Source organism: Pelistega europaea (assembly GCF_013133775.1).
In the GTDB taxonomy this organism is placed as follows: domain Bacteria; phylum Pseudomonadota; class Gammaproteobacteria; order Burkholderiales; family Burkholderiaceae_B; genus Taylorella; species Taylorella europaea.
The window spans coordinates 1-57,671 of the sequence record NZ_JABGBO010000006.1 but is presented as its reverse complement, the minus strand read 5'-3'; the positions used below and the strand labels follow the sequence as shown (position 1 = coordinate 57,671).

Below are 57,671 nucleotides of genomic sequence, written 5' to 3'. Positions count from 1 at the left end.
GCTCCACTTCACCTCCGAAGTCCGCATGTCCTGGGGTATCTACAATATTAATGTGTGTACCCTCGTACTCTACCGCACAGTTTTTAGAAAGAATGGTGATACCACGTTCTTTTTCAATATCATTAGAGTCCATTACGCGTTCAGCGACTTGTTGGTTCTCGCGGAACGTGCCTGATTGACGTAATAACTGGTCAACCAACGTTGTTTTACCGTGGTCAACGTGAGCAATAATAGCAATGTTACGGAGCGCGCGGCTCATAGTGTTTCCTTTTGACGTAATTTTTCCGGCAGTAAATCCGGAGGTAAATCATTAAGACTTAGCAATACACTTTGGGGACTCTCTAAAGCCTGAAAATCCGCTAAAGAAATTGCTTCCGTTAATTTAAATGGACCAACAGACGTACGACGTAATGCTCGTAAATGTGCAAAACACCCTAACGCACGTCCTATATCCTGAGCAAGGGTACGAATATACGTCCCCTTGCTACAAAAAACATCTAATACTACTTCAGTAGGTGTAAATGACACCACTAAAATATCATAAATTGTGACTCGGCGAGCTTCTCGCTCTAACTCAATCCCTTGACGAGCATACTCATACAAAGGCTTGCCATCGCGTTTCAATGCTGAATACATCGGAGGGATTTGTTCAATCTCCCCCACAAAACGAGGTAATACAGTAGCTAACTGCTCTTCAGTAATACCCTTAAACTCTAATGCTTGCTGTACTACTTCACCAGTCAAATCACCGGAATCTGTCTCTCTACCAAGAGTTAATGTGGCACGATAAGATTTATCCACATTCAGCATAGCACCGCAGATTTTGGTCGTTTTTCCAAAACAACAAACTAGCAATCCCGTAGCAAAAGGGTCCAGAGTCCCTGTATGCCCAGCTTTCCTAGCATCCAGCTTACGACGTGCTTTTTGGAGTGCATGGTTACTTGACATACCATCAGGTTTATCTAGCAACAACACTCCATCAATATCCAGACCTTTTCTGCGTCCCATTTATGTATTCCTTGTGACGTTTGGCAAACATTCAGCAAGAGATATTAACTCTCTTGACCTCGAATTCTAGGAGGCACAAACTCTGTGGAAGTTGCCTCGTCAGGGAAATCCTCAGGACGATTAGCACGGTCAATTAAACGCGACATCTCTATACCGTGAGCTAATTGATCATCATGGTGAAAATGCAAAGTTGGCACAGTATGGATATGTAATAACTTAAACAACAAGGAATGCAAATAGCCTGCTTTCTCATTGAGTGCTGCTTGTGCCTCAGCAGGCTCAGCCCCAAGTACAGTAAAAAATACTTTTGCATGTGCGTAATCTGGACTTAACTCAACACCTGTCAGGGTAATCAAGCCAGCACGCGTACCCAACTCTCGCTGAATAAGCTGAGCTAAATCTTTTTGAATTTGTTCAGCAAGACGCACATTACGACTTGCCGGTGCTTTACTCTTATGACGACTCATATATTTGCTATTGGTGTTTCTACTTGCCATACACTTGATGCAGTAATCATTCAGACTTTCACTCCACTGTAAGTCTAGCATTCACATGTATTTCGAGAAACACCTTGTTCTATTTTGTTTATAAAGTACGGGCAATCTCACGAATTTCAAAGACTTCAAATTGGTCACCGATTTCAATTTCGTTATTACCACGAAGAGAAATACCACAATCAAAGCCAGCTTTCACCTCTTTGACATCATCTTTGAAGCGTTTTAATGAATCTAATGCTCCCGTCCAAATCACCACATTGTTACGTAGTTGACGAACTTGTGAGTCACGGCGAACCATACCTTCAGTGACCATACAACCTGCAACAGTACCCACACGAGAAATACGATAAACCTCGCGTACTTCCACCATACCGATGATTTCCTCACGTTTTTCTGGAGCAAGCATACCAGACATCGCTGCTTTTACATCATCCACTGCATCATAAATAATGTTGTAGTAACGAATATCCACACCACTATTCTCGGCAAGTTTCTTGGCGTTTTGGTCAGCACGAACATTAAAGCCAATAATTACTGCTTGTGAGGCAATTGCCAAGTTCACATCACTTTCAGAGATACCACCTACGGCAGCATAAACCACTTGCACGCGTACTTCATCACCTGATAATTTAAGCAACGATTGTGCCAAGGCCTCTTGAGAACCTTGTACATCCGTTTTGATAATAAGCGATAGGGTCTTTTGACCTTCGGTATTTTGGAACATATTTTCGAGGGTCTGTGCATGACGACGTGCCAACTCGGCATCACGTGCTTTTGCTTGACGGAACATCGCAATTTCACGTGCTTTACGCTCATCTAATAATACCTGTACTTCATCACCTGCTGCTGGTACATCTGTAAGACCCTGAATCTCTACAGGATAAGAAGGACCCGCTGTTTCTACACTCTTACCATGTTCGTCCAACATTGCACGGACACGACCAAATGTAGAGCCTGCTAGTACTGCATCCCCACGTTTTAATGTACCTGATTGCACAAGCACTGTCGCCACTGAACCACGACCTTTATCCAATCGGGCTTCAATGACTAGCCCCTTGGCAGGAGCATCAACAGGTGCTTTAAGCTCAAGAATTTCAGCTTGGAGAAGTACGTTTTCAAGTAACTCATCAATACCCTGACCAGTCTTAGCTGACACAGGAATAAATGGAGAATCACCGCCATATTCCTCAGGAACAACCTCCTCAGCAACAAGCTCTTGTTTCACACGCTCTGGGTTAGCTTCAGGTTTATCAATTTTGTTGATGGCTACAACGATAGGAACACCTGCCGCCTTAGCATGGCGAATCGCTTCTTTGGTTTGTGGCATCACGCCATCATCCGCAGCAACTACAAGAATCACAATATCAGTCGCTTGTGCCCCACGTGCACGCATCGCTGTAAACGCCTCATGCCCTGGAGTATCAAGGAAAGTCACAATACCGCCATCAGTCTTCACACGATATGCACCAATGTGCTGCGTAATACCACCAGCCTCACCAGAAGCTACTTTTGTACGACGAATATAGTCAAGTAAAGAAGTCTTACCATGGTCTACGTGACCCATCACAGTTACTACTGGAGGACGCGGCAAGAGTTCTACCTCGCGAACCTCGGCTCCTTCTTCCAAGAATGCCTCTGGGTCGTCTAATTTAGCTTGAACTGCAGTATGCCCAAACTCTTCTACGACAATCATCGCAGTGTCTTGATCAAGTGGCTGGTTAATTGTCACCATTTGACCCAGCATCATAAGTTTTTTAATAACTTCAGCAGCTTTTACTGACATCTTATGTGCCAACTCGGCCACAGTAATAGTCTCTGGCACGTGAATTTCACGTGCAATAAATTCAACAACTTGTGGTTGATGGTGACGTTGATCTTGTTGCTTGTTCTTGTGTTTATTACGAGAACCTCCAGCACGCCATCCGTCCTCATCATCTTTTAGACTGTTACGCTTATCATTGTTAGAAGATTTCTTGGCATTACGCAAACCACCATCATTCCAGTTTTTTTCTGATTCACCACCTTTCTTACCAGAAGATTTCGCCTCTTTCTTACCTGACTTCTTAGGTACCACCTCATCGCCATCATCCATGACAATATTTTTATTACCTTTAGGAGCCTTAACGGTTTTAGCTGGCTTACGTAATAAATCACGAATCTCTGCTGCTTCACTTTCTGCTTTTTTGCGTGCATCTTCACGCTCAGCTTTATCTGCTTTTTTAGCAGATTCAGTTTTTGGAGCAGGCTTAACCGCAGGTTTCACTGTTTCAGCAGGGGTAGTCTTAACCGCTTCTGTTGACTCAGCTTTGGCAACATTTTCCACTTTAGCGGCTACTTTTTCCGCTACCTTGACCTCTTCTTTATTGGAAACTGGTTTAGAGACCTCTTCAACCTTAGTCGCCTCCTCAATTTTAGGAGTAGGTGCCGGGGTCGAAACCTCTGGAGCTACTGTTGGTGCTGTTTGGACAGCTTGAGAATCCTCAACCTTGGGCTGAGGCTCTTGTACAACAGGCTCTACCTTGGCTTGTGGTTGCACAACAGCCTGAGGTTTGGCTGCCACTTGTGGTTCAGCCTTAGGAGCCGACTCTGTCTCAGACGCACTCACCTCAGATTTCGCTTGAGTTGATGCCTCTGTCTTAGCCACTGCTGCCGCAGCTTGTGCTTTTTTCATCTCTGCTTTCACCAATTCAGGTGACACAACTACACGCTTTTTACGCTCTTCTACTCGTACTTTAGAACCATCGGCTTGACGAATTTCAGAGACTTTTTTACGTGTCAGGGTAATCTTACGTTTTTCCTTGGCACCATGTTCTTGTTTAAGCAGTTTAAGCAATTTTGCTTTATCCTCTTCCGTCACAACATCATCTGCTGATTTAATCGCAGAGCCAGCTAGACGTAATTGAGTCAGCAAGTCTTCAACGGGTTGTTTAATTTCTTCAGCAAACTGTGAAACAGTGGTATTTGACATTCGGTTCTCTTCTAACAACTAAAATAATTTATCAATAAATGGACGCTCTCATTACTCAAACCAATGAGCACGTGCCTTAAGAATAATTTGACCAGCATCGTCTTCTGAAATACCCAAGATTTCAGCTAACTCATCACTCGCTAATTCTGCCAAATCATCTCTTGTCTTAACGTCAGCCTGAACAAGTTTAGTAATCTTATCGGCATCAAGCCCTTCTAAGCCTACAAGGTCTTGCGCTTGACCAACAGCCTCTTCACGAGCAATCGCCTCGGTTAATAGAGCCGCACGTGCTCGACTACGTAGTTCAGCTACTAACTCCTCATCGAAGCCATCAATATCAAGAAGCTCTTGTTCAGGCACATATGCCACCTCTTCAAGACCACTAAAGCCCTCTTCGATAAGTACTGCTGCCACTTCTGAATCCACATCCAATTTTTCTTCAAAAAGTTGAAGTAATTGAGCGTTTTCTTCATCTTTGCGATGTTGGCTCTCTTCTGCAGTCATAATATTGATAGTCCAGCCAGTCAATTCAGTCGCAAGGCGTACATTTTGACCTCGACTACCAATAGCTTTCGCAAGGTTTTCTTCATCAACAACAACATCCATTGTTTTCTTGTCTTCCTCGACCACAATAGACTCTACTTGTGCTGGTGCTAATGCTGCAATCACAAATTCTGCTGGCACATCAGACCAAAGTACGATATCCACTTGCTCTCCAGCTAGTTCATTGCGAACTGCACTGACACGTGAACCACGCATACCCACGCAGGTTCCGATAGGGTCAATACGCTTGTCATAAGCAACTACCGCAATCTTGGCACGGATACCAGGATCTCGAGCCGCTGCTTTAATCTCTAGCAAGCCTTGTTCAATCTCTGGAACTTCGTATTCAAATAATGCTTTGATGAATTCTGGTGCAGTACGAGAAAGAATCACTTGTTGACCACGAAGATTATGGTTCACATCCGCCACCCATGCACGTACACGGTCTCCAGTACGAAGATTTTCTTTGGGAATCATCGCTGAGCGTGGTAGACGAGCTTCCACCTTGCCAATTTCAACAATAGCATCACCTTTATCCATGCGCTTAATGGTACCTGACACGATAGAATCCCCTCGCTCAAGAAACTCATTAAGCAGTTGCTCTCTTTCTGCATCACGGATACGTTGCAAGATGGCTTGCTTGGCGACCTGAGCACCAATACGTCCAAAATCCTCAATCTCAAGATCTTGTTCGATATATTCACCCACCTGCACATCAGGATTCACATCACGTGCATCTGAAAGCAACTCTTGACGTTCTGGCTCTTGTAAACCTGCCTCATCAGGCACCACTAACCAACGACGCTTACCACTATGCTCACCTGTTTGGCGATTAATCTTTACGATAATATCAGCATCTTCTTTAAAACGCTTTTTCATCGCCGATGCTAAAGCACCCTCTAAGGCACTAAACACCACTTCTGCTGGTACATTTTTTTCGTGTGCAAGTGCATCAACAAAATGGAGAATTTCACGACTCATTTCTTTTTACCTTTGAAATCCAAAACGGGATCAAGTTTAGCTTTGTCTACATCCTCATAGGCAAATTCAATCACTTGAGACTCGTTCTTTTTAACATCGAACGTTAGGCAGAAAACCTTATCCTGCCCTTCTTTAAGGGATAAAACACCGCTGAATACCTTGCGGTTATCAATAGGTGTACGCAATTTAACTTCAACGCGCTCTCCAGCAAAACGCAAAAAATCTGCTAGAGTACGCAAGGGGCGATCCACACCAGGAGAACCCACCTCTAATCGTTTGTAGTCGATATTCTCGACCTCGTACACACGCGATAGCAAGCGTGACACCTGCTCACAATCTTCGATATTGACACCACCGACTTTATCAATTGTCACGCGCAATAAACCCAATGCAGCTCGCTCTACATCGACAAGCTCTACATCAAGCCCCGCTATCGCCTGTTGAGTTAATATATATAAATCAGACATAAAAACATTAAAAAAAAATGGGCTAAAGAAGCCCACTATTTTAAAAACTGGGGTTAATCTTATCCATGCACTGGTAAAACCACAAAACGCATGATTAACCACAATTCCATCATTAAAAGTGCCATACCATGTATGGGATAACTCGCTAAGTATAGCAGAAAATTGCTTAAGTATCAAGAAATTGGCGAAACTACTCTCGTCTTTTACACCTAAAACAACAATTATCCCTACATTTTGTTTATCCACTGTGAAGCAGAAGATTAGCCTCAAAAAAACATCTCACACCATCAGTACATGCATGAGCAATTAATCTTTGCCACATCTAGTAATTAGCGAGATTTACGTGAACGCCCCGTTAACACACCCAGTTGCGATTCATGCGCCTTCATGCCACGAGGCTGCCTATCATCACGCCCCTTCACTGATTTACGAGCAGTACGAGCTGCCACAGAGCGAGGAGTACGTGTAGTAGACTTTACTTCACGAGTCGCTCTTCCTGAAGACTTACCTCTAGTTTTAGTAGGTTTATCTGCACGCCCTGCTGCCAAGGAATGGATACTAAAGTCCGCTATTACATCTACCGCATTCTCAAACCCTGGAGGCATCGCATTGTCATGTGAAATGTTTGCAGGTTGACGAGAAGAAGAACGACGACGCCCTCTTGTCTTTGGCTCCTCTGATGGCGCTGCCTTGATTAAACCCAAACGCTCCATAAGTGCCAATACCAAGTCAGAATCCAATTCTTCCCAACGTCCACGACGTAAGTTACGGGGTAAAGAAATATCCCCAAAGCGAGAGCGAATCAAACGACTAACTAGCAATCCTACTGCTTCAAACATACGACGCACTTCACGATTACGCCCTTCCTGGATAGTTACACGATACCAGCGGTTACTTCCTTCGCCACCAATATAATCCAGACAGCCAAATGCTGCCATGCCATCATCAAGCATTACCCCTTGAAGGAGTTGCTGGCGTTGTTCTTCAGTCATTTCACCCAACACCCGCACTGCATATTCGCGCTCGCTACCATAACGTGGATGCATTAAACGGTTTGCCAAATCACCTGATGTAGTAAAGATGAGCAGACCCTCGGTATTTAAATCTAGACGACCAACAGACACCCATTTACCAGTACGCATCTTGGGTAAACGAGCAAAAACCGTAGCTCGATTTTCTGGATCATCCATAGTCACAATTTCACCCGCAGGTTTATGGTATAGAATAACCCGCGGAGGACGGTCTGCCTTAGGACGAGCCACGAGACGCCCATTCACTCGCACCACATCGCTGATGCCAACTCGCTGCCCAATATGCGCAGGCTCGCCATTAACAGAAACACGCCCTTGCAGAATCAATTCTTCCATATCTCTGCGAGAACCAACACCTGCATCAGCCAAGACTTTGTGCAGCTTGGGACGGATAGTATCTGAACTCAAATACTTACCCAAACGTTTTTCAAGTTTGTCATTTTGCTTATCAAGATAAGAAAATACTTGTTTCTGCTCTTGCTCGGACAACTCAGCATCGTCTACCAAAGAAACATCATCAAGCAAGCCCTCATCCATCGCTTGAGTTACTGTTGACCTACCCTCCGTCTTTCGACGCACACGTTTTTTAACAGGAGTGGCATCAGCTAGCACCGCCTCTTCTACTGGAGAGGATACATCATTCTCTGTCACTTTTTTGCGTGTACGACGCTTAGCTGGCACCGCCGCATCAACACCCTCGTTATTTTCAATACTAGGGGGCAATACCTCTTGCACTTTTTTACGCGTACGCCGTTGAGGTAGCACAGAACCCCCTTCAGTCGCAGTCTCATTCTTGTCAACTGTCGTTGTTCTATCTACAGCATCAGCACGACGTCGACGAAACGGAGTGCGCAACTTTCTACCTCGCTTGGGAGCCTCTTGAACTGGTGTTTGTCCTAAATAATCTGAATTTTCTGAATTCTCGTTCATCATGGTCTGTATAGCCTTTGTGCCAAGAACGATGGCTAATTAATATTCACACACTACTCATCAAGTGATGTAGTAGTATCTACGATTAACTTACTCTGCAATCCCCTACTTGCGCACTTCTTGGTCCTCTAAATTGGCATTTGTATCTGCCACCTCATCAGAAACTGCTTCCTCTGCTATACCAGAAGCAGACTCCCCATTTGAAGCGACATCAACCACTTCAGCAGATATAGTCTCAACTGCCGTAGTAGATACAACATCTTGTTCCTTTTCTGAGGATTCATCGGACTTCACAAGGACATTTTCTGTTTGTTCATGAGGCAACTTTAGCTGTGCTGATTGCTCTTGAAACAACTGTGCCAATTCTGCATCATTGGAGGCTAGTAATTCTGCATCCGTCTCAATGGCAGGCAACTCTGCTAAAGACTTAAGCCCCATATCATTAAGAAAATGCTTAGTAGTGCCAAACAATGCTGGACGACCTGGCCCCTCTCTATGGCCGATTACCTCAATCCAATCTCTGTCTTCTAGCGTTTTGATAATTTGAGAAGACACAGACACCCCACGAATATCCTCAATATCACCACGTGTTACTGGTTGCCGCCACGCAATAATCGCAAGCGTCTCCATCACTGCACGAGAGTACTTAGGAGGCTTTTCAGGATTTAAGCGCTCAAGATATTTTTGCATCTCTGGGCGACTTTGAAAACGCCACCCACCCGCAAGTTCCGTTAATTCTAACCCTTTCTCGCTCCATTCGCTCTGTAAATTTGCTAATTGTTGTTTTATTGCATCAGAAGTCACATCATCTGTCTCGCTAAAAAGCTTTGACAATTCACCGACCTTCATAGGTTCATGTGCACATAATAGCGTCGTTTCTAAGATTTTTTTTAAGAGTAATTCGTCCATCATTTGTGATTCCAACCATAAAAAGGTTTTGTAGGTACTTGCATTATTATAACATTAGTATTATAATTATTTTTTCTGACGCGAGGTGGAGCAGTCTGGTAGCTCGTCGGGCTCATAACCCGAAGGTCGTAGGTTCAAATCCTGCCCTCGCAACCAATTTAAAGCATCCGTATTGTTGAGCCCTATCCATTGTGATTGGGCTTTTTTATTTTCTACCTTTTTGTACTGGTACGGAAAATTTGGACAGCAAGGAGTCCAAAGTATGACAATATCAGTACCTATAAAAAACAAGCTTGCAAAAGCCTTTAAAAATTTTACAGAAGTATCAAGTCCGAGTAAATAATTGGGATTTTCATATCTAAAAGTAATAAGTATGTTACTATAAGTAATAGAAAACCATTCCCAAAGAGAGGTTATTTATGAAGACGTTCACAAAAACCGCTATAGCCGTGGTAGTCCTTTTTGGGCTGGCTTACGGAGGAGCAAAGGTCGTTACGAACAGCCGAGTAGACTCAAGTAATAGCACCATCACCCTAGATAGCACAAATCAAGCTGACTTGATTAAACAAGGCGAGTATGTCGCCCGCACTGCTGACTGCTACGCCTGTCATACCGCTCCCGGCGGTAAAGCAATGGCCGGGGGCTTATCTATGCAGACTCCATTAGGAGCAATCTACAGCACCAATATTACACCTGATAAAGAAACAGGTATTGGTAATTATAGCTTTGCTGATTTTAAAAATGCCGTACAACATGGCGTTCGTGCAGATGGCACACCGCTTTATCCTGCCATGCCGTATCCCTCATACACTATCATGCCTGAAGAGGATATGAAAGCGTTGTACGCTTATTTTATGCATGGTGTTGAACCTGTCAAACAAGCCAATGCTGACTCGACACTCCCCCCTGTAGCAAACTGGCGTTGGCCTTTAGCCTACTGGCAAATGTTATTTGCTCCCTCTCGCTCATTTGAGGCAGACAAGAGTGGCGATCAATTACTCAATCGCGGTAAATACCTCGTTGAGGGTCCAGGACACTGTGGCGCCTGTCATACACCACGTGGCATTGCCTATCAAGAAAAAGCACTTTCTGATGACGGTAAACTCTATCTCAGCGGTGCCGTCATTGATGGCTGGCGTGCCAAGAGTCTTCGTGGTGAAGATCGCGGTTTAGGTAAGTGGACTGTGGAAGAGCTTAACGAGTTCTTCAGTAGTGGGCGTACTGATATTACCGCAGCATTTGGTGCAATGGCAGATGTGGTAGAGCATAGCACCCAATACATGACACCTGAAGATATCAATGCCATGTCTTCTTATCTTAAGTCACTCTCTCCTTCTCCAGATAAAAACGAGAAGCTAGCAGCCAAGGAAGATACCACGACTGCCGATTTACTTGCAGGTAAATACACTAGCCGTGGTGCCATACTGTACAGCGAATACTGTATGGTCTGCCACCGCTCTGACGGCAACGGTATGCCTCGTATTTTCCCTGCACTCAACAAAAATAGTGCAGTTACTGCTAATAACCCATCATCCACTATTCAAATCACCCTAGAAGGTGGCAAGATGGCACACACCTCACATGATAGCCATGCATTTGTGATGCCAGGCTTCAAACAACTTAGCGATATGGATATCGCAGAGGTACTCACCTTTATACGTAATAGTTGGAATAACCAAGCACCTGCCGTGACCCCACAAGAAGTTGCTCATATCCGCCATTTTGTTAATGGCAAAGCACCTAATCTAGGCACTGACGGCAAACCATTGACAGGAGATGACCATGAATAAACGCATTCGCACTTCATTATTGATTCTCAGCTGTTTTGGTGTTGGTGCAGGTCTTACTGCTTGTAATGATGACACGAAACTTACCGAAGCCAAACCCGTCCAACACCCTATTATTGAGATGAAAGACGGCAAAAAGGTCAAGGTTGGTGTTTATACAGTACCGCAAGATACGGAAATTGATAAAGAACCCAATGCAGAAGAAATTCGCTATGGGGCTCGCCTATTGACTGAAACCAAACGTCTTTTGCCTGACAATGTAGGGGATGATATTAACTGTAATAGTTGCCATATCTCTGGCGGTAAGGTGGCTGAAGCAGCTCCTTATATTAACACTTACAATTCCTACCCTATGATGAACCCTCGTGCAGGTCGTGAGGTCAACTTGGTACAACGTATTAATGGCTGCTTCCAACGTTCTATGAACGGCAAACCTATTGATCCAGAAGGCAAAGAAATGAAAGCAATGATTGCCTATATGAAATGGTTGGGTCAAGGTGTGCCTAAAGGCCAAAAAGTTGCCATTAAAAATGCCTATCCTATTGATACTAAATTAGTGGCAGACCCTGTACGTGGACAAGCACTCTATGAGAAAAACTGTGCTGTATGTCATGGCATCAATGGCGAGGGCAAACGTGATAGCACCGGCACTATCGCTTTCCCTCCTCTTTGGGGTGATCACTCGTTTAACATTGGTGCTGGTATGGCACGTACCTACAAGGCAGCTGCTTTCCTTAAAACAGGGATGCCTATGGGGGTAAAACACGATGGTCTATGGGGACAAGGTGGTTTATCTGACCAAGATGCGGTAGATATTGCTGAATACTTTACTCACCAACCACGTCCAGACTTTCCAGGCAAAGTCAATGACTGGCCAAATGGCAAGAAACCTAAAGACGCTCGTTATTAATCTCTCTCACACCCAAGAGGCTCTACTCTTGGGTGTTTTTTTATGCCATCGGTTTGGTGGCAAAATGCCAATTTATCATTTATCAGCTAGGGATTACTCCCCTACAAAAGCAGCCCCAGCACCTGTATAATTTGCAAACTTAGTAAACTCGCCCATAAAGGTTAAGCGTACTGTGCCAATCGGACCTGCACGTTGTTTACCAATAATAATCTCTGCCGTCCCTTTATCTGGAGAATCAGGATTATAAACCTCATCACGATAGATAAATAAAATCACGTCCGCATCCTGCTCAATCGCACCAGATTCGCGTAAATCTGACATAATAGGACGCTTATTTGTGCGTTGCTCTAAACCACGATTCAGTTGTGATAAAGCAATGATTGGGCATTTCAAATCACGCGCTAATTGCTTAAGGGAACGACTAATCTCGGAAATTTCCGCCGTACGATTATCATTACGACCATTACCTGACATCAACTGCAGGTAATCCACTACGATAAGTCCCAACTCCCCCTCTCGGCTCTTTAGGCGACGAGCTCTAGCACGTAAGTCAATAGGCGTTAATGCTGGTGTCTCATCAATAAAAATTTTGGCGTTTTGCAATAATGAGGTTGCATGGGTAATCCGTGGCCAATCTTCGTCTAATAACTTGCCTGTACGCATACGTTGTTGGTTTACCTTGCCTACAGAACCTAGCAAGCGATGCCCTAATTGCACCGCATCCATCTCCATACTAAACACAGCGACAGGTAATTTCTCATGAATAGCCACATGCTCAACAATATTCATCGCAAAAGAGGTTTTACCCATGGCTGGACGCCCTGCCACAATAATGAGCTGACCGCTGTGCATACCTGCCGTACGTGAATCCAATTCCATAAACCCTGTGCTAATACCTGTGACATCGGAATCATCCTCTCGCGAAGCAAGTTGTTCTAACTCCTCAATCACCTGAATCATCACATCAGGCATAGCATGAAAGTCTTGTGTCACCCCCCCATTCTCTTGGGAGATTTTAAAAATTTTAGATTCTGCCTCGTCTAATAACTGACGTGCCTGGCGACCATTGGGCTGATATGCCATATTGGTCAACTCATCCGCCACTGACACTAACTGACGCAGCATAGAACGCTCACGGACAATCTCAGCATACCGCACGATATTAGCTGCAGATGCCGTATTGGTTGCTAGAGCATTAAGATAAGCTAAACCACCAACCTCTTCTTCCTTGTTCACTAGACGCAAAGATTCAGCCACCGTAATCACATCAGCTTCACGATCTAGACTAATTAGCTGGTGGATATGATGCCAAATAAGGCGATGGTCATGACGATAGAAATCTTCTTCGGAAAGAATAGTTGAAATCTGATCAAAAGCACGATTCTCAATTAACAAAGCACCTAGTACTGATTGCTCTGCCTCTATTGATTGAGGAGGTAACCGCAAGTCCCCTAATGCACCCACAGAATCTACAGGAGTCTCATAAGTAGCAGTATCTTGAGCATGCCCACTGGTATACCCCGCTTCTACCACAGGATCCACTCCAACCTGTACATCGGCGGCAGGCATTGCACTTGCACCAAAAACATCCTCATCGGACTCGGCACCAGGCACATCAGCCGAAAAATCAGACTTTGTATTCATCTTCGTCATTACTCTTTGGAAATACTACGATTACTTAACTACACCCACTCCCCTATTCCTCCTACGGATATGACTCAATCTATAAAGTCTACAGGCAAACCTAAAGGGAGTTACATATAGAAAATGACATAAAAAGTAAAAAGCAGCCTCAACTTTGATGTAAAGGCTGCTTTGTATATTTACATCTAACGCCTTAAAGGCATTAGTATATCAGTAAATGAGGTAGCTGATTAAGCCATTTCACCTTGAACAACTACAGTGATATCGGCATCTACGTCAGCATGTAAGTGCAAAGACACTGGGAATTCACCCACAGCTTTTAATGCACCGTCAGTAAGACGAACTTGTTGTTTAGTTACTGTTTCAAAACCTGCAGCAACTAAAGCAGCAGCGATGTCCATAGAAGTTACTGAACCAAATAAACGACCATCAACGCCTGCTTTTTGAGACATAACAAGACGGAAACCATTTAATTTAGCACCAACTGCTTGAGCAGCAGCTAAACGTTCAGCTTGAGCTTTTTCAAGTTCAGCACGACGAGTTTCAAACTCAGCGATAGCTTGTTCGGTTGCACGACGAGCTTTCTTTTGAGGAATCAAGTAGTTACGAGCAAAACCGTCTTTTACTTTAACGATTTCACCCAAGTCACCTAATTTACCGATCTTTTCTAATAGAATAACTTGCATGACAGTAATCCTTATTTGTGGTTATCGGTGTATGGAAGTAAAGCTAAGAAGCGAGCACGTTTGATCGCTGTGTCTAATTGACGTTGGTAGTTAGCTTTAGTGCCTGTTAAACGAGCTGGAATGATTTTACCAGTCTCAGTGATAAAGTCACGTAATGTGTCAATATCTTTGTAATCGATTTCTTCAACGCCTGCTGCTGTAAAACGGCAGAATTTGCGACGTTTGAACAATGGATTTTGCTGCGTAAATTTGCTGCGTTTTTCCTTGTTTTTCTTCATGAAAGCCATGATATTTGCCTTTTAACTTAATGGGGATAACCCCGTATCTTGTTAATCAAAGTATTGCTACTTCTAAAGGATTGCGGTACTAACGCGGAGTTGCTGCCTGAATATGAAGCACTAACTTACTGGAGTTTTTGCGTGCTGGGGTTAAAAAACCCTCTACATCCAACTCATCACCTATCTGTAAGTGCTGCAACTGTCCTGCTAAAGGTCCAATCGCACAAGCGGCAATGATAAACTCTACTCTACGTGTATGCCCTGCCTCAATAACCTCGGAACAGTGCTCTAGTACCAACTCTTGAACCGGTATGCCTGCTGGAGTAAAGCGCATTGGCTTAATCTCAAGGGCACGCACTTGCAAAAAAATGCGGTTCAATATAACCCTACTTATTCTTCGTCTAGCTCTTCAGCCACTTCAACTGCTTCAGCAGCGGCTGCTTTACGAGATTCTTCGCGCTCAACAGATTTCATCATAATAGATGGGCTAGTGTGAGCAGATTTAGTTTTAATAACTAAATGACGCAAAACTGCATCGTTGTAGCGGAAAGAATGTTCTAACTCGTCTAGTGTAGCTTGGTCGCACTCGATGTTTAGGCAAACATAGTGTGCTTTCACAAGTTTTTGGATTGGGTAAGCCAGTTGACGACGACCCCAGTCTTCTGAACGATGGATTTTACCACCATTAGAGGTTACCATAGATTGATAACGCTCTGTCATTGCAGGTACCTGTTCGCTTTGATCAGGATGCACAATAAACACTACTTCGTAGTGACGCATAGATTAACTCCTTATGGATGAAAAGCCCGCCACCATCACTAATGGTCGAGCAAGAAGCTATCTATTTTAGACTAATTTCTACATAAAATCAAATAAATAAAGTAGTTTGACCGTTTAGCCCCCTCAAATAAGCATGATAAAACAACACTTCTTAAAAGATAGTAATTTAGTCAAGTTTTATTGAGATTTATCAATTCAACTTCTGATACCCTCATGCTACATTAATGCCTATCTAGCGATGGGGATTGTTATCAACAACCCATTACCTATTACTTATACCTATTGAAAGAGGAAATGTTATGAAACTCATCCCTACTTCACTTGTTGTGGCAGCAGTCTTTGCTGCTTCTGCTGCCTGTGCTACAGAAGTTCCTGAACTTTTCAACTCCAAAGCCTGTGTCGGCTGTCATAGCGTGGACAATAAGGTGCTTGGCCCTGCTCTGCGAGAGGTGGCTGCCAAATATGCAGGCAAGACAGACGCAGTGGCTACCATTGTAAAAAGCATTAAAGATGGTAGTACTGGTCAATGGGGTCCCATCCCTATGGCACCTAACCCTGTGACAGATGATGAAGCTAAAACACTTGCTGAATGGATTTTGACACTGAAATAATCATGTATTTCTATGCACCCAATATGCCTTTTAGCACTGTTGGTTTAAATATACCAAGTACTCCTTGATAAGTAGCTTTTTTTCATTCCTTAAAGCTTTACTATCACTTTATGGCTTTCTGTTATCATCAGAAAGCCTTTTTTATACTAGTGAGTTCATCACCTTACGAGTATTAAGTTGACGTTGTGAGATATGTTCTTCTATACGCATCCTTAACATCTGCCTTAGTTGAGGCTCTTTGCTCAAATCATGAAAATCTGGTGTAGGCTCATCGACACCATAGCCGTTTTCTCGCAGTAAATGCCATTCAAAACGACGTAATACACTACGTTCATTAATGCCTGAACAAAGACTATCTAATGCAAAAGCATACTCATCAAAAATAACAGGGTGAGCATCCTCTTTGGCTAAACTACGCAGGATAAGTTCGTTCATATACCAGGCCGACATTAGACACCGCGAAGGCAAGGCTAAGAACCCCTCAAACTCAGCATGAGTGATTGTTTTAACTTCTGCTTGACCACTCCAAGAAATAGATAAGGGTTGAAAATGCGAAAGAATCGGTCGCAAGACTGAATAAGGTCGTTTGGCTCCTTTTGCTATACCCGCAATCAGTCCATAATCACGTGCAAATAGGGTCACAATAGAAGAGGTTTCACTCCAAGCCTTGGCTTGAAGTAGAAAAGCCGAGGTTTCTGATACTTTGATTGTTTTAGCCATCTCGTTTCCTCAGTTCATCACTCTTTTTAAACAGCAGATAATTTTTATGAGGCAACAGAAATCACTATCGAAAAAAGTGTTGGTTTTAACCCTCATAACCCAATTCACGCAAAGCAGCCTCTTTATCAGACCACCCCTTGCGTACCTTGATATAAATTTCTAGAAAAACAGGCTTACCCAACATCTCTTTAATGTCCTGTCGTGCTTCTGTGGCAATACGCTTCATATGTACCCCTTTGGCACCTAATAAGATAGGCTTATGCCCCTCTTTATCTACTACCACACAAGCATTAATATGCACCCCCTCTTCGGCTTCGTCCCATTTTTCAATCTGAACGGTACTAGAATAAGGCAATTCATCACCAACCAAGCGGAAAATTTTCTCACGAATCAACTCTGCTGCGATAAATCGTACAGAACGATCAGTCATGGCTTCCTCATCAAACAGGGGTTCGCCCTCTGGTAAACGATGAGCAATTTCTTTTAATAAAATGTCTAGCTGTATTCCTTTTACCGCACTTAATGGCACAATCGCATCATAAGGGAACTTTGAAAGAATCTTAGTTGTAAAGGCAAACATATCATTTTTATTTTTGAGTAAATCTACCTTGCTAATCACTAAAATACATTTTTTGGCAGTAGGCAAAAGCGGTACTACATTCTCATCACCTGCACTCCATTTGCCTGCCTCTACCACATGCACAACTACATCCACGTCTGCTAGCGTTTGTGTCACAACACGATTCATCATGCGGTTCATCGCTCCGCCATGGCGTGTCTGAAAACCAGGGGTATCTACAAAGATGTACTGATGATTATCCTGCGTCAATACCCCATGGATGCGATGACGTGTTGTCTGTGCTTTACGGGAAACAATAGAAACCTTGCCCCCTACCAACGCATTCATCAATGTCGATTTACCAACATTAGGACGTCCCACTACGGCGATAAAGCCCGTTTTAAATCCTGCAGACATATCCCTTGTATTTTGTACTTCAGTATTCTTTATATCCGTCATCTTTTCTCACATTAAAAATTGATAGGTATCACATCCCCTACACTTACCTATCTAAACTCACCCAAGCAGGTCATATCACACAATACAACCAAGTCAGTAAGTCTATGAGCGAGTTTCTTGTTCTACTGCTACTGGTAAAGTCAGTTGCGTTACAACACGTTTGGGTTTCGCCCCTTTTTTGTGAGGAGAAACTTGTTTTAATTGCTCAATCACAATCTTCGCTGCCACTTGTTCTGCCGCACGGCGACTCGCCCCTACTGCAGTAGCAGACAAATTCAGTGCTGGTACACTACACTCCACTTCAAATTGCTGATCATGTGCAGCTCCCGTCGTCGCCAACACAGTATAGATTGGCAAATGCAGTTTGCGTGCCTGTAGCATCTCTTGTAATAACGTCTTAGCATCTTTACCCAAAGTAGAAAAATCTACATCTTCTAATAATGGTGCATACAAGCCCTCAATAACGCGCTGAGACTGCTCCACGACACCACTATCTAGATAAATTGCCCCAAAAATTGCTTCCATGGCATCTGCCAAAATAGAGGGGCGACGAAAACCTCCGCTCTTCAACTCTCCCTCACCCAGCAATAACACATCAGAAATATCTAATTGATGGGCTAAATCTGCTAAAGTCTGTTGGTTCACAAGACTAGAACGGATTCGCGATAAATCCCCCTCATCCTGCTCTCGTAGCATCTTAAACAACAAAGAGGCCACGGAGAAGTTAAGAATAGAGTCGCCTAGAAATTCTAGGCGTTCATTGTGACGAGTACTATAACTGCGATGTGTCAATGCACGCACAAGTAAATCAGGGTTTTGAAAGCGGTAGCCTAACCGTTCTTGAAGTTGTTGGTAATTCATTATTTAATCATCGTTCCTATACGACCGAGTTCACCAAAATTCATCCATACCATAAAGGCTTTACCGACAATATTCTGGTCGGGTACAAACCCCCAATAGCGACTATCTTGGCTATTATCACGGTTGTCACCCATAGCAAAGTAATACCCTTCAGGCACCTTACACTCAACACCTGTCGTGACACCTGAATCACCACTTAAATATTGGCAATTATCCATATGAGGAAAATCTACAATAGGACGAATCTGACCCAACATAGGCATAAGTAAAATATCATGTTTTACATCTCCCATAGTTTCTTCAAAACGCATAGGAGACCCAGGTTGCTGACTAGGGTTAACATAGGGGCCTATTTCTTTAAGAGGCAATTCTTGACCATTAATAGATAACCGCTTATTTTCAAAACGCACTACATCACCAGGAACCCCCACAATACGTTTAATGTAGTCAGTATCAGGATCAACGGGATAGCGAAACACCACTACATCTCCACGTTGAGGATTCCCCAAAGGGATAATTTTTTGATTAATGATAGGCAGGCGAATGCCATAAGAAAACTTATTCACCGCAATCATATCGCCATTTTCAAGAGTAGGTAACATTGATCCCGAAGGAATACGAAATGGCTCCACCACAAAAGAACGCAGAATAAAAATAAATAAAATCACAGGGAAAAATTCTATCGCATAAGTCACAATTTTAGATCGATACTCTTCAGCATGCTCTGCTCCATAAGTAGCGATACGACGAGGTTTCAACACCCATTTATCTAGCAACTTAATCGCCCAAGTGACAACCAATAATACAAAAAATATCACCGCAAAGTTCATGTTTAGACCTCTATTTATCTTCCACTTGTAGAATCGCCAAAAATGCCTCTTGAGGAATCTCAACGCTACCTACTTGTTTCATGCGTTTCTTACCTGCTTTTTGCTTTTCAAGGAGCTTACGTTTACGTGTAATATCCCCACCATAACATTTAGCCAACACATTCTTACGCAATGCTTTGACATTTTCACGAGCAATAATCTCTGCACCAATGGCTGCTTGCACGGCTACATCATACATCTGGCGCGGAATTAAACCACGCATTTTGCTTACCACTTCACGACCACGGTGACGAGCAACAGAACGATGAACAATCATCGAAAGGGCATCTACCTTGTCACCATTAATCAATAAATCTACCCTCACTACATCAGAACTACGATACTCTAGGAACTCATAGTCCATAGACGCATAACCACGCGATACTGATTTTAGCTTATCAAAGAAGTCTAATACAATTTCTGCTAGTGGCAACTCGTAAGTCAGGTGTACTTGACGTCCATGATAACTCATATTCTTCTGAATACCACGTTTGTTATTACAAAGCGTCATCACAGGACCCACGTAGTCTTGTGGCATAAACAGCGTAACATTAACAATAGGCTCACGAATATCACGAATCGTCCCCACATCTGGCATACGCGAAGGACTATCAATCATTAAAATCTCACCATTGTTCTTTTCTACCTCATACACTACTGATGGGGCAGTCGTAATAAGGTCCATATCGAATTCGCGCTCCAAACGCTCTTGCACGATTTCCATATGTAATAAACCCAAGAAACCACAACGGAATCCAAATCCTAATGCTTGAGATACTTCAGGCTCAAACATCAAGGCAGCATCATTCAGCTTGAGTTTTTCAAGTGAATCACGTAGCTGGTCATACTCACTGCTCTCAACCGGATATAAACCAGCAAATACCTGTGGTTTAACCTCTTTAAAGCCTGGCAATGGTGCATCTGCTGGGGCTTGAGCATGAGTAATGGTATCGCCCACTTTAGCATGAGCAAGCTCCTTGATGCCTGTAATAACAAACCCCACCTCACCTGCGGATAACTGCTGACGAGGAGCTGATTTAGGGGTAAACACACCTAATTGTTCTACTAAGTGCGAATGCCCAGTTGCCATAAAGCTGATTTTATCTTTCAGCTTAAGAGTACCATTGACAATACGCACCAACATCACCACCCCCACATAATTATCAAACCAAGAGTCGATAATCAAGGCTTGTAGAGGTTTATTAGGATCTCCTGATGGAGGAGGAACTTTTTTAACAATAGTCTCTAAAATTTCATCAATTCCCATGCCTGTCTTTGCACTAGCAAGCACAGCATCAGATGCATCAATACCAATTACATCCTCAATCTCTGCCCGTGCTTGCTCTGGTTCAGCAGAAGGCAAATCCATTTTATTAAGCACTGGGATAACCTCTACCCCAAGGTCAATCGCTGTGTAGCAGTTAGCCACTGTTTGAGCTTCCACCCCTTGGCTTGCATCAACCACCAATAAAGCACCCTCGCAGGCTGACAAGGAACGGCTGACCTCATAGGAAAAGTCTACGTGCCCAGGGGTATCAATAATGTTAAGGTTATAAGTTTTACCATCTTGTGCTTTGTATTGAAGGGCCGCCGTCTGCGCCTTAATAGTAATGCCACGCTCGCGCTCAATATCCATAGAATCCAGTACCTGTGCTGACATTTCTCGATCAGCTAAGCCTCCTGTGCGCTGGATTAAACGGTCTGCCAGGGTTGATTTACCATGGTCAATATGTGCAATGATAGAAAAGTTACGTATATGTTGCATCGAAAAAATAAAATCAAATAAGACACCGATAGGCTGATAGCCTTTGCACGTATCATCAACGCACAAGAAACTACCAGCCTACTACTATTTTATGACAAATAGGTGCTATTGTAACTTATTTTGAGGGAGTTACTGTCACCCACTGCGCTAAATTTTCACGACGGATTAAAAGAGCAGCTGCCTTATCCTTGGGAAGTTTCTTAATAATCTCTTTGTATTGAGAAACTGAAGTAATGTCTTGATCATTAATTGCTACCAATACATCACCCTTCTGAATTCCCATATCGGCTGCATCACCCTCAACTTCGTTAATTACAACACCGTTAGATACTCGGATTTTATCCTTTGTTTCATCATCTAAAGATTTGACCGATAAACCAATACGGTCTACTGTTGAAGTGTCTGCTGTTGCATCATCACTACTATCTGCTTTAGAAGCTGTGCTCTTGTCATCTTTAGTACTATCTAGTGTAATCTTAAGTTTAACTAACTTACCACGACGCCATACCTCAATATCGGTTGTGGTGCCTGGTTTAGTTAAGCCTACAAGACGAGGTAAATCACTCCATTTATTCACAGGACGATTGGCAAAACTAAGGATAACATCACCCGATTTTATGCCTGCTTTTTCTGCTGGGCTCTTGGGTTCAATGTTACTGACTAATGCCCCTTTATCCTCTTTGAGTCCCAAGGCATCGGCAACCTCTTTTTTCACCTCACTAATCATTACACCAATACGCCCACGTTCAACCTTACCTGTTGCCTTGAGTTGCTCTACCACATGCATAGCCTCATTAATAGGGATAGAGAAGGAGATACCCATGAAACCGCCACTGCGGGTATAAATTTGAGAATTAACACCCACTACCTTGCCGCTTAAATCAATCAATGGACCTCCTGAGTTACCTGGATTAATAGGTACATCAGTTTGCACAAATGGAAGATAATCACCAGTATCACGGTTAATCGCACTCACAATACCAGAGGTAACAGTAGAGTCAAGTCCATAAGGAGAACCAATAGCCAACACCCACTGCCCTTTCTTCAATGAATCGGAATCACCAATTTCAAGCGGTTTTAAATCTTTGGCATTAATCTTGAGTAGAGCAATGTCAGTGCGTTTATCTGTGCCTATCACCTTAGCATCGTACTCTTTACTATTGTTAAGCGTAACGATTACCTTAGTAGCCCCATCAACCACATGATTATTTGTAATAATGTAGCCATCAGAAGAGATGATAAAACCAGAACCTACACCGGTTGGCTCGGTACGTTGTTTTTCATCTTTTCTAGGTGCTTTACGTTTAGGATTTTCAGCACGTGGTCCAAACTGCGGAAAACCATTACCTGGAAAATCAGGTCCAAAGAAGAATTTAAAAATTTCGTCAGGATCATTAGGTCCAAAACCAAAACTATCAAACCCATCAGGACGCTGTTCTACAGGAGCCTCAGTACGAATATTGACCACGCTATTTTCTGTCGCTTGCACAATAGGGGTAAAATCAGGTAGTGCTACCATGCGAGAAGCATTTGTTGCTGGAGCTGTTGCTGTAGTGCTTGCATCGGTAGGGGCTGCTTGCACTGTCATACTTACAGAAGAAACACCCAATGCTATGGCAATAGCAAGTGGAAGTAATTTTTTGTGAAATAACATCGTGATAGTCCTTTTAAAAATACCTATTTGAGCTAATCAAAGCACAACAATTATCAACTCATCAGGGAAAAATTTAACGTGCCTATAGTCTATAGGCAGGAGAAATTTTTTCAATATAACTGAAACAATAGGAAATTATTTGCCCCACATTAATATTCTGGTTTATTTCAATTGCTAACAATACAGCAAATCTACACCTAAGCTCCACACACCACCAAGCTATTACCCAATAAGTCTACTCAAAAATACACCCAATGGGATAAACAAGCAAAATCACTTAAACAACGATTGTGCTGGGTCGGCTGATTACCATGTACTAGTGATTGCACAAAGCCTACGCCAGCTGGCCAAAGACATTTGCCAACGCCAGATTGTCACTCGTTGATGAGACAATTTAAAAGATAACCAACAAAAGCCTCTATCCAACTGTTCTGGTCGCATTATCTCTTGCTGTTGAGCATGTCGCCACACAAGCCCTGTTGGCATAATATCAATACAAAAAGTTTGGGGAGAATAGTGGGTATAAAAAAGCCCTACTACCATCCATGCTGATGTCCAGCCCAATAAACCAAACAACAACAAAAACAGTACTAAGGCTCGCAGATGCAGCTCCACATGATTAGACAACACTAGAGAGGTCTGACACCAAGCTTGTTGTAGTGGAGCATACATCGTTATATTCCCATGGAAAGAACGGTGTATGATGTAAAGTAAACGTTTAGAGTTTCTTCACAATCATAGAACCGTTGGTACCACCAAATCCAAATGAGTTGGATAAGGCGTAATCAATCTTCAACTCACGTGCCACATTAGCACAATAGTCCAAATCACACTCTGGATCTTGATTGAAGATATTAATAGTTGGGGGAGATACTTGGTGATGTACGGCAAGTGTTGTAAACACCGCTTCAATACCACCAGCAGCACCTAACAAGTGACCAGTCATTGATTTAGTCGAATTTACTACCGTCTTATATGCATGGTCACCTAAAGCCAACTTCAGTGCTTCAGTTTCATTCTTATCGCCTAATGGGGTTGATGTACCATGAGCATTCACATAATCAATTTGATCGGCATTGATACCTGCATTGCGTAATGCATTCTGAATACCACGGCATGGCCCCTCACGGTCTGGTGCAGTGATGTGATGGGCATCAGAACTCATGCCATAACCCACAAACTCACCATAAATCTTGGCACCACGTTTGACTGCATGCTCGTACTCTTCTAGTACCAGTACACCAGCACCCTCCCCAAGTACAAAACCATCACGATCCTTATCCCAAGGACGAGAGGCTGTTGCAGGATCATCATTGCGTGTAGAGAGAGCTCGCATTGCAGCAAAACCACCGATACCCAATGGGCAAACAGTCGCCTCAGCACCACCAGCCAGCATCACATCTGCATCACCATATTCAATAAGACGTGCTGCATCACCGATAGAATGTAGACCAGTTGTACATGCCGATACTACCGCATAGCTAGGCCCTTTGAGACCTAACATAATGGTAAGGTGTCCAGAAATTAAGTTGATCAAAGACGCTGGTACAAAGAAAGGAGAGATACGACGAGCCCCTTTAGCCAAAAAATCAGTTTGGGTTTCTTCGATACGTTTTAAACCACCAATACCAGAACTGACAATAGCCCCAATACGAGGAGCATTTTCCTCGGTAACCTCTAAACCAGAATCACGCCAAGCATCCATTGCCGCAGCGATACCATAATGGATAAAAGTATCCATTTGCTTGATTTCCTTGGCGCCAATATAGTCTTCAGGATTGAAGTCCTTCACCTCACCTGCTACTTGAGAGTTAAAAGCACTTGCATCAAAACGAGTAATATTAGTGATGCCTGAACGACCATTAACGATATTATCCCAAGCCGTAGCGATACTATTGCCTACGGGAGATACAATACCTAAACCTGTAATAACAACGCGTCTCTTCACAGATGACTCCTGTATAATTTCAAATATCGTTTGAAATAAAGAATAATTTCAAAAAAAGCGCTTTGGAAAAAATCTATTTACCAACGTGGTTCCCACTTAATTATCTTTCCAAGACGCTCTTATAAAACACAACAAACGCTCTACCATTGCGCAACCAAGCAAATGTAGCAAGGTGCTATCACAGGATAGCACCCAATACCACTAGCAAATTATTTTGCATTTGCTGTGATGAAGTCGATAGCTTTTTGAACTGTAGTGATTTCTTCTGCTTGCTCGTCAGAGATGCTAGCTTCAAACTCATCTTCAAAAGCCATGACCAACTCTACCATATCGAGTGAATCCGCACCCAAATCACCAAGAAAAGACGACTCATTACTAATTTCTGATTCTTTAACACCTAATTGTTTAGCGACGATTTTCTTGACGCGTTGTTCGATGCTATCCATGTAAATCTCCAATAGGGATATGTCCCAAGTTATAGCCTTCGCAAAGCAAGGCCGTTTTGAAAAATCAACCGATACCCCACGTATCAGTCAAAACCAATTGCAAACTGCTTAGTCTGCATTTTATTAAAAATTTGCCCTTTTTTCTAAAAAAAACAGCAAACACAAAAAAATTAAACACCTGTTGTAATACTGAAAAGTATACTGCCATATAAGACGCTACACACCTCTTTTACGCAATGACAAAACTACTCTTCTCTCTTACGCCATGTACATTCCACCATTTACATGTAAGGTATTGCCAGTGATATACCCAGCCCCTGGACCAGCAAGAAAGGCAACGGCTTGTGCAATATCAGACACGTGACCAAGGCGAGCCATAGGAATTTGACTCAATAAAGCATTGGTTGCTTCCTCGCCCAAAGCTCTAGTCATATCTGTATCAATAAAACCAGGAGCTACACAATTCACGGTAATATTACGGCTACCAATTTCACGTGCCAAGGCACGGGTAAGACCAGCTACACCAGCTTTAGCCGCTGCATAATTGGCTTGACCAGGATTACCACTCTCACCAACCACAGAGGTGATGTTGATAATACGACCAGCACGGGCTTTCATCATAGGTTTAATCACACCACGGCAAAGACGGAAAACAGCCTTGAGATTAGTATCCATCACAGCATCCCAATCCTCATCTTTCATGCGCATGATTAGACCATCACGTGTAATACCTGCGTTATTAACGAGAATATTAGGACCGCCCTCTGCCGCCAACTCTGCTAATAATGCATCACAAGCAGCAGCATCTGTCACATCAAGCACAACACCTCGGCCACCAAAGGGTGATAATTGTTCTGTCACAGATTTAGCACCTGACTCTGAAGTTGCTGTACCCACAACGGTAGCACCACGCTGTGCCAACTCTAATGCAATTGCTTTACCTAGACCGCGACTAGCACCAGTGACTAAAGCAACTTGACCTGTTAATTCTTTTGTCATGATTTCATCTCATTCAAAAAATAAACCATTTATTCCCTACTACTTCTATTGACACTCACACCCAGTCATTCCAAAGTAGGAGGAAAAAACTATCCTTTAAGTACCTCTAGCGTCCCTGTCAATGAAGCAGGATCATTGATGGATAACGCCACTACATCAGGGGCAATACGCTTAACTAAACCTGTTAATACTTTACCGGGTCCACATTCAACAATATGGGTAACCCCCTCTGCTTGCATTTTCTGAATAGTTTCAACCCAACGCACAGCATGCCATGCCTGACGCACTAATGCATCTTTAATTAATTCAGGGTCTTGTAAAACTTCTACATCCACATTGTTAATCACATCAACACTAGGTGCCGTAAAGTGTAGAGTAGCAAGTGCCTTGGCAAGTACTGCAGCAGCAGGCTCTAATAATGAAGAATGGAACGGCGCAGATACAGGCAATGGTAGTGCTCGCTTGGCACCTGACTCCTTAGCCAATGCACATGCACGCTCAACTGCTTCCTTGTGTCCAGCAATCACCACCTGAGCAGGAGCATTAAAGTTAACAGCTTCAACAACTTGACCTTGAGCAGCCTGTTCACAAATATTACGTACTATATCATCATCTAGCCCAAGAATCGCCGCCATACCACCTGTACCTACAGGTACAGCCTCTTGCATTGCATTGGCACGAATACGCACTAAGCGCACAGCATCCTCAAGCCCTAAGACGCCAGCAGTTGCCAATGCCGTATACTCCCCTAAACTATGACCAGCCATCATTACTGGTTCTACACCACCTGCTGCTAAATAGGCTTGATACATGGCATAGCTTGCCGCCAACATTACTGGCTGTGTGTTAGTTGTCAAGTTGAGCTGCTCTGCTGGACCTTGAGCAATTAAAGCTGATAAATCCTGTCCCAAAGCTTCACTAGCTTTTTTCATCACATCTTGAACCACTGTCACATCTGACCATGCGTCCAACATACCAACAGCTTGTGAACCCTGTCCTGGAAAAACAAATGCTAATTTCATTGTCCACCCCTTTTATACTTGAACTAATACCGAACCCCAAGTAAAGCCACCACCGACGCCTTGGAGTAATACTTTGTGACCTGCTTGGATACGTCCATCTTTACGAGCTACATCAAAGGCTAATGGCACACTTGCTGCTGACGTATTAGCATGGCTATCCACTGTTATGACCACCTTGTCTTCTGATAATCCCAACTTGCGACCCAATGAATGAATGATACGAACATTGGCCTGATGTGGCACCATCCAATCAATATCAGTAGGTGCTATACCCGCTTTTTCACAAACAGCCAAAGCAGATGCCTCTAGAGAGGTCACTGCCTTTTTGAATACCGCTTGACCATCCATGCGCAGGAAAGGATCTCCCACAACTTGGCCATGATGAACAGCTCCCTCAGTGTGCAAAATCGTGTGTAAGCTACCATCAGCATTAAGCTGAGAAGCCAAAATACCTGGCTTATCTGATGCTTGTAGAATCATTGCCCCAGCCCCATCACCAAATAATACACAGGTACCACGGTCATTCCAGTCAATAATACGAGAAAAGGTCTCTGCCCCAATCACCAATGCACAGCGTGCATTACCTGCACGAATATAAGCATCTGCTGTAGTTAACGCATAAACAAAACCACTGCACACTGCCTGCACATCAAAAGCAGCACCTCCAGCAATCCCTAACTTGGATTGGACCATACATGCAGTGCTTGGAAAAATATAGTCAGGTGTTGAGGTCGCTACAATAATTAAATCAATTTTATCGGCTGCAATACCAGCATCTTCGATTGCACAGCGTGCTGCCTGCACCGCCAAATCACTGGTCTTTATATCATCTGATGCAATATAGCGTTGCTTGATGCCCGTACGAGATACAATCCACTCATCGGAAGTCTCGATACCTTTTTGAGCCAACTGTTTGGATAAAACATCGTTTGAAACGCAGTTTGTTGGCAGAGCGCTACCTGAACCAGTAATTTTTGCAAATGGCATGCTAGACTCCTTTGATCCTCTTATAGACAGGATTTATCATGATGAGATTGGGTAATGGCTTCAATACCTGTAATGGTTTTTTGTAAAAGCTGACTTTGCACTGCCATATAAGCACGCTCGATTGCAAAGCCAAACGCTAATACATCTGCAGAACCATGACTCTTAAAGACAACGCCTTTAAGGCCTAGTAAAGCAGCACCATTATAACGCCTATTATCCATTTTTTCACGGAAGGATGAGATGACAGGCTTAGCTATAAGAGCGGCTAGCTTGCTATAAAAAGAGCGCAAGAAACTCTGTTTAAGCATACCACTCATCATTTTCGCCAAACCTTCGACAGATTTTAGCAAGACGTTGCCGACAAAACCATCACAAACAACCACATGAGCAGTACCTTTGAAGATGTCATCCCCCTCTACATTACCGATAAAATTCAAGGGAGTTGCTTGTAATAGTTCACTCGTTTTTTTAACAACCTCATTGCCTTTGATGGACTCATGACCGATATTGAGCAAACCTACCTTAGGATGCTCAATTTGTTCTACCGCCTGAACCAAAGCAGACCCCATAATAGCAAACTGTAATAAGTGCTCAGGAGTGCAATCCACATTGGCCCCTAAATCTAGGACAGTAGTTCCTCTACCTAATTGATTGGGCAACGCTGTCGCAATTGCTGGGCGATCAATTCCATCAAGTGTCTTGAGAATAAAACGGGCAACAGCCATCAACGCCCCAGTATTTCCAGCTGAGACACAAGCATCTGCACGCTGATCTTGCACAGCATGTAAAGCCTCATGCATAGAAGACTTACGTTTGCGACGCAATGCAACCTCAACCGAATCCTCCATCGTAATTACTTCTTCAGCATGCACGATAGTAAATTGGTCAGGACGAGAAGGGCTAGATTGTTGTAATGCCTTTTCAACTTGAGGGGCATCACCCACCAAGAGAAAATGTACGTCGGTGCATTTGTTAGCCACCATTACTGCGGCAGGCACAGTAACAGGGAGACCAAAGTCTCCCCCCATACAATCAATAGCAATACGTATCACGATTGGATAATAATTAAATTAAGTCCGAGACTTATTTAAGCATTATTCGTCGTTTTTAGTTTTTAACACTTTACGACCACGATACACTCCATTAGGACTGATATGGTGACGTAAGTGCAATTCACCAGTTGTTGGCTCGATTGCTGTTGGTGGGTTAGTTAAAAAATCGTGTGAACGATGCATACCGCGTTTAGACGGTGTTTTCTTGTTTTGTTGAACAGCCATGATGACTCCAAAAAAATACTGTATCGCTACGAAACAGATGTAAGGTTAATGTTTGAGCTTCTCCAGTATGGCAAAAGGAGAAGGTTTTTTCTCTAAGTTATCCTCTGGTAGCTCTACCAAATCCTCGCACTCTTCATGCTTAGGAATATAAGGTAAACTTAGAATAAGTTCATCCTCGACCAACTCCAGTATATCCACTGGTTTATTAGCCAAAATTTTGTCATAAGCATCGTTATCAATTTCACCTGACTCAGACACATCCGCATCTAATGCCTTAAGAGAAGTGACAACTTCTAGCTCGACATCGGTATCAACAGGATAATGAAATAAACCCATACAACGCTGACATTGCAACTGTGGATTTGCTTGCACATGTAATGTCACAAGTGCAGGACCATGTGTTTTCTGATGACCTTGTAAAGACCACAACACCTCTCCTGCCACTGTCTGCTCGGGTAAATCTTCCATAAGGCGAGTAAAACTCCCTATAGGCTCCTTACCTTCTAGGGTCTGGGATAATCGCACAACATCCATTAGGTCTATGTACTTACCCATTCTCACTCACCCAAAAATGATTGATTACCTATTGATAAATCTGTGATTAAATAATTTCACAAATTCCGTAAAACATGAAATAATAACCTGTTATTTAAATTTGGTCAAATAAAAGCCGTGAAAAATTCATCAACACAATTAATTTTAGCTTCATCTTCCAAGTATAGAAAAATGATGCTGGAGCGTTTTCGAGTCCCTTTTGCCACTCACTCTCCTAATATTGATGAGACACCCCTCCCTGGAGAAAGCCCTGTAGACCTTGCTATCCGCCTATCCATTCAAAAAGCACAGGCAGTAAGTCAATTATTTCCAGGAGCGATTGTGATTGGTTCAGACCAAGTTGCCACTCTTGGAGAGACCCCTATTGGCAAACCTGGAAGTTTTGTAAAAGCGCAACAACAACTCTCTCAACTCAGCGGTCAACATGTCCAATTTCACTCGGCATTAGCCGTCACCGATGGCAATAAATTGCTCAATACCAATATCATCACACATTGCTATTTTCGACAATTAAGCCATGAGGAAATCGATCATTACCTCACTATTGAAGAGCCATTTGACACAGCTGGCAGCGCTAAAGCAGAGGGTCTAGGCATTAGTCTAATGGATCGCATGAGTAGTGATGACCCTACAGCAATTATCGGTTTACCCCTAATTACTCTAGCCAAGATGCTACGTGAGTTTGGACTTAATGTAACGTTAAATGCCATTTAGCCTCAACACCAGTATCAACCAACTAAATACAACCACATTTTATTCTTCTAGATAGGATTGATGATGACGCAATTACACCTTATCCCTGTGAGCCTAGGCGATTCCCCTGTTTCACGCTGGTTACCTACTGATGCCCAGCAAATTGCCAGCCAAATAGATGTGTATATTGCCGAAAATGCCAAGACAGCACGTGCTTTTCTCAAACTGATTGGCACAGTAAAACCCATCCAAGAAATTACTATTTACACCCTAACACCCAAAACCTCTTCTGCCGAAATGCGCCAATGGTTAAAATCACCAGGATCTGCAGGCAATATTGGATTAGTTTCTGAAGCCGGCTGTCCTGCTGTGGCTGACCCTGGTGCCTTGGTGGTAAATGAAGCACACAAGATGGACATTCCCGTCATCCCTTGGGTTGGCCCCTCCTCTATCTTACTGGGATTGATGGCTAGCGGGCTAGACGGACAACGTTTTGCATTTCACGGTTATGCACCAGTACAGGCAGACGATCGTGCAAAACAGTTACAAACCTGGGAAACCATTTCCGCTAAACTAAAGCAAACACAGCTCTTTATTGAAACCCCTTATCGCAATACAGCAATGTTTCAAACTCTATTAGAGAAGTTAAGACCTAGCACACGTCTTTGTGTAGCCCGTGCCATCACAACAGATAAAGAATGGATTAAGACGCATACCATTGCTGACTGGAAAAAGCTCCCCGCACCAGATTTAGATAAGCAAGCCACGCTATTTCTTTTCCTTGCTTAACCTCTTTGAGGTAGCATGGCAACAACAGCTTATCGAGATGTCAACGATTGATTAACCAATGCAGACAATATTGCTACAGTTTCTGCATCAGGCAGTCCATCATAACGAGAAGGACGATAATGCATCTGAAAAGCTCTCATCACTTCTTGACTTTGAACATCCCATTGCCCAGTGACATCAATAGCATACCCTAGCGACTTTAGATAACGTTGTATGGATAACACACTGGGCAGACCTTGCTGTATAAAAATACGTTGCTGTTGCTGCATAAAAACATCATCATACCAAACGGCCACCCCCTCTTGAGCCAAACGTCGCCATGGAAACGCAGGCCCAGGATCAATCTTACGACTAGGCGCCACATCACTATGCCCTAGTATATGCTGAGGGGAAATATGATGTCGTTGTTGAATATCTTTCAGTAAAGCAATCAAACGCTGAGTTTGTGATTCAGAAAAAGGTTGCCAGTGCGCTGCGGTCTTTTCACTACATAAAGACGACAGCAATTCATCACAAAGAGGTCCCTGATTCACAATCTCAATACCAATAGATGTACTGTTTAAATCCACATCATCATGCCACTGGCTATAACCAGCATGCCAAGCACGCCTGTTTTCATCAACTAATTGGAATACACGAGCTGGTTTTTCATCTGTGATTAAATAATGTGCAGACACCTGTCCTTGGGTTAAAGTTTGCAACGCTTGCTGTAAATTAGCTCGTGTATAATGCAAAATAATGTAGCGTACACGACTATTCTGACCTTTAGCGGTATAGTATTTATTGACAACTGAGGCTGAACAGGCCGATAGTAGCAGCACTAATCCCAGCAGCATCACATTCAATAATCTACCGCTACATAGCAAAGCCTTTATTACGCCCCTCATGGATAAAGCCCTATCTCTTTAAAGATCACCTATAACAGACTAACCCCAATCCTTTAACACTTAACAATAAATCGACAATAAACGATGTAATTCATCCACACTTTCCACTAGAAAACTTGGTTTAGCTGCCACTAACTCATGTTTATCATGGGCACCATAGCATACCGCAATACTCTGCACTCCTGCATTATGTGCCAACTGAATATCATGTATTGTATCCCCCACCATCACCACTTCAGAAGCAGGAACCATCAGCTCTTCCATAATTTCATTCAACATCAAGGGATTGGGCTTCCCCGCTGTTTGGTCTGCCGTACGTGTTGCAGCAAAATAGCTTTCCAACTGATGATTCTTCAACGCCCTATCTAAACCCACACGACTCTTGCCCGTCGCCACAGCCATAAGCACCTCACGCTCACGCAAATCATCTAATATTTCCTTGTTTCCTGGAAATAGTCGAACATCAGGATCTCGCGTCCAAAAATGAATCTTATAGCGTTCAATAAACTCATCGACCCGATTATCTGGCAAGTCCGGAATAGCTTTTTTCAAAGCCTCCACCAACGATAATCCAATCACCCAGCTTGCCTGCTGTTCGGTAGGGATTTTCAACCCCAAATCACGACAAGCATTTTGAATAGCTAACACGATGGAATAGGTAGAATCCATCAATGTACCATCCCAGTCAAAGACGACTAAAGAAAATTTCATTACTTATAATCCTTTTTAATAGTACAACCCATTTCCCTGACGAGCCTTTTCTCAATTCATCCCGATTAATGTAACCTGCAACGATAAAATACCAATCAGCAAATTATGCCAAACTACACAGCTGACAGCCCCTGCAATAATCGCTGACACTCCTCAGGGAGAGGAGCCTCTAATACCAATTTTTCACCAGTCAAAGGGTGGTTAAAAGTCAATCGATGAGCATGCAAAAACATACGTTTGAACCCCTGCTTAGCAAATGACTCTCGCACCTCATCTCGACCGTACTTCTCATCTCCCACAATAGGGAAACCACTGGCTGCAAGATGCACACGAATCTGATGAGTACGCCCCGTTTTCAGCTGGGCCCCTAATAAAGTATAACCCCGGTATGCTTGCACTTTAGTGACAATAGTATGAGCATATTTGCCTTGTCCTTTATCCACACGCACCCTGCGTTCCCCATCAGGTGTTAGGTATTTATATAAAGGCAATTTAATCTCTTGACGCTTGGCCTGCCATTCACCAACCACAAGGGCTAAATAATATTTATGCCCCTCAGACTGACGCATCATATCGTGTAGCACTACGAGAGCACTACGTTTTTTGGCAATAATCAACAACCCCGACGTTTCTTTATCCAGACGATGTGCTAACTCCAAGAACTTTGCTTCAGGACGAGCTGAACGAAGCTGCTCAATCACCCCAAAAGACACACCACTCCCACCATGCACTGCTACCCCCGAGGGTTTATTCACAACAAGAATGGCATCATCTTCATAAATAATTGGAAACTCTGCTTTAGGAGCAACAGGCTTTGCCTGAGGGTCGGGCATACGTAACGGTGGAATACGCACCTCATCCCCCTCTTGCAGACGATACTCTGAAGAAATACGCCCCTTATTCACACGCACCTGCCCTGAACGAATCGCCTTATAAAGATGGCTCTTGGGCACTCCTTTACAATGTCGTAATAGGAAATTATCAATGCGTTGTCCATCTGCCCCAGCGTCTACACGCACCAATCGCACTTGTAATAACGCACTCGCAGAAGAATGATGAGATGCTGTCACGTGTCGTTTTCCAAAAAAATAAAACGCTATTTTACCAAAACCCTATCATATACCACAGCATTTTCAAATAAGGTCTCATCTTCCTTTCAATCACCCCCTACCCAACAACCTTATAAAATCATTTAAAATCAATTAATTTCTATTAAAAGCAGGCTATTTTCAGTCATCTATGGCACCAACAGAAATTTTCATCACCTTTCATTCCTGCTCACCAAAAAAACATTTTTAAACCTGAAATATTATGGTTATCTTATGGTATAATGGTTCACCCGAAAAAACAGCTTAACCCACGGGCCAATACACAGCACAGATAAGACGTAGAGCATTGCTCCGTTTCATTGAATAAATCGCTATAAATTGGCACGCTATCGTTTTATATCGGATAAGCGTTGGTGTCACTGTTGGGCGTTTGTTGGTTACAAGCGCATGTCTATTTATGTTGTAAATGCGGTAGTCTACTTTAATCACCTACCCACATAAATAACATATATCCGCTTGTGAGAACCACGTTTGTGCATAATATTTCAAGTGTAGATACCCGTTGTGCCTGTTGCCAACAGGGTCTAGACTGATTAGTGATTCTGACCTTGCACCAGATTGTGCGATGGTTTTCCCTGCTATGTGTTTTAGGTAGCAGGTAGTTAGTAGAATAAAGACACTCACCTGTTTGTGATGGGTTAGAGTGCATTTTGGCATGACGTTTTGAGGTTCGCCTACGACCCCTAGGGTTAGTGTATTTATGGTGAATGCACTAGATTTTTACAGAGAACCTATATTATGAAACGCATGCTATTTAATGCAACGCACCAAGAAGAACTACGCGTTGCTATTGTTGATGGACAAAAGCTCCTCGACATTGATATTGAATCTGCTGGACGTGAACAACGCAAAGGGAACATCTATAAAGGTGTTATCACTCGCATTGAGCCTAGCCTAGAAGCCTGCTTTGTGAACTACGGTCATGACCGTCATGGCTTTCTTCCCTTTAAAGAAGTTGCTCGTGGTTATTTCAAAGAAGGAGTTGATGTTCGTACAGCTCGCATCCAAGATGCTCTTGTTGAGGGCCAAGAACTCATTGTTCAAGTTGAAAAAGAAGAGCGTGGTAACAAAGGTGCTGCGCTAACAACGTTTGTTTCACTAGCTGGTCGTTACCTCGTGCTTATGCCTAACAACCCTCGTGGCGGTGGCGTATCCCGTCGTATTGATGGTGAGGAGCGTCAAGAGCTTCGAGAAACCATGGCTCAACTTGACCTCCCTGAGGGTATGAGTATGATTGCTCGTACTGCAGGTATCGGTCGTACAGCCCCCGAACTAGAGTGGGATCTTAAGTATCTACTCCAATTATGGAATGCAATTTTTAACGCTGCCAAGCAATATCCAGCACCTGTCCTTATTTACCAAGAATCTAGCCTTGTTATCCGTGCAATTCGTGATTATTTCTCACCCGATATTGCTGAGATTCTTATTGATACCGATGCTATTCACGCTCAGGCACTTGCCTTTATGCAAGACGTAATGCCAGAGAATGTAAACAAGGTCAAACGCTATCGCAACGACGTTCCTCTCTTCTCTCGTTTCCAGATTGAGCATCAAATTGAAACAGCTTACTCACGTACAGTGCAACTTCCTTCAGGTGGCTCTATTGTAATTGACCATACTGAAGCACTAGTGGCTGTCGATGTAAACTCTGCACGCTCTACTCGAGGTACTGACATTGAAGAAACCGCTATGCGCACCAACCTTGAGGCAGCAGAAGAAGTGGCTCGCCAGCTTCGCCTACGTGACTTGGGTGGCCTTATTGTTATCGATTTCATTGATATGGAAGATAGCAAGAACCAACGCGCTGTTGAGCAAAAACTGCGCGATGCACTCCATGTTGACCGTGCTCGCGTACAGATGGGTAAGATTTCTCGTTTTGGCTTGATGGAGCTTTCTCGTCAACGTCTACGTCCTTCATTAAACGAAGGCTCGCATGTCACCTGCCCTCGTTGTAATGGTACAGGGGTTATTCGTGATGTTGAATCTAGTGCATTAAATATTCTTCGGTTACTCCAAGAAGAAGCTATGAAAGAAAATACTGCTGCACTCTACGCACAAGTGCCAGTAGAAGTAGCCACTTACTTATTAAATGAGAAACGTACCGACATCGTGAAGATGGAATCGCGTATGAAAGTACGTGTTTACCTCATTCCTAACAAGAATCTCGAAACTCCTCACCATAATATTGAGCGTGTACGCTATGATGACCCTCGTATGGATGAGCAGAAATCCAGTTTAGAGATGATTGAAGAGCCAGAGAACACTACACTCTCATGGCAAGACAAGAAAGAAAAAGATGAGGAAAAACAACGACCAGAAGCGATTGTGAAAGGTATCCATCGTGAGACCCCTGCACCTACACCAGCACCCAAGGTAGAGAAAGAAGAAGCTCCTAGCATGAGTCTTTTCCAACGCTTGAAATCTTGGTTTATGCGCAAACCTTACGAACCAGCACCTGAAACCACACCAGAAGACGATAAAAAAACCTCTAAAAAACGTAATGATAAATCACGCAACCGTCGTCGCACTGAGCGTACAGAAGAAGATAAAACATCTTCTCGCAAGACAAAACGTGCGGAAGAGGTAAAAGCGGCTAAAGAAGCAGCTAAAGAGGTCACAGAAAATCGCTCTTCTCGCAAACGTCGTTCTCGCAATGAAGATGCTGAACGTTCAGACAACGATATTACCCCCAATATCCCTAAACGCCAAAAAGCGGATAAGGTACGTGAACAAGTAGCTGAAAAAGTCGAAAAAGCACGTGAACAAGTGGTAGAAAAAGCCCACAAAGTACGCGAGCATGCGACAGAAAAGGTACATAAAGTACGCGAAAAGGTGGCTGAACAAACACAAGAAGTACAAGCATCTTTACAAACAGCAGTATCAGAAGTTCAAGAGCATGCTGTAGCAAAAGCAGAGACAGTACAAGAAGCCACCTATCAGAAACCAGACCAAGTGACTGACTTTGTAGAAAAAGAGGCTCAATCTATTGCAAATAAGGCAGAACAATTCGCTCACTTAGATAATCCTGCTGAGGCAGCAGAGCCCAACGAAGATAGCAACGATGGACGTCGCCGTCGTCGTCGCAATCGTCGTGGTCGTCGCTCAAATGAAGAAGGCAGTTCTTCTTCTGAAAATTTAGCATTCATCCCCAATGAGGTGCTACTAGAGCAACAAGCGGCAGCTGCTCGTCTTGCTGAAACAACTGCGGTAGCAGACGAATCGCTTGCTACACCACATACAGTATCTGAACAAATTGAAGACACTACACCAGTGATAGCACATGATGTTGAGGCTCCTGTAGTCGTCGAGCATGTAACAACAGCTACAGAAGTGGCTACTACAGAAGCCACCGAAGCGGTAACAACCGCTACAGAAGCAGCGACTGCAGAAGCTACAGAAGCGGTGGCTGCAGAAGCAACCGAGGCGACAACAACCGCTACAGAAGCAGCGACTGCAGAAGCAACCGAGGCGGCAATAACAGAAGATGCTCATATAGCCCCAACAGAGACTAAAGAAAGTACCTTGGTCTCTTCTGATTCGACTATCGCCTCAGTTGTATCTACCCCTGCTACAGAGCAAGCAGAAGCATCTACCGTTCAAGAAGTAATTGCTACAGACTCTGGTATTGTCTCTAAAGCAGAGTTAGAACAAGTTGTCAGCAGTGCAGGTATGCAATGGGTGGAAACGAAAGCAGAGCTAGTGAAAGAGGTTCCTGCCCCGTTCATTAAACTCGGCCGCCCTCGTAAGCCAGCCACAGTGGTTGAGACACAAGAGCTAATCCTTGTTGAAACCAAAAAGTAGTTTATTTAAACCACTTTCCTCTACCAATAGCCACGGTGATTCCCCCGTGGCTATTGTACAAATGCTGAGCCAGTACAAGTAAAACTCCTCCCTCCTTCTGTCTCTATTAGTAAGAGTATAGAAAAAACAGAAGCCCAAAAGCCTTAAATAAACGCCACCTTTAACATAAATACTCCTTAAGGGTATATAGGAAAAGCAGACGCAAAAAAAAGCCCTGGTCTTACGACCAAGGCAAATTTCTTAGGAGAGAAACTTAAGTTACGCTAATCAGCGCATAAAATATATTACTTACGTACACGAGTCGCTTGTGCAGCCGCTTTAGTCGCCTGACCGGTGGCTTGTACAGTTGCTGCAGTAGCCGCCGCCAAATTATTCTCTGCTACTTCTACAGCTTGCTTAGCTGCCTTATTTAAGGAATCATATGCATTATTAGCAGACGCCAAAGTCGATTTCAACAAAGACACTACAGATTCAGAACCTGTAGGTGCGTTTTTCGCTAATTGATCAATAGACTCAGAAAAATATTTCTGAATTTCAGCTGCTTGTGTCTCTGATAACTTCAATAACTCATTGCTTACTGCAGAAACGATGTCGTAAACATCTTTAGAATAAGCAGCTGCTTTCTCTGTAGCTGGTTGGGCAAAAGCACTCACCAATGCTGCAACCTCTTGAGGATCTTTTGCTTCAGTAGCTTGTTGAGAAGTCTCGGCTACATCACCTAAAGTCGCTTTAATCACTTTAAGATTTAAATCTACCAATTTCTCAAAGCCATTAAACAAGGCATTCTGAGTCGCTACCATATGATTCACTACAGCCTTCTGTTGGTCAAGTAGTTGTTTAGGTACTGTTGTCATGGTAATCTCCATATAAAAGACGGTATGTTGCACCGCAATAATTAACATTATAAGGAGATTTTTCTATAATGCAAGCATTTTTTGTGCAATGCACAAAAATAATTATTTCAAAGACTTAGTAGACTGTTCCGCTATATCCCCAAGACCCTTATCAGTACTGATATTAAGCATACTGACTTTAATAACTGGTCTCTAAACAACACTCCAAGTCATCTGCCACAAAGTCAGCTCTTTTGTCTAATAAGACACAAGCTGTTAAGTCTTGGTGATTAGCTGAAAATTATTTAGTTTCTTCTGGTCTTGGACTAAAATGTCCACCCACTCGTAGAATTGCTCCACGCAGATAATCAAATGCATCCTTTAGTGAGGATTTATCTGTCCCTTTAACTCCAAACTCAGTATAAGGAGGATTACCATTGCGAGCTACAGTAGGCAAGCTAAACGTACGAATACCTGGCCATTCATTCTCAATAAACTCTAATGCTGGTGTCAAACGTGACTCAGGTAAGTAATACACAATCACTGACTTTGCCTCTTCAATAGCCGTATTTTGTAAATCTTTATAGCGTGTATCAAGCGTCCACTCCATCATGGGCCATGCCATCTCAGGAAAACCTGGCATAAACGTATGGTCGCGAATAAAAAAGCCTGGAATCTGGTTATAGGGATTAGGTACAATCTGTGCACCCTCTGGGAAAATTCCCATCGCTAAACGACGTTGATTCTCAGGACTGCCCATATCATGGTCAAATACTCCTTTATCTGCCATCGCCAAAGTACGTTGTTTAATGAGAGCCTCTGCCTCAGGATGTAAATGCATAGGAACTCCCAACGCTGCTGCAGCTGCTTCACGCGTTTTATCATCAGGGGTTGACCCAATACCACCACTGGAAAAAACAATATCACCACTGGCAAATGAACGCTTATACTCCTCTACCAAAGCGTCAAAATCATCACCCACAAAACGAGCCCATGACAAGCGCAATCCCCTAGCATTTAATAACTCAATCATCTTTCTAAGGTGGGCATCTTGGCGGTGACCTGATAAAATTTCATCACCAACCACAATCAAACCAAATTTTCGTTGTGTTGTCATTTTTTGCTCCTATGCAACGAATTACCTCTATACTTATGTATTATAAGCGGTAACGGAATTTTAGCACCATGCTCATTGATAATATTAACCAAGATTCTGAGAGTTTCAAGACATATTTATCCTCATATACAGGACTAATTGTTGCCTGTTACTGTGCTGAGTGGTGTGGCACATGCAAAAGCTATCGCGCTCGCTTTGCTGAACTCAGCATCCAATTTCCTCAGCACCTTTTTGTATGGATTGATATTGAAGACAACCCAGATTTACTTGATGATATTGATGTAGAAAATTTCCCTACCCTACTAATTCAACAAGTCGATGCACAGACATCCATAGCACATAATCACTTTTTTGGGACCATGATTCCTCATATTGGACATTTAGAACGCCTTATCCTATCTGTTGAGGAAAAAATTGATCAACAACGCTCATCTGCTTCTGTGCCAGGACCAGGTTATCTAAGCGATTTAATTACCTAAACTTTAATGGTCAATGGTAATGCTTGTCTTGAAATGCACAAGCTGTTAGTCACCTATACCGCAACTCAACTGTATACCGTAGAGCGTAGCCATTACCACAGAGGATTGATGAGTCGCCTATCTCGTAACTCAATATTTGTACAGACCCAGTAAAATCTCTCACAATAGCTCGGTAAAGTTAACTCATGACAAAAAGATATTACTCTTTAGAACGCGGACGACCACCCAATAATACCGCTAATGGTGGACCACTCACTTCTGGCAAAGCGCATTTTTCAGGTTCTGATTTAGCAATAGCATGAGTAGGACTATCATCCACTTCTGGGCGATACGGACGATAGAAAAAATCATCAATGGGGGCTTGCCCATAACTACGCTTACCATGACGATAGCGATTTAAAAACACTTCAGGAATATCCAAAGTTGCTTTGTCAACTTGTGCTTTGATTAACTTCTCAATATCAGCTAATAGTTTCTCGTTATCTTCAGCATAGAAAGCAATCGCTGTACCTGAGGCTCCTGCACGCCCCGTACGCCCAATACGATGCACATAATCCTCCGCATTATAGGGTAAATCTACATTAATTACCCCATCTAAGCCTGCCACGTCTAAACCACGTGCTGCCACATCTGTAGCAACAAGTACCCGTACTCTGCCAGCCTTAAAGGCATCTAAGGTGCGTGTACGCTCTAATTGTGATTTATCTCCATGAATAGATTCCGCTGCTATGCCTTCTTGACGTAAATCACGCGCCATCTGCGAAGCACCTACCTTGGTATTTGAAAATACAATTACTTGCTCCAAGGGCTGTGTTTTCAGTAGATACAATAATGCTGCCTTACGTTGTTCAGGCTCAACATAATAAGCAATTTGTGTCACAGTAGACGCCGTTGCATTGCTCGCTGCCACACTGATTTCTACTGGATTATCTAAAAAAGTACGACCTAACTTACGAATTTCAGGACTAAAAGTCGCCGAGAACAATAAACTTTGCCGTTGTACAGGGATATGCCGTACAATGCGCTCTAAATCGGGGAGAAAACCCATGTCAAGCATACGGTCAGCTTCGTCCAACACCAACACATTGACCTGTGCTAGCGACACTGTTTTTTGCTCTAGGTGATCAAGCAAACGTCCTGGTGTTGCAATCAACACCTCACAGCCTCGTCTTAATTCGTCTTTTTGTGGATTAATATCCACTCCTCCATAAACCACGCACACCCGTAGCGGTGTTGCTTCAGAATAACGCCTCACATTTTCAGCAACCTGATCAGCTAATTCACGCGTAGGCGTCAAGATTAAAGCACGTACTGGATGGCGAGCAGGTGAAGTACTAGTACTAGCATAAGGCATCATGCGGTGTAGCACTGGCAAAGTAAATGCTGCTGTCTTGCCAGTCCCTGTCTGTGCAGCCCCCATCACATCACGTCCGTCCAAGATAGGACCAATCGCCTGTGCTTGAATAGGAGTGGGTGTGATATAACCACTTGAGGCGATTGCTTTAAGCAAGTCAGGATGTAAGCCAAAATCATTAAAACTTAAGGAAGCATTATCGTTCATAACGTGTGTAGCAAAGCTCTGCTTGTGTGCATGAGGCTTTGCTAATTTTTATCATTAATTTAAGGAAAATATAGTAAGCGACCGACAGTCTATAAAAGCAATGACTGTTTTGCACATACCTTCAAAATATACTAGGCAACATAGTATTCATACCTAAACCGTTGCTATTGTAACCGCTCTACTATGGATACGCCAATGTTAATACCAAAACAATGAAAAGAAATAAAAAACTTTGTGCCAAGATGAATACTCCTCTGGCAGTTGTACTATGTTCAGAGTAAAATAGCGCTTAAAATTTTTGTGGAGAACTACTATGGCAAACGAAATTACGCCCATCGAAGTAACAGCGAAAGATTTACCTTTACACTGTCCTGGCCCCAACTCCCCTAGCTGGAGCATGCACCCTCGCGTGTTTTTAGATGTGGCTCATGCAGAAAATCATATCGTAACCTGTCCTTATTGCTCAACAAAATATAAATTAAAAGACGGTGAAAAAGTAGCAGGTCATTAATCCCTGCCCGTACTTTTATTGATAGCTTACGATGTCACGTTATTCACCAGAATTCCGCCCTCCTTTCTGGCTACCTGAAGGGCAAAGCCAGACTATTATTGGGGCGAAGCTGGCCCGCTATCCACGCATTGCTTTTACTCGCCAACGCATTGATACTCATGATGGGGATTTTATTGATCTTGATTGGAATATCCCCAATATGCATGATTTTCCAGGACAAATAGATTCATCTGCAAAATCTAAACGTCCACTCAATGCCCCACCAGCTCCCAATAGCATTAACATACAGTCTGCTGAACCTGTCCCCTCCTTTACTGGCAATGCACTTGTACTTTTTCATGGTCTTGAGGGGTCTAGCCAAAGCCACTATGCACAACTTATCTGTCATGATTTCCGTGCACAGGGTTGGGCTGTGGTTGTAGCCCATTTTCGTGGCTGCTCTGGAGAAGCCAATCGCCTGCCTCGTTGCTATTTTTCAGGAGATACCCAAGATGTTGCCACTGTAATGCAGGCGATTCAACAACGCCTCCCTCAGGCTCATTGGTATGCAACTGGTATTTCTATGGGAGGGAATGTTTTACTGAAATATATCGCTGAAAATCACGATAATTTCTTACAAGCTGTGGCAAGTATTTCTGCTCCTACTGACTTAGTTAGTACAGGTTTAGCCCTGGGGAATAGTTTCTTTGGCCGTCATGTGTATACCCCCTATTTTCTTAATACTATGAAACCGAAAATGCGTGAAAAAGCAACACGCTTTCCAGGACAAATTAATATAGCAGCGATAGAAGCAGCAAAAACACTGAAAGCCTTTGACGATGCATACACTGGGCCTATTCATGGTTTTAGAGATGCTATTGATTATTGGACTCGTTGTTCGGCAAAACCGCTTCTTAAAAACATCGTTACCCCGACATTGATCCTTAATGCCCAAAATGACCCTTTTGTCCCTGCACACACGCTACCCACAGAAGCAGATATTTCAAATGCTGTTTTACTGCATCAACCTAAACACGGCGGGCATGTTGGCTTCTCACAAGGAACCTTTCCCCATCATTTAGGTTGGTTAAGTCAACGTCTTTGGAACTTTTTTACACTAGGTCACTAAGGGTCGCCAAACAGCAGAGCAAGCTCTTTTCTCAATAAATACCAAGCAATATTTATGCTCGTCCTTTAACTGATAGACGCATCCAAAATACTAGAGCAGCAATTGTCCCAAAACTCTCAATTGCAGCGGCAGGCACCCACATGATAATGCCTCCATAAGTCTGATCTTGCAAGGCGCTAATTGGTAAGGCACGACCACATAAATCAAATAATGGGTATAAATCGTTGGGGGCCAGTGCTATATAAATCCCTGCAAGAATTTGTGGAATCATTGTCAACAATGGTGAAATCACACGTCCTTTGGGAGACATCTGTGCTGGAGGAGCAGGACGGCGATCCAACACAAGCCGCCAATATAAAAAACCACTTACAACCACTGACCAGTTCATCAAACGATACAGATAAATATCCAACATTGAGTAAAACTGTACAGTAGGAATCAGCCATACCAAGACAAGGAACACAAACATAAATGGCACAAAATATTTGTTTGTACAAATAGCCACTAATACTTTACCTACTCCCGTTTGGCAAAACTGTCGCAAAGATTGACGCACCTTAATCGGCATCCCTGACCAAAAAACGCTCCCTGGATAAGATGCCATTATCAATAAAGGAGCCAAATGATGAAGAAAAACATGTTGAAGACGATGTACAAAAAACACCCTCTCAGCAAAATAATCCACATGTGTATGCAGCGAGAGATACAACATTACCCAGCCAAACCAAAACAGCCCATGTCTCACCCAAGAAACTGGTCTAATAATTGCCCCTTTGGTAAACAAATAAGCACTCAGCAAAAAACAAATAATTAATGTCGGCGAAAATTCCCAAGGGGTTAACCATTCCGTTAGTGTTAAATCCATGGTTTACTTTCCTAACTCTCTATCTTATTGCACTATCATAGTGCGAATTTTACATTAGTCACGCTTACTAAATCCCTCATTGTAGTCAATTTTTAACTCGCCTTTGGAACAATCCATCATAATGGACAACAAAATTAGTTCCTAATTCGATATTTCTTCTTACACCTTAAGAATTAATAGCAATTTTGTTTTTTTAAATCTAATCCCTGCGATGGATAGGGGAAATGAGCTAAAATCTCAGGAATGAAAATTGGACAATGGACCCTACCGAACCCTGTTTTTGTGGCTCCAATGGCTGGAGTAACAGATCGCCCCTTTCGCCAGTTATGTAAGCGTTTAGGGGCTGGGTATGCCGTGTCCGAGATGGCAGCAAGCAACCCTGCATTATGGGAAAGCGTTAAAACATCTCGACGGGTGAATCACGATGGCGAGATTGATCCTATTGCTGTACAAATCGCTGGGGCAGATCCAGAGATGATGGCACAAGCCTCAGTGTTTAATATCCATAAAGGCGCTAAGATTATTGATATTAATATGGGGTGTCCTGCCAAAAAGGTCTGTCATGTCGCCTCAGGCTCTGCACTACTTAAGAATGAACCGCTTGTTGTGGATATTCTTAAAGCAGTTGTTGATGCCTGTCGCCCCCTTGGTGTTCCTGTCACGCTCAAAACGAGAACAGGTTGGGATAAAGAGCATAAGAATGCCTTACGCATTGCGACTCTTGCTCAGGATATTGGCATTAGTGCCATCACCTTACACGGGCGGACACGTGCTGATTTTTACCAAGGTGAGGCAGAGTACGACACCATCAAAACGGTTAAGGCAAGTTTGTCGATACCTGTGATTGCTAATGGGGATATTGACTCTCCACAGAAAGCAAAATATGTCCTTGACTACACAGGAGCAGATGCCGTTATGATAGGGCGTGCAGCACAGGGGAATCCTTGGATTTTCCAACAGATAAATCATTTCTTGGCGCATGGCGAAGAGTTGGCACCTCCTAGCTATTTACAAATGCAAGAGGTTCTTTTAGAGCACTTGCATGCACATTATCAGTTTTATGGGGAGTACACTGGAGTACGTACTGCACGTAAACATATTGGTTGGTATGTGGCTCAACTGCCTGAAGCCAAGGCTTTTCTTGCTCATATGAACCAGATTGATAATAGTGCAGATCAATATTGTGCCGTTGAGAGTTGGTTTAACACATTAATACAGTCAGAACAATGAATAACATACACACGATAGACGAATGTATTAGCGCAAACCTTGACGCTTATTTCCGTGAGCTAGGCGACAATACAGCGCACAATGTTTGGGATATGGTAATGCATAGCGTCGAAAGAGCCATGCTTGAAAAAGTCATGGAGTACGCTCAAGGCAACCAATCTAAAGCGGCCCAAATACTCGGCATCACTCGTAATACTTTACGTAAAAAACTTATTTCTAATCACCTTATAGACACAGAAGCATCATGAAACTTACTACTGCTCTACTTTCGGTTTCCGACAAAACCGGTATCGTTGAATTTGCACAAGCACTTGCTAAACGTGGTATACGTTTATTATCCACTGGTGGTACGGCTGCCTTACTTAAAAAGTCTGGACTAGAAGTTACTGAAGTGGCTGAACATACAGGCTCACCAGAGATTTTAGATGGTCGTGTAAAAACCCTACACCCTAAAATCCATGGTGGTTTATTAGGTCGTCGCGACAATGCTGAACACCTTGCCACTATGGAGAAACATGGTATTGCCCCTATTGATTTATTAGTTGTTAATCTTTACCCGTTTCGCGAAACCATTGCTAAACCTAACTGTTCCTTTGCTGATGCCGTAGAAAATATTGATATTGGTGGTCCTGCCATGCTACGTGCAGCAGCTAAAAATCACGGTACTGCAGAAGGTGGTGTCACTGTTGTTATTGACCCTAGCGATTATACCCAAGTACTTCAAGAAATTGACGAATTTGGCATGCCTTCTTATGGTTTACGCCTTAAACTTGCAGCCAAGGTATATGCACATACTGCCTCTTATGATGGGGCGATTGCACAATACCTGACTAGCATTACCGAGGCTGAACCTGCTCAAGACGCAGAGCCTGCTCGCAAAGAGTTTCCAGATACACTAACTATCCAAGTACAAAAACACCAAGAACTTCGCTATGGAGAGAACCCTCACCAAAAAGCTGCATTCTATGTAGACCCTATCCGTGGTGGTGGCTTATTGGGCAACTATGTTCAACTCCAAGGTAAAGAGCTCTCTTATAACAATATCGCTGATGCCGATGCTGCTTGGGAATGCTCTCGTAGTTTTGATGTTCCTGTATGCGTCATTGTAAAACATGCAAACCCTTGCGGTGTCGCCATTGCTGACAGTGCGTTTGCTGCTTACCAAAAAGCATTCAAAACAGATCCTACTTCTGCTTTTGGAGGTATTATCGCCTTTAACCGCACGGTTGATCTAGCCGTTGCAGAAGAGGTCAGCAAACAATTTATGGAAGTATTATTAGCCCCTGACTATACAGAAGATGCGCTCGCTCTATTGGCTGCCAAGAAAAACGTACGAGTGCTTAAAGTCGCTTCTGGTGTAGCACAAAACCCATTCGATGTAAAACGTGTCGGTGGTGGTTGGTTGGTTCAAGACCCAGATGCATTTGATGTACCCATGTCTTCACTTAAGGTCGTAACTAAGAAACAACCAACTGAGCAACAGCTCAAAGACATGATGTTTGCATGGAAAGTGGCTAAATACGTGAAGTCTAATGCAATTGTCTTCTGCGCTGATGGTATGACTATGGGTGTTGGAGCAGGTCAAATGAGCCGTCTAGACTCTGCACGCATTGCATCCATTAAAGCCACTGCCAATGGCCTTAGTCTCAAGAATACAGCTGCGGCATCTGATGCTTTCTTCCCATTCCGTGATGGTTTAGATGTGATTGTAGAAGCTGGGGCTAATTGCATTATCCAGCCTGGCGGTAGTATCCGTGATGAAGAAGTCATTAATGCGGCTGATGAACACGGTATTGTGATGGTCTACACAGGCACTCGCCACTTCCGTCACTAACGTTTTTATTACTCATTACTGCTAAGGCAGATTGATTAGACACATGCGAATCCTAGGTATAGACCCCGGACTACGAAAAACGGGGTATGGCATAATCGACACCCACTATTCACAAATACTCTATGTGGCAAGTGGGACGATTACTATACCTACGGATTTAGCTCTGCACCGACGTCTTAAATACATCATGGACCATGTCCGTGAAGTGATTTCCCACTACCAACCAGAGCAATCCGCCCTTGAAAAAGTCTTTGTCAACACCAACCCTCAGACGACCCTACTACTTGGCCAAGCCCGTGGTGCTGCTATGTGTGCACTCGCGGATTGTGGTCTTGAAGTTGCAGAATACACTGCATTACAGATAAAAAAAGCGGTTGTGGGTCGCGGTCATGCAAATAAAGAGCAAGTTCAAGTAATGGTGCAACATTTATTAAATTTAAATGGTAAACCTGAGCCAGACTCTGCTGATGCACTGGCATGTGCGATTACCCATGCACATGCTGTACCATTGACCAAAAAAATTCAAGCGATGGATCAAGACACCACACATACCTCTCGTATCCGTGGTGGACGTCTAATTATTTAAAATCTCGTATAATCTTGTTGTTTTAACTCTAGGACTTCACTATGATTAGCCGTATCAATGGAATTTTAATTGAGAAACTTCCTCCTACCATTTGCATCGATGTCAATGGTATTGGCTATGATGTCGAAGTACCAATGAGCACATTTTATGATTTGCCCGAAGTGGGTGCCAAAGTTTCACTCTACACCCACCTCGCTATCCGCGAAGATGCTCACGTATTATATGGCTTTTTACGAACTGAGGAACGCATTGCGTTTCGTACCTTAATTAAGGTCAGTGGCATTGGTGCTCGTACTGCTCTAGCTATCTTATCAGGATTAAGCTGTGAAGAATTAGCTCAAGCAATCGCACAACAAGAGGCAACTGCCCTTACCAAAGTACCTGGTATCGGGGCGAAAACAGCCGCGCGTTTATTATTAGAATTAAAAGGTAAATTCTCTGTTGCTTCTATAAGTCCTACTGGCGTAGCCACCGTGCCATCTGCTCAAGATGATATTCTCAACGCACTACTTGCATTAGGCTACTCAGAAAAAGAAAGCAAGCAAGCAATGAAAACTCTACCACCAGGTATCAGCGTCTCTGAAGGTATTCGATTGGCTCTGCAAGGCATGTAGAAATTGTCTTTACCCCATTTATCTTGCTAACACACTCAGCAAAGCAAGAAGAACCACACCCTGTATATTATAGGGTTGGTAAACATCGACACAAACCATAAACATTATGGTAAAGGGATTAACTTAAACACCCTCTTTAGAATGTTCGCTTCGCTGCACCTGACAATGACTTCAAGTAAGTCACATCTAGCAACTGCCACTCTTTACGCTTACCTTGAATATAGTTCTTTTGTTGCCACTCACCAAGCAAACGGTTCAACGTCTCTGCACGAATCCCCAACTGTGCTGCAAGTTGCTTTTGTGTCACGGGTAAGGTAATTATGTCACTTTGCTGACTCTGACTTAGCTCTACAAAATAATGAGCCAAACGCTCCTGTGCTGAACTTGATGTCAACCAGTGCACCTGATTAATATGCTGATAAATCTGCATACTAAACCCACCTAGAAGACGAATTGCCAGTAAGGGAAACTGCATACATGCTTGGTGCAATGCCTGACGCTGAATACAGAACAACACGGCATCATCTCGCACTCGTGCATTCATCGGGTACTTACCATGTGGCATAAACATTGCTGCATGAGCAACCAACTGACCTCGCTCAAAAATTGAGAAAACACGCTCATCACCCTCTATAGAGTAGCGAAACATTTCAATCGCACCATCACGTACAACCATAAAACAAGGAGCATCATCTCCTTCACGAAATACCAACTGACCAGCTTTAACTTTCAAAATGCCAGCATTATTCATTAAGACATCATAAAATGCCTCGGGATATTGGTGAAATAAAGGATGCTGCTCTAGCATGTGTCTTAAAGCTTGTCTATCCTCAACACTCAATGAATTGATATTTATCATTTTTATTCTCTACGTCTTATGCAAAAATACACGCATTAAACAATTCTGATTATTGTGACAATAGGACTTGATCTATCGTGCCAGCAATCCAACAACGGCAGTCAAGCAATCCAATATTTCACAACAAACCGTAACAATATATTGTAACTTAACTAGCGATACTAAACTAGCCATCTTAGTAGATTCTGACTATTTAAGATATTTACCATACACAGTATGGTAAACACAAGGATTAACGAATGAATACCTGTTGTACACAATGACAAACCGATTAAACTTTTATAGCAAAATCTATGAGTTACCCTATATTACTTATTCTTCACTTGCTTGCCGCCTTTGTCTTTATCGGCACCGTATTTTTTGAAATTATTTTCTTGAGTAAAATACACCATCGATTACCTCGCGAAATCATGCGTGAAATAGAAAAAGCGGTAGGCGTACGGGCTAAAGAGATTATTCCCTGGGTATTACTAGTACTGTTCAGTGCAGGTATCGGCATGGCATGGTTTCACCGTGACACATTGGCCCACCCTTTTACCAGCTCATTTGGCACCATGCTCACCCTGAAAATACTCCTTGCTATTAGTGTTTTCTGTCACTTCCTTACTGTGATGGTCTTACGAAAAAAAGGCAAACTTACAGGCAAAATTTCTCACCGTATTCATATCAGTGTTTTCTGCCATGTTATTATGATTGTTATCCTGGCAAAAGGCATGTTTTATTTCTCGTGGTAGCCCCTTTTCTCATTTAAAATAAACAGTCATAGCTTGACAGAATCTCATTGCAATACATTCAACTTGGTATTGCAATGAGAAGCACACAAAAAACTATTTCGTCCCACCTACAGTAAGACCATCTAACCTAATCGTTGGCATGCCTACTCCCACGGGTACCCCCTGCCCTTCTTTCCCGCAAGTTCCTACACCACTATCCAGTGCCAAATCATTACCAATCATAGACACCTTATTCATCGCATCTAGACCGTTACCAATTAATGTAGCACCTTTAATTGGAGAGGTAATCTTACCATTTTCAATCAGATAAGCCTCAGAAGCCGAGAAGACAAACTTACCGCTAGTAATATCGACCTGACCACCAGAGAAATTTGCTGCAAAAATACCTTTTTTCACAGAGCGGATAATCTCTTCTGGAGATTTATCTCCTCCTAGCATAAAAGTATTTGTCATACGAGGCATAGGTAGATGTGCATAGGACTCACGACGACCATTGCCTGTGGTCTTCATCTTCATCAAACGTGCATTCATACTATCTTGCATATAACCACGCAAAATACCATCTTCAATCAATACAGTACGCTGCGTCGGATTACCCTCATCATCCATATTAAGCGAGCCTCGACGATCAGGGATAGTGCCATCATCAATAACAGTCACCCCCTTAGAGGCTACCTGTTCACCAATACGCCCAGAGAAAACACTAGAGCCTTTACGGTTAAAGTCGCCCTCAAGACCATGACCTACCGCCTCATGCAATAAAATCCCTGGCCAGCCAGCACCTAGTACTACTACCATTTCACCAGCTGGAGCTGGTTTAGCAATGAGATTGGTCAATGCCTCGTGTACAGCTTTATCTGCATAGGATTGCAACTGCGACTCACTAAAATAATTAAGTCCAAAGCGACCACCTCCGCCTGCATGCCCCATCTCTCGACGCCCATCACGTTCAGCAATCACCGTCAATGACAAACGCACTAAAGGACGAACATCTGCTTGTAAACGACCATCAGAGCCTGCCACCATAATGACATCATGCTCCATACTCAGGCCTGCCATCACTTGCACAATAGCAGGGTCTTTGGCTCGAGCCATCTGCTCAACTCGCTCCAATAAAGCCACTTTGTCTGCTGTCTCTAAACTTCCTGTAGGATCGAGTGGGGCATAAAGTTGATGTGGTTCTGGGTGAGTCTTGGCCACCTTGACTTTACCGGCTCCTTGACGAGCAATCGTTTTCACTGTACTAGCAGCCTTAAGCAACGCTTTAGGAGAAATCTCATCAGAGTAAGCAAAAGCTGTCTTATCTCCCGTCACAGCACGTACACCCACGCCTTGCGAAATATGAAAACTCCCTGTCTTTACGATACCCTCTTCGAGTGCCCAGCTCTCACTGCGGTTATATTGAAAGTATAGGTCTGCATAATCCACCTTATGGGTAAATATCTCTGCTAATGCTTTCGATAAATGCCCCTCATGTACACCATTGGCATTAAACAATAAGGATTGTGCTTGTTCAAAAGCAGGAGTATATGCTGTCATAGAAATATTATTCTCTCTTAAATTTTTCAAAAGCTAAAGCGTAGCATAAAAGATAACGCTTTTGATTGAATTACCATTATTTGCTAATAGGGTTAAAGCGTATCACAAACCACTGCAAAACATCAATTCCCGGCAATAGATGCCACCATACCTTGGCAAAATCCCAGTGATAGTGTCTTCATACCTTGGCAAAAGAAGTGATGTTCACAACAATACCCTCTATTTCTTCTCACTATAGCGAATAGGGGCATTTTGTTGGAGACTTTTATCAATATCATATCGAATAGTACGCACTCCATTACGTGGAAAATCATCAAACACTGAATTTGCCAAGAATGGCATGACCTCATGCAAAGACGCGTCGCTCTGTGCCACCACTTTAGATTGATATACCGGTGCACCTGTTTTGTCCTTGATTTCCAAGGCCAATGAATAAATGTGATAGCGCACAGGATAACGCTCTACATGGGGGACATACATCATGTTAAAAGTATTGTAATATCCCCAACGAGGTCCCCAGCCCCAAAATCCCAGACTAGGCACCAACATAGGGTCTTCAGAGTATTCTTCCACAATGCGTTCACGCGTTTCTGTATTCGTCTCAAAACTCACCAAAAACTGAGCCTTTTTAACATCATTTGTACGCCTCAATCCAGTTGCCCACATCTCTTGTGCAATCATTTCGGCATAACCCTTTTGCTCTAGATTTTGAGAAAAATCCTGACTAAAGGCATAAAAACCACCATGGGCTGTTGCTGGCCAGTTATTAAAAGAACTCACTTGTGTAGAAAAAGTATCCACACTAGCGCAAGCTGTAAGCAAACTAACCAAGGCCATACCAAACCATACTTTACAACGAGACAAGTACATAAAAACCTCTCAACGATACCGTTGTACTAACACTCTCTCAAAAGGCATTATTTCATTGGGTAAACCTACCCTGATGAAAAACATCTTTTCACCAATAGAGTTCACCTTAAATCTATAACATCAACAGGTCTTAAGCCCATTATCAAACCTAAGACACAAGGAATATATTGATTTATCAATAAGGCAAAATATCCCTACATATTACTCTGTTTTTTATAGAAACTAAATACTCATAGACTCATTTGACATGCAGCGTAAAAATTGTTTAACCAGATACCACACCCAACCTACCTCTTCTTTATATAATAAGGGTTTTACCGTTTTTCTAGAACTAATGATATGAGCACTACTATCTACCGTAAAGATTACCAACCATATCCCTATCATATCGAAAAAGTCTCTCTACACTTTAGCCTAGATGTGACACGCACAGTTGTGACCAACACAATGACCGTAACACGCAAAGCGGACATGCCACGCTCTGCACTTATTCTTAATGGTGAAGATATTCAACTTGAATCAGTCAGTATAGATGGTCAAACTACCACAGACTATACCTTGCAAGGTGAGCAACTTATCTTGCATCCTACACAAGACCACTTTGAACTTACGGTTACCTCCACTTGCAACCCTAGTGCAAACAGCACGCTCATGGGCTTATATGTTTCAGGCAATAGCTTTTTTACTCAATGTGAAGCAGAAGGCTTTCGTCGTATCACCTTCTACCCTGATCGTCCTGATGTGATGAGTGAATTTTTTGTGACACTTGAAGCCGATAAAGCAAAATACCCTTATTTATTGTCTAATGGCAACCTTATCCATACCCAAGACTTAGATAATGGACGTCATCAATGTCAATGGCACGATCCTTTTCTAAAACCCTGCTATTTATTTGCTCTTGTAGCAGGTGATTTCGATATTCGTGAAAAGACAAGTAAGACTCGCTCTGGACGTGACGTTCTGCTCCAAGTTTACAGTGATAAAGGCAATGGTGATCAAACCCTCTGGGCATTAGATAGTCTAGAACGTGCTATGTTCTGGGATGAACAGCGCTTTAACCTTGAGCTAGATTTAGACCGTTTTATGGTTGTGGCAGTACGCGACTTTAACATGGGTGCGATGGAGAACAAAGGATTAAATATCTTTAATGCTGCCTATGTATTAGCTGACCCAGAAACCGCAACAGACGCCAATTTTGAAGGGATTGAATCTGTTATTGGTCATGAATATTTCCATAACTGGACTGGTAATCGAGTGACTTGCCGTGATTGGTTCCAGCTTTCTCTCAAAGAGGGATTAACCGTTTTCCGAGACCAGGAATTCTCTGCCGATATGATGGCACGCAACTTACCACCACAGGCAGCCCTCAGTGCTAGAACTGTCAAACGTATTGACGATGTCACTCGACTACGTACCGCACAATTTCCCGAAGATGCAGGACCAATGGCACACCCTATTCGTCCTGATAGCTATCAAGAAATTGGTAATTTCTATACAGCGACCGTCTATGAAAAAGGGGCTGAAGTCATTCGTATGCAACATACGCTGCTTGGTGAGCAAGGATTCCAAGCAGGCATGCAAGAATACTTCCACCGCCATGATGGTCAAGCAGTCACTTGCGATGACTTTGTCAATGCCATGGAGAGTGTCTATTGCCGTCAGCATCCTGGCAAGGATTTGTCAGTATTCCGCCACTGGTATTCCCAAGCAGGAACCCCCACGGTACAAGTGCAGATGGATTACGATGAAACCAAGCAGGCTTGCACTATTACCCTAACCCAGAGTTGCCCTAAAGTTGGGGTAGAAAAACTACGTCAGGATTTTGATAAAAAACCTTATCACATTCCATTTCATATCGGTATGCTAACTCATACAGGCCTACCTATTCCATTAAAAGTGGAACACCTTGATAATGCACGAACAACTGAAAATCACGGCGTATTACTTGAATTACAAACCCAGACACAATCATGGACATTTACGCATATCCCTGAACGTCCTGTATTGTCATTACTCCGGGATTTTTCCGCACCTGTTTATGTGAGCTACCCCTATCCTGCAGAGGAACTTGCGGTGCTATGTGCTCATGATGTCAATCCTTTTGCCCGTTGGGAAGCAGCCCAAGAATTAGCCAGTCGTGAAATCCTACGCATAACCCAGCAGATTATTAAACAGCAAGGCAACATAAGCTCCATCACTGTTGATACTGCTTTGCTTAAGGTATGGTTGCATAACCTCACCGATATGCAATTAGATGCAGGGTATCGTTCATGGTTACTTGCTTTACCAACAGAAAAAGTCCTACTTGAACGCCTCAGCCCTATGCAGCCTCAGGCACTTTATCTAGCTCGTCGTATAGTAAAAGAGTCTATTGCCAGTACTCATCGTGATTTATGGATGCAAACTTACCGTACCCAACATACCACAGGAGAGTACCGACCAGATCCGATTAGTGTGGGTCAACGCAGTTTGAAGAATTTAGCACTTAACTATTTACTCAGCATCCAAGATAACGAAGCCATCTCTCTGGCTAAAATGCAGTATGACAGTGCCGCCAATATGACCGACCGACTAGGAGCCTTGAGTGCCTTAATGCATTACAATGCCACATCTGAAGCAATATATGGCAACACAACGGTTAAGGCAATGGTGGCACAACTTAACCAAGACTTCTATCAACATTTTGAAAATAACCCCCTCGTCGTTGATAAATGGTTTGCCTTACAGGCCACATCTGCCCCTAACGTGGCACATATCCGTGAACTCATGCAACACCCTGCCTTTGTACTACGCAATCCTAACCGTGCCAGAGCATTATTATTCCAATTCTGCATGAATAATACACGTGCTTTCCATGATGAGGATGGCAGTGCTTATGCTTTCTGGGCAGAACAAGTGATAGCTTTGGATGCTTTAAATCCTGAGGTTGCAGCTCGCTTCTCTCGCGTCATGGATAGCTGGCAACGTTATGCTGAACCATTTAAAACTTTGATGCAAAAAGCCCTGCAAAAGGTTGCAGAACACCAAGGTTTATCAAAGAACACTACGGAAATTGTCTCTAAGGCATTAAGCATCTAAAAGCAATGCCATAGACAGGAGACATCCTGTTTATGGCAACAAAACCAATAGGGCATATTCCTTTCTCTCACTATAAGTACAAAATATCATAAACAACTAGTTTTTATGCTGAAATTAGCGCATAATGCACGATAAATAAATACTCATTGGAGCATAGAATGCAAAAAACATTGACCCAATACTTAGTTGAACAACAACGTCATCAACAACTATCACCCGATGTACGTCTCCTATTAGAAGTCGTTGCACGTGCCTGCAAAACGATTGGGAGCGCGGTTGGCAAAGGTGCGCTTGGTGGTGTACTTGGTAGCCAAGGTACTGAAAACGTTCAAGGTGAGACACAGAAAAAACTTGATGTTATCTCTAACGATATTCTTTTAAAAGCCAACGAATGGGGAGGGCAACTTGCTGCGATGGCATCTGAAGAGATGGACACCATTTACAAAATTCCTCAGCACTATCCCCAAGGAAAATACCTCTTATTGTTTGATCCATTAGATGGCTCTTCTAATATTGATGTTAACGTATCCATTGGAACAATTTTCTCTATTCTTAAAGCACCTGATGATGTCATGGGGCGAGAAGTGACTGAGGCTGATTTTATGCAACCTGGTCGTCAACAAGTTGCCGCAGGTTATGCTCTATACGGTCCTCAAACACTTTTAGTATTGACGCTGGGCAATGGTGTGGTGTGCTTTACACTTGACCGCGAATTAGGTTCTTGGATTCTTACTCAAGAAAACATCCGTATCCCAGCCGAGACTAAAGAGTTCTCTATTAATATGTCCAATATGCGTCACTGGGATACTCCAGTACGTCAGTATATTGAGGATTGCCTTGCCGGTGAAACAGGTCCTCGCGGCAAAAACTTCAATATGCGTTGGGTTGCCTCTATGGTCGCAGAAGTACACCGCATTCTGCAACGAGGTGGGATTTTCCTTTATCCTTGGGACAAACGTGAACCTAACAAACCAGGTAAATTGCGTTTAATGTATGAAGCGAATCCTATGAGTATGATTATTGAGCAAGCTGGTGGTGCAGCTGTCGATACAGTGAATCGTATTTTAGACATTCAACCATCGCAACTACACCAACGTGTCAGTGTCGTACTAGGCTCTAAAGATGAAGTAGAGACTTTTAAAAAATACTTCTCTTAATAATATAGAGTAAACCAAGGGCAGCAGTGTCTGCCCATCCATTGAACACTGCCCTTTGCCTCTGTCGTTAATGATAAGGTTTTACAGCACAGTCAAATAAAAAGCCTCAAGATGATTCACCTTGAGGCTTTTTTTGTATGGCATTGTATGATGACCTTAACAAGAGGCAGCCAATCAGCCACCTCTTTTGCATTAGCCCTAGAATGCCACTTTCAACGTCGCTCCTACGCTTTGGTTTCTATAACCAGCACGGAACTGTGCATCATAACCAACAGAGAATGTTGCACGGTCATTCGCATGATAATTCACGCTAAGTCCTGCTTGTCCACTGATACGGTTATGTTTGGCTCCTTCTACCGTAAATGGTACATTTGGTGCTCCTGCAAAGGCGACTCGAGCAGATGCTGGTTTACCCAATAAGTCATAACCCACGCCAACACGCGTATTAATCGTCCACTTATCCGCCACACGTGCCAACGCTTCCACACCTACTTGTGATGTCAACGTATGATAGCTACGTGCTTTGGCTTGTAGATTCAATACCCCTGCACCTGT

55 protein-coding genes, 1 tRNA gene and 1 pseudogene (1 of these 57 running past the window's edge) are annotated in these 57,671 nt (G+C 43.1%); 18 read left to right on the top strand and 39 right to left on the bottom strand.

Annotated features, from left to right (window positions below; all coding sequences use genetic code 11):
* The 8 genes and pseudogenes from typA to scpB form a co-directional block, all read right to left on the bottom strand.
* Positions 1-259: the start of a translational GTPase TypA gene (gene typA / locus HKX40_RS06585; protein WP_171588776.1), read on the bottom strand. It extends 1,565 nt beyond the left edge of the window; only the first 259 of its 1,824 coding nucleotides appear in the window; its start codon is at positions 257-259; its stop codon lies beyond the left edge, outside the window.
* Complete coding sequence (gene truB / locus HKX40_RS06580; RefSeq protein WP_171588775.1) at positions 256-1,008, bottom strand: tRNA pseudouridine(55) synthase TruB; 753 nt, start codon at positions 1,006-1,008, stop codon at positions 256-258. The genes typA and truB overlap by 4 nt, the downstream gene beginning before the upstream one ends.
* A 44-nt stretch (positions 1,009-1,052) precedes the next feature.
* On the bottom strand, positions 1,053-1,475 hold the full coding sequence (rbfA, locus tag HKX40_RS06575) for a 30S ribosome-binding factor RbfA (protein ID WP_171588774.1): 423 nt from the start codon (positions 1,473-1,475) through the stop codon (positions 1,053-1,055).
* 118 nt (positions 1,476-1,593) lie between these two features.
* The gene (gene infB / locus HKX40_RS06570) at positions 1,594-4,473 is read right to left on the bottom strand and encodes a translation initiation factor IF-2 (protein ID WP_171588773.1); all 2,880 of its coding nucleotides are present in this window, start codon (positions 4,471-4,473) and stop codon (positions 1,594-1,596) included.
* Positions 4,474-4,524: 51 nt separating this feature from the next.
* Positions 4,525-5,997 carry a transcription termination factor NusA gene (gene nusA, locus HKX40_RS06565; protein ID WP_171588772.1) on the bottom strand — a complete coding sequence of 491 codons (1,473 nt, stop codon included), beginning with the start codon at positions 5,995-5,997 and terminating at the stop codon, positions 4,525-4,527.
* Complete coding sequence (gene rimP / locus HKX40_RS06560; protein ID WP_171588771.1) at positions 5,994-6,464, bottom strand: ribosome maturation factor RimP; 471 nt, start codon at positions 6,462-6,464, stop codon at positions 5,994-5,996. Before rimP ends, nusA begins: the two co-directional genes overlap by 4 nt.
* Before the next feature lie 329 nt (positions 6,465-6,793).
* A complete protein-coding gene (rluB, locus tag HKX40_RS06555) occupies positions 6,794-8,146 on the bottom strand; it encodes a 23S rRNA pseudouridine(2605) synthase RluB (RefSeq protein ID WP_425500455.1) in 1,353 nt (450 codons plus the stop codon).
* Positions 8,147-8,823: 677 nt separating this feature from the next.
* Positions 8,824-9,334: pseudogene (scpB, locus tag HKX40_RS10725) on the bottom strand (SMC-Scp complex subunit ScpB); the annotation flags it as partial.
* 79 nt (positions 9,335-9,413) lie between these two features.
* On the opposite strand from scpB, the gene HKX40_RS06545 reads away from it, so the two are divergent.
* The 3 genes from HKX40_RS06545 (at position 9,414) to HKX40_RS06535 (ending at position 12,031) form a co-directional block, all read left to right on the top strand.
* Positions 9,414-9,490, top strand: a tRNA-Met gene (locus HKX40_RS06545).
* 263 nt (positions 9,491-9,753) lie between these two features.
* The gene (locus HKX40_RS06540) at positions 9,754-11,124 is read left to right on the top strand and encodes a cytochrome c (RefSeq protein WP_171588770.1); all 1,371 of its coding nucleotides are present in this window, start codon (positions 9,754-9,756) and stop codon (positions 11,122-11,124) included.
* A complete protein-coding gene (locus HKX40_RS06535) occupies positions 11,117-12,031 on the top strand; it encodes a c-type cytochrome (RefSeq protein WP_171588769.1) in 915 nt (304 codons plus the stop codon). Before HKX40_RS06540 ends, HKX40_RS06535 begins: the two co-directional genes overlap by 8 nt.
* 93 nt (positions 12,032-12,124) lie before the next feature.
* Here HKX40_RS06535 and dnaB read toward each other — a convergent pair whose 3' ends face one another.
* From dnaB to rpsF, 5 genes are all read right to left on the bottom strand, one after another.
* Entirely contained in the window at positions 12,125-13,675 is a 1,551-nt protein-coding gene (gene dnaB / locus HKX40_RS06530) for a replicative DNA helicase (RefSeq protein WP_246233615.1), read from the bottom strand.
* A 230-nt stretch (positions 13,676-13,905) separates the two neighbouring features.
* Positions 13,906-14,361 carry a 50S ribosomal protein L9 gene (gene rplI, locus HKX40_RS06525; RefSeq protein ID WP_171588768.1) on the bottom strand — a complete coding sequence of 152 codons (456 nt, stop codon included), beginning with the start codon at positions 14,359-14,361 and terminating at the stop codon, positions 13,906-13,908.
* Between the two features lie 11 nt (positions 14,362-14,372).
* The gene (gene rpsR, locus HKX40_RS06520; protein ID WP_171588767.1) at positions 14,373-14,648 is read right to left on the bottom strand and encodes a 30S ribosomal protein S18; all 276 of its coding nucleotides are present in this window, start codon (positions 14,646-14,648) and stop codon (positions 14,373-14,375) included.
* A 79-nt stretch (positions 14,649-14,727) separates the two neighbouring features.
* Positions 14,728-15,018: a primosomal replication protein N gene (gene priB / locus HKX40_RS06515; RefSeq protein ID WP_171588766.1), complete on the bottom strand. Its 291-nt coding sequence runs from the start codon at positions 15,016-15,018 to the stop codon at positions 14,728-14,730.
* Between the two features lie 11 nt (positions 15,019-15,029).
* Positions 15,030-15,419, bottom strand: coding sequence for a 30S ribosomal protein S6 (gene rpsF / locus HKX40_RS06510; protein WP_171588765.1), 390 nt, complete (start codon positions 15,417-15,419; stop codon positions 15,030-15,032).
* 299 nt (positions 15,420-15,718) lie between these two features.
* Here rpsF and HKX40_RS06505 point away from each other — a divergent pair, with 299 nt between their 5' ends.
* A complete protein-coding gene (locus HKX40_RS06505) occupies positions 15,719-16,030 on the top strand; it encodes a c-type cytochrome (RefSeq protein WP_171588764.1) in 312 nt (103 codons plus the stop codon).
* A 141-nt stretch (positions 16,031-16,171) separates the two neighbouring features.
* On the opposite strand, the gene recO is transcribed toward HKX40_RS06505, so the two are convergent.
* The 15 genes from recO to HKX40_RS06430 all read right to left on the bottom strand — a co-directional run bounded on the left by recO (position 16,172) and on the right by HKX40_RS06430 (position 30,151).
* Positions 16,172-16,750, bottom strand: coding sequence for a DNA repair protein RecO (gene recO, locus HKX40_RS06500; protein ID WP_171588763.1), 579 nt, complete (start codon positions 16,748-16,750; stop codon positions 16,172-16,174).
* 85 nt (positions 16,751-16,835) lie between these two features.
* Positions 16,836-17,726: a GTPase Era gene (era, locus tag HKX40_RS06495; protein ID WP_171588859.1), complete on the bottom strand. Its 891-nt coding sequence runs from the start codon at positions 17,724-17,726 to the stop codon at positions 16,836-16,838.
* Positions 17,727-17,870: 144 nt separating this feature from the next.
* A complete protein-coding gene (gene rnc / locus HKX40_RS06490; protein WP_171588762.1) occupies positions 17,871-18,629 on the bottom strand; it encodes a ribonuclease III in 759 nt (252 codons plus the stop codon).
* Positions 18,629-19,459, bottom strand: a complete 831-nt coding sequence (lepB, locus tag HKX40_RS06485; RefSeq protein ID WP_171588761.1) for a signal peptidase I — start codon at positions 19,457-19,459, stop codon at positions 18,629-18,631. The genes rnc and lepB overlap by 1 nt, the downstream gene beginning before the upstream one ends.
* A 10-nt stretch (positions 19,460-19,469) precedes the next feature.
* A complete protein-coding gene (gene lepA / locus HKX40_RS06480) occupies positions 19,470-21,263 on the bottom strand; it encodes a translation elongation factor 4 (RefSeq protein ID WP_171588760.1) in 1,794 nt (597 codons plus the stop codon).
* Between the two features lie 115 nt (positions 21,264-21,378).
* Positions 21,379-22,917 carry a Do family serine endopeptidase gene (locus HKX40_RS06475; protein ID WP_171588759.1) on the bottom strand — a complete coding sequence of 513 codons (1,539 nt, stop codon included), beginning with the start codon at positions 22,915-22,917 and terminating at the stop codon, positions 21,379-21,381.
* Positions 22,918-23,223: 306 nt separating this feature from the next.
* Entirely contained in the window at positions 23,224-23,589 is a 366-nt protein-coding gene (locus tag HKX40_RS06470) for a hypothetical protein (protein ID WP_171588758.1), read from the bottom strand.
* 46 nt (positions 23,590-23,635) lie between these two features.
* The gene (gene fabF, locus HKX40_RS06465) at positions 23,636-24,865 is read right to left on the bottom strand and encodes a beta-ketoacyl-ACP synthase II (protein ID WP_171588757.1); all 1,230 of its coding nucleotides are present in this window, start codon (positions 24,863-24,865) and stop codon (positions 23,636-23,638) included.
* Positions 24,866-25,074: 209 nt separating this feature from the next.
* Complete coding sequence (acpP, locus tag HKX40_RS06460) at positions 25,075-25,311, bottom strand: acyl carrier protein (RefSeq protein ID WP_171588756.1); 237 nt, start codon at positions 25,309-25,311, stop codon at positions 25,075-25,077.
* A 258-nt stretch (positions 25,312-25,569) separates the two neighbouring features.
* On the bottom strand, positions 25,570-26,310 hold the full coding sequence (gene fabG, locus HKX40_RS06455) for a 3-oxoacyl-ACP reductase FabG (RefSeq protein ID WP_171588755.1): 741 nt from the start codon (positions 26,308-26,310) through the stop codon (positions 25,570-25,572).
* A gap of 89 nt (positions 26,311-26,399) precedes the next feature.
* Positions 26,400-27,332, bottom strand: a complete 933-nt coding sequence (fabD, locus tag HKX40_RS06450) for an ACP S-malonyltransferase (protein WP_171588754.1) — start codon at positions 27,330-27,332, stop codon at positions 26,400-26,402.
* 12 nt (positions 27,333-27,344) lie between these two features.
* Entirely contained in the window at positions 27,345-28,319 is a 975-nt protein-coding gene (locus tag HKX40_RS06445; RefSeq protein WP_171588753.1) for a beta-ketoacyl-ACP synthase III, read from the bottom strand.
* Between the two features lie 20 nt (positions 28,320-28,339).
* Positions 28,340-29,371, bottom strand: coding sequence for a phosphate acyltransferase PlsX (gene plsX, locus HKX40_RS06440; RefSeq protein WP_171588752.1), 1,032 nt, complete (start codon positions 29,369-29,371; stop codon positions 28,340-28,342).
* 42 nt (positions 29,372-29,413) lie between these two features.
* Positions 29,414-29,596 carry a 50S ribosomal protein L32 gene (gene rpmF / locus HKX40_RS06435; protein WP_023949147.1) on the bottom strand — a complete coding sequence of 61 codons (183 nt, stop codon included), beginning with the start codon at positions 29,594-29,596 and terminating at the stop codon, positions 29,414-29,416.
* 45 nt (positions 29,597-29,641) lie between these two features.
* A complete protein-coding gene (locus tag HKX40_RS06430) occupies positions 29,642-30,151 on the bottom strand; it encodes a YceD family protein (protein WP_171588751.1) in 510 nt (169 codons plus the stop codon).
* Positions 30,152-30,268: 117 nt separating this feature from the next.
* Between HKX40_RS06430 and HKX40_RS06425 the strand changes: the two genes are divergently transcribed.
* Together HKX40_RS06425 and HKX40_RS06420 are read left to right on the top strand one after the other, a co-directional pair.
* Positions 30,269-30,865 (top strand): Maf family nucleotide pyrophosphatase, encoded by a 597-nt coding sequence (locus tag HKX40_RS06425; RefSeq protein WP_171588750.1) that lies wholly within the window; start codon positions 30,269-30,271, stop codon positions 30,863-30,865.
* A gap of 60 nt (positions 30,866-30,925) precedes the next feature.
* A complete protein-coding gene (locus HKX40_RS06420; RefSeq protein WP_171588749.1) occupies positions 30,926-31,633 on the top strand; it encodes an SAM-dependent methyltransferase in 708 nt (235 codons plus the stop codon).
* Between the two features lie 29 nt (positions 31,634-31,662).
* Here the strand turns inward: HKX40_RS06420 and HKX40_RS06415 are convergent, their stop codons facing one another.
* The 3 genes from HKX40_RS06415 to HKX40_RS06405 all read right to left on the bottom strand — a co-directional run bounded on the left by HKX40_RS06415 (position 31,663) and on the right by HKX40_RS06405 (position 34,301).
* Entirely contained in the window at positions 31,663-32,520 is an 858-nt protein-coding gene (locus HKX40_RS06415; protein WP_171588748.1) for an N-acetylmuramoyl-L-alanine amidase, read from the bottom strand.
* A gap of 60 nt (positions 32,521-32,580) precedes the next feature.
* The gene (locus HKX40_RS06410; RefSeq protein WP_171588747.1) at positions 32,581-33,231 is read right to left on the bottom strand and encodes an HAD-IA family hydrolase; all 651 of its coding nucleotides are present in this window, start codon (positions 33,229-33,231) and stop codon (positions 32,581-32,583) included.
* 113 nt (positions 33,232-33,344) lie between these two features.
* Positions 33,345-34,301, bottom strand: a complete 957-nt coding sequence (locus HKX40_RS06405) for an RluA family pseudouridine synthase (RefSeq protein WP_425500454.1) — start codon at positions 34,299-34,301, stop codon at positions 33,345-33,347.
* 777 nt (positions 34,302-35,078) lie between these two features.
* Between HKX40_RS06405 and HKX40_RS06400 the strand changes: the two genes are divergently transcribed.
* Complete coding sequence (locus HKX40_RS06400) at positions 35,079-38,141, top strand: Rne/Rng family ribonuclease (protein WP_171588746.1); 3,063 nt, start codon at positions 35,079-35,081, stop codon at positions 38,139-38,141.
* A 284-nt stretch (positions 38,142-38,425) separates the two neighbouring features.
* On the opposite strand, the gene phaP is transcribed toward HKX40_RS06400, so the two are convergent.
* Positions 38,426-38,995, bottom strand: coding sequence for a TIGR01841 family phasin (gene phaP, locus HKX40_RS06395; protein ID WP_171588745.1), 570 nt, complete (start codon positions 38,993-38,995; stop codon positions 38,426-38,428).
* A 280-nt stretch (positions 38,996-39,275) separates the two neighbouring features.
* Positions 39,276-40,091 carry a competence/damage-inducible protein A gene (locus HKX40_RS06390; RefSeq protein WP_171588744.1) on the bottom strand — a complete coding sequence of 272 codons (816 nt, stop codon included), beginning with the start codon at positions 40,089-40,091 and terminating at the stop codon, positions 39,276-39,278.
* A gap of 68 nt (positions 40,092-40,159) precedes the next feature.
* On the opposite strand from HKX40_RS06390, the gene HKX40_RS06385 reads away from it, so the two are divergent.
* Positions 40,160-40,570 carry a thioredoxin family protein gene (locus HKX40_RS06385; protein ID WP_171588743.1) on the top strand — a complete coding sequence of 137 codons (411 nt, stop codon included), beginning with the start codon at positions 40,160-40,162 and terminating at the stop codon, positions 40,568-40,570.
* 199 nt (positions 40,571-40,769) lie between these two features.
* Here the strand turns inward: HKX40_RS06385 and HKX40_RS06380 are convergent, their stop codons facing one another.
* Entirely contained in the window at positions 40,770-42,131 is a 1,362-nt protein-coding gene (locus HKX40_RS06380) for a DEAD/DEAH box helicase (RefSeq protein ID WP_171588742.1), read from the bottom strand.
* Between the two features lie 313 nt (positions 42,132-42,444).
* Here HKX40_RS06380 and HKX40_RS06375 point away from each other — a divergent pair, with 313 nt between their 5' ends.
* Positions 42,445-42,642, top strand: coding sequence for a zinc-finger domain-containing protein (locus tag HKX40_RS06375; RefSeq protein WP_171588741.1), 198 nt, complete (start codon positions 42,445-42,447; stop codon positions 42,640-42,642).
* 31 nt (positions 42,643-42,673) lie between these two features.
* Positions 42,674-43,750, top strand: coding sequence for a YheT family hydrolase (locus HKX40_RS06370; protein WP_171588740.1), 1,077 nt, complete (start codon positions 42,674-42,676; stop codon positions 43,748-43,750).
* 52 nt (positions 43,751-43,802) lie between these two features.
* On the opposite strand, the gene HKX40_RS06365 is transcribed toward HKX40_RS06370, so the two are convergent.
* The gene (locus tag HKX40_RS06365; RefSeq protein ID WP_171588739.1) at positions 43,803-44,615 is read right to left on the bottom strand and encodes a cytochrome c oxidase assembly protein; all 813 of its coding nucleotides are present in this window, start codon (positions 44,613-44,615) and stop codon (positions 43,803-43,805) included.
* 243 nt (positions 44,616-44,858) lie between these two features.
* Between HKX40_RS06365 and dusB the strand changes: the two genes are divergently transcribed.
* Genes dusB through ruvA form a run of 5 tightly spaced genes read left to right on the top strand, consistent with a single transcriptional unit; the run spans position 44,859 to position 48,879 of the window.
* Positions 44,859-45,845, top strand: coding sequence for a tRNA dihydrouridine synthase DusB (gene dusB / locus HKX40_RS06360; RefSeq protein ID WP_171588738.1), 987 nt, complete (start codon positions 44,859-44,861; stop codon positions 45,843-45,845).
* On the top strand, positions 45,842-46,093 hold the full coding sequence (locus HKX40_RS06355) for a helix-turn-helix domain-containing protein (RefSeq protein WP_171588737.1): 252 nt from the start codon (positions 45,842-45,844) through the stop codon (positions 46,091-46,093). The genes dusB and HKX40_RS06355 overlap by 4 nt, the downstream gene beginning before the upstream one ends.
* Positions 46,090-47,679 carry a bifunctional phosphoribosylaminoimidazolecarboxamide formyltransferase/IMP cyclohydrolase gene (purH, locus tag HKX40_RS06350; protein WP_171588736.1) on the top strand — a complete coding sequence of 530 codons (1,590 nt, stop codon included), beginning with the start codon at positions 46,090-46,092 and terminating at the stop codon, positions 47,677-47,679. Before HKX40_RS06355 ends, purH begins: the two co-directional genes overlap by 4 nt.
* A 43-nt stretch (positions 47,680-47,722) precedes the next feature.
* The gene (gene ruvC / locus HKX40_RS06345) at positions 47,723-48,265 is read left to right on the top strand and encodes a crossover junction endodeoxyribonuclease RuvC (RefSeq protein ID WP_171588735.1); all 543 of its coding nucleotides are present in this window, start codon (positions 47,723-47,725) and stop codon (positions 48,263-48,265) included.
* A gap of 41 nt (positions 48,266-48,306) precedes the next feature.
* Entirely contained in the window at positions 48,307-48,879 is a 573-nt protein-coding gene (gene ruvA, locus HKX40_RS06340) for a Holliday junction branch migration protein RuvA (RefSeq protein WP_171588734.1), read from the top strand.
* Between the two features lie 136 nt (positions 48,880-49,015).
* Here ruvA and HKX40_RS06335 read toward each other — a convergent pair whose 3' ends face one another.
* Positions 49,016-49,738: a Crp/Fnr family transcriptional regulator gene (locus HKX40_RS06335; RefSeq protein WP_171588733.1), complete on the bottom strand. Its 723-nt coding sequence runs from the start codon at positions 49,736-49,738 to the stop codon at positions 49,016-49,018.
* Between the two features lie 293 nt (positions 49,739-50,031).
* Here HKX40_RS06335 and HKX40_RS06330 point away from each other — a divergent pair, with 293 nt between their 5' ends.
* On the top strand, positions 50,032-50,472 hold the full coding sequence (locus HKX40_RS06330) for a CopD family copper resistance protein (RefSeq protein WP_171588732.1): 441 nt from the start codon (positions 50,032-50,034) through the stop codon (positions 50,470-50,472).
* A 93-nt stretch (positions 50,473-50,565) separates the two neighbouring features.
* On the opposite strand, the gene tldD is transcribed toward HKX40_RS06330, so the two are convergent.
* Both tldD and HKX40_RS06320 read right to left on the bottom strand, forming a co-directional pair.
* Positions 50,566-52,011: a metalloprotease TldD gene (tldD, locus tag HKX40_RS06325; protein ID WP_171588731.1), complete on the bottom strand. Its 1,446-nt coding sequence runs from the start codon at positions 52,009-52,011 to the stop codon at positions 50,566-50,568.
* 219 nt (positions 52,012-52,230) lie between these two features.
* Entirely contained in the window at positions 52,231-52,881 is a 651-nt protein-coding gene (locus HKX40_RS06320; RefSeq protein WP_171588730.1) for a DUF4136 domain-containing protein, read from the bottom strand.
* Positions 52,882-53,220: 339 nt separating this feature from the next.
* On the opposite strand from HKX40_RS06320, the gene pepN reads away from it, so the two are divergent.
* Together pepN and HKX40_RS06310 are read left to right on the top strand one after the other, a co-directional pair.
* A complete protein-coding gene (gene pepN, locus HKX40_RS06315; RefSeq protein ID WP_171588729.1) occupies positions 53,221-55,959 on the top strand; it encodes an aminopeptidase N in 2,739 nt (912 codons plus the stop codon).
* 158 nt (positions 55,960-56,117) lie between these two features.
* The gene (locus HKX40_RS06310; protein ID WP_171588728.1) at positions 56,118-57,116 is read left to right on the top strand and encodes a class 1 fructose-bisphosphatase; all 999 of its coding nucleotides are present in this window, start codon (positions 56,118-56,120) and stop codon (positions 57,114-57,116) included.
* A gap of 198 nt (positions 57,117-57,314) precedes the next feature.
* Here the strand turns inward: HKX40_RS06310 and HKX40_RS06305 are convergent.
* On the bottom strand, positions 57,315-57,671 hold a 357-nt coding region (locus HKX40_RS06305; RefSeq protein ID WP_171588727.1), incomplete at its 5' end, for an autotransporter domain-containing protein.

What these genes read in the sequence shown, in the direction of transcription:
- truB (WP_171588775.1), bottom strand. Translation starts at nt 1,008, where the DNA reads ATGGGACGCAGAAAAGGTCTGGATATTGATGGAGTGTTGTTGCTAGAT.
- rbfA (WP_171588774.1), bottom strand. Translation starts at nt 1,475, where the DNA reads ATGAGTCGTCATAAGAGTAAAGCACCGGCAAGTCGTAATGTGCGTCTT.
- infB (WP_171588773.1), bottom strand. Translation starts at nt 4,473, where the DNA reads ATGTCAAATACCACTGTTTCACAGTTTGCTGAAGAAATTAAACAACCC.
- nusA (WP_171588772.1), bottom strand. Translation starts at nt 5,997, where the DNA reads ATGAGTCGTGAAATTCTCCATTTTGTTGATGCACTTGCACACGAAAAA.
- rimP (WP_171588771.1), bottom strand. Translation starts at nt 6,464, where the DNA reads ATGTCTGATTTATATATATTAACTCAACAGGCGATAGCGGGGCTTGAT.
- HKX40_RS06540 (WP_171588770.1), top strand. Translation starts at nt 9,754, where the DNA reads ATGAAGACGTTCACAAAAACCGCTATAGCCGTGGTAGTCCTTTTTGGG.
- HKX40_RS06535 (WP_171588769.1), top strand. Translation starts at nt 11,117, where the DNA reads ATGAATAAACGCATTCGCACTTCATTATTGATTCTCAGCTGTTTTGGT.
- dnaB (WP_246233615.1), bottom strand. Translation starts at nt 13,675, where the DNA reads ATGAATACAAAGTCTGATTTTTCGGCTGATGTGCCTGGTGCCGAGTCC.
- rplI (WP_171588768.1), bottom strand. Translation starts at nt 14,361, where the DNA reads ATGCAAGTTATTCTATTAGAAAAGATCGGTAAATTAGGTGACTTGGGT.
- rpsR (WP_171588767.1), bottom strand. Translation starts at nt 14,648, where the DNA reads ATGGCTTTCATGAAGAAAAACAAGGAAAAACGCAGCAAATTTACGCAG.
- rpsF (WP_171588765.1), bottom strand. Translation starts at nt 15,419, where the DNA reads ATGCGTCACTACGAAGTAGTGTTTATTGTGCATCCTGATCAAAGCGAA.
- HKX40_RS06505 (WP_171588764.1), top strand. Translation starts at nt 15,719, where the DNA reads ATGAAACTCATCCCTACTTCACTTGTTGTGGCAGCAGTCTTTGCTGCT.
- recO (WP_171588763.1), bottom strand. Translation starts at nt 16,750, where the DNA reads ATGGCTAAAACAATCAAAGTATCAGAAACCTCGGCTTTTCTACTTCAA.
- era (WP_171588859.1), bottom strand. Translation starts at nt 17,726, where the DNA reads ATGTCTGCAGGATTTAAAACGGGCTTTATCGCCGTAGTGGGACGTCCT.
- rnc (WP_171588762.1), bottom strand. Translation starts at nt 18,629, where the DNA reads ATGAATTACCAACAACTTCAAGAACGGTTAGGCTACCGCTTTCAAAAC.
- lepB (WP_171588761.1), bottom strand. Translation starts at nt 19,459, where the DNA reads ATGAACTTTGCGGTGATATTTTTTGTATTATTGGTTGTCACTTGGGCG.
- lepA (WP_171588760.1), bottom strand. Translation starts at nt 21,263, where the DNA reads ATGCAACATATACGTAACTTTTCTATCATTGCACATATTGACCATGGT.
- HKX40_RS06475 (WP_171588759.1), bottom strand. Translation starts at nt 22,917, where the DNA reads ATGTTATTTCACAAAAAATTACTTCCACTTGCTATTGCCATAGCATTG.
- HKX40_RS06470 (WP_171588758.1), bottom strand. Translation starts at nt 23,589, where the DNA reads ATGTATGCTCCACTACAACAAGCTTGGTGTCAGACCTCTCTAGTGTTG.
- acpP (WP_171588756.1), bottom strand. Translation starts at nt 25,311, where the DNA reads ATGGATAGCATCGAACAACGCGTCAAGAAAATCGTCGCTAAACAATTA.
- fabG (WP_171588755.1), bottom strand. Translation starts at nt 26,310, where the DNA reads ATGACAAAAGAATTAACAGGTCAAGTTGCTTTAGTCACTGGTGCTAGT.
- fabD (WP_171588754.1), bottom strand. Translation starts at nt 27,332, where the DNA reads ATGAAATTAGCATTTGTTTTTCCAGGACAGGGTTCACAAGCTGTTGGT.
- HKX40_RS06445 (WP_171588753.1), bottom strand. Translation starts at nt 28,319, where the DNA reads ATGCCATTTGCAAAAATTACTGGTTCAGGTAGCGCTCTGCCAACAAAC.
- rpmF (WP_023949147.1), bottom strand. Translation starts at nt 29,596, where the DNA reads ATGGCTGTTCAACAAAACAAGAAAACACCGTCTAAACGCGGTATGCAT.
- HKX40_RS06430 (WP_171588751.1), bottom strand. Translation starts at nt 30,151, where the DNA reads ATGGGTAAGTACATAGACCTAATGGATGTTGTGCGATTATCCCAGACC.
- HKX40_RS06420 (WP_171588749.1), top strand. Translation starts at nt 30,926, where the DNA reads ATGATGACGCAATTACACCTTATCCCTGTGAGCCTAGGCGATTCCCCT.
- HKX40_RS06415 (WP_171588748.1), bottom strand. Translation starts at nt 32,520, where the DNA reads ATGAGGGGCGTAATAAAGGCTTTGCTATGTAGCGGTAGATTATTGAAT.
- HKX40_RS06410 (WP_171588747.1), bottom strand. Translation starts at nt 33,231, where the DNA reads ATGAAATTTTCTTTAGTCGTCTTTGACTGGGATGGTACATTGATGGAT.
- HKX40_RS06400 (WP_171588746.1), top strand. Translation starts at nt 35,079, where the DNA reads ATGAAACGCATGCTATTTAATGCAACGCACCAAGAAGAACTACGCGTT.
- phaP (WP_171588745.1), bottom strand. Translation starts at nt 38,995, where the DNA reads ATGACAACAGTACCTAAACAACTACTTGACCAACAGAAGGCTGTAGTG.
- HKX40_RS06390 (WP_171588744.1), bottom strand. Translation starts at nt 40,091, where the DNA reads ATGACAACACAACGAAAATTTGGTTTGATTGTGGTTGGTGATGAAATT.
- HKX40_RS06385 (WP_171588743.1), top strand. Translation starts at nt 40,160, where the DNA reads ATGCTCATTGATAATATTAACCAAGATTCTGAGAGTTTCAAGACATAT.
- HKX40_RS06380 (WP_171588742.1), bottom strand. Translation starts at nt 42,131, where the DNA reads ATGAACGATAATGCTTCCTTAAGTTTTAATGATTTTGGCTTACATCCT.
- HKX40_RS06375 (WP_171588741.1), top strand. Translation starts at nt 42,445, where the DNA reads ATGGCAAACGAAATTACGCCCATCGAAGTAACAGCGAAAGATTTACCT.
- HKX40_RS06370 (WP_171588740.1), top strand. Translation starts at nt 42,674, where the DNA reads ATGTCACGTTATTCACCAGAATTCCGCCCTCCTTTCTGGCTACCTGAA.
- HKX40_RS06365 (WP_171588739.1), bottom strand. Translation starts at nt 44,615, where the DNA reads ATGGATTTAACACTAACGGAATGGTTAACCCCTTGGGAATTTTCGCCG.
- dusB (WP_171588738.1), top strand. Translation starts at nt 44,859, where the DNA reads ATGAAAATTGGACAATGGACCCTACCGAACCCTGTTTTTGTGGCTCCA.
- HKX40_RS06355 (WP_171588737.1), top strand. Translation starts at nt 45,842, where the DNA reads ATGAATAACATACACACGATAGACGAATGTATTAGCGCAAACCTTGAC.
- purH (WP_171588736.1), top strand. Translation starts at nt 46,090, where the DNA reads ATGAAACTTACTACTGCTCTACTTTCGGTTTCCGACAAAACCGGTATC.
- ruvC (WP_171588735.1), top strand. Translation starts at nt 47,723, where the DNA reads ATGCGAATCCTAGGTATAGACCCCGGACTACGAAAAACGGGGTATGGC.
- ruvA (WP_171588734.1), top strand. Translation starts at nt 48,307, where the DNA reads ATGATTAGCCGTATCAATGGAATTTTAATTGAGAAACTTCCTCCTACC.
- HKX40_RS06335 (WP_171588733.1), bottom strand. Translation starts at nt 49,738, where the DNA reads ATGATAAATATCAATTCATTGAGTGTTGAGGATAGACAAGCTTTAAGA.
- HKX40_RS06330 (WP_171588732.1), top strand. Translation starts at nt 50,032, where the DNA reads ATGAGTTACCCTATATTACTTATTCTTCACTTGCTTGCCGCCTTTGTC.
- tldD (WP_171588731.1), bottom strand. Translation starts at nt 52,011, where the DNA reads ATGACAGCATATACTCCTGCTTTTGAACAAGCACAATCCTTATTGTTT.
- HKX40_RS06320 (WP_171588730.1), bottom strand. Translation starts at nt 52,881, where the DNA reads ATGTACTTGTCTCGTTGTAAAGTATGGTTTGGTATGGCCTTGGTTAGT.
- pepN (WP_171588729.1), top strand. Translation starts at nt 53,221, where the DNA reads ATGAGCACTACTATCTACCGTAAAGATTACCAACCATATCCCTATCAT.
- HKX40_RS06310 (WP_171588728.1), top strand. Translation starts at nt 56,118, where the DNA reads ATGCAAAAAACATTGACCCAATACTTAGTTGAACAACAACGTCATCAA.